The organism is Psychrobacter sp. Cmf 22.2, assembly GCF_001921745.1.
Classification (GTDB): Bacteria; Pseudomonadota; Gammaproteobacteria; order Pseudomonadales; family Moraxellaceae; genus Psychrobacter.
This window is the reverse complement of the sequence record NZ_MRYA01000009.1, coordinates 1-57,671: the sequence shown is the minus strand read 5'-3', so window position 1 is coordinate 57,671 and position 57,671 is coordinate 1. Positions and strand designations below refer to the sequence as shown.

Genomic DNA, 57,671 nt, shown 5'->3' with positions numbered 1-57,671 from the left:
GAGTCGGTAGCACTCGGTAGCTTAGCGCATTTGGTTAATTTCGCTGGTACCGATTCTATGGCTGCTTTGGTTGCTGCCAGTCGTTGGTATCAAATGGGCAATGATATGCCAGCGTTCTCCATTCCTGCTGCTGAACACAGCACCATGACCGCTTGGGGCCGCGATGGAGAGACTGCGGCTTTTGCCAATATGATTGAACAGTTTGGTGGCAAAGATAAATCTTTTTCAGTCGTCTCCGATAGCTATGATTTGTGGAATGCCATTGATAACATCTGGGGCGATGCATTAAAAGACGATGTCAAAAATATGGGTGGCACCTTGGTTATTCGACCAGACAGTGGCGAGCCGGCCAAAGTGGTACGTGAGGCATTGGAGCGTTTGGCAGTAAGATTCGGTACGACCCTTAACAGTAAAGGCTATAAAGTCTTGCCTGATTACGTACGTATTATTCAAGGTGACGGCATTAGCCCGCAAAGCTTAAGTAAGATTATTGACGTCGTGATGAACGCTGGCTTTAGTGCAGAGAATATTACCTTTGGTATGGGAGGTGGTCTTTTGCAACAAGTCAATCGCGATACGATGAACTGGGCGATGAAAGCCAGCGCTATTTGTATCGATGGGGTATGGAAAGACATCTATAAAGATCCAGTGACCAGTCACTCTAAACGCTCTAAAAAAGGCCGCTTAGCGCTGATAAAAGATGATAACGGCCACATAAAAACCATAAAAGCTGATGATTTAAATGTTGGTGCAGATAGCCTGCTACGCGATGTCTATGTCGATGGCAAACTGCTCGTGGAAGACAGTCTCACTAGTATACGGGAGCGTGCAGGATGGTAGCTCCTCTTAAAATATCTGCCATTGCAAAAGATGTATTACTCGCCCCTATTTACTTATATCAAGGTCGTAAAGTCAAACGCGACACCGTGCGCCTTCCTGAACCAGAAGGCGAGAGACAAGGTCATATTCAACTACGCGACTCTGCCGAGATGGCAGCCACTGAGATTACAAAAACATTAAGCCTAATGATCGTTGGTGACTCGGCAGCAGCTGGGGTCGGCAGTCTAACTCAGCAAGAGGCGCTTGCTGGTAAGTTGATCCCTGCTTTGCAGCAAAAATTAGTTACTCATACCCAGTTTGATAGGCTTAGTTGGTCGTTACAGGCGACGACTGGACATACCAGTTTCGATATTTTACGAAGATTGTATATCCTCCCTACTCCTCACCAGCCGGTTGATATCATGGTTTTGAGTGTCGGGGTCAATGACGCCACCTCAAACGTTTCTATCTCAAAGTGGCAACAGCAGATTGAGCAAATCATCGCCATTGCTCAGCGTAAGTTTGACGTACAAACACTTATTTTCTCAAGCCTACCACCGATGGCGCAGATGCCTGCTTTACCGTCACCGCTTAATAACTTTATCGGGGCAAAAGCCACGAAGCTCGACCAAGTACTGCAGAGTATTTGTGCTCAGCATAGTGGCGTGCACCATATGGCAGCAGATTTTGAATTGCTGGCAGAAAAACATACTAATGAGCCTATTAATAGTATAGCCATGTTTGCAAGCGACGGCTTTCATCCCAGTAGCTTAACGTATGGTTATTGGGCACAGCAGCTGGCAGAGCTCATCGCTCAATTGCTCGACTCATCCTTTGATAAGACAGTCATCAAAGATAAGGATGACCATTAAAAGTTTTAATCGATAAAGTACTTTAAAAAAGCCATAAAAAAACCGCTGAATTATCAGCGGTTTTTTATTGCTTGGCAAAATAAATTGACGCAATAAGCGTAAATTATTCAGCAGAGTCAGCGGCTTTTTTACTACGGCCACCAAACGCGCCAAAGCGCTTGTTGAAGCTTGCAACACGGCCTTCAGTAGAAGTTTTACGCTGCTCACCAGTATAGAAAGGGTGCGATGCACTTGAAATATCAAGTGGATAGTATGGGTATTCTTTACCTTCATATTCACGAGTGGCTTTAGTCTTAGCCGTTGAACGCGTCAAAAAGAACACGTCAGCATTAGTGTCATGGAACAAAACTTCTTGGTAATCAGGATGGATATCTTTACGCATAATAAGCTCTCTATGTCCGATGTATGCTCAATATCATCGACCAGCTGTCAGATGATGGCATACGTAACTGAGGCACTAAGGACATGTGCAAATCTGGCAACTGCGTCACTGGCTTATTCCAGCACTCAACACCACATTTCTGCTCTCTTAGCCTTCCCCAGCGGGAAAATTAAACCGCGATTTTAACGGTTTTTGGCATTTGATGCAAGCTGCGTGTAAGCTAAATCATCGGCCTTTAGGTTACTATCAACGCGGATAGAAAAAGCGAAATGAATCTAACTGTTTATAATCTACTTTGACGTCTCACTGTACTTAGCAAGCATGCTATAAAAAAGGCAGCCATGACGATAGCTGCCTTTATATGATCGATATTATGGTTTTATACTTTATTTAGTTGGCACAATATGCCAAACGCCAAGCTTGTTATCACCGTCTTTGTCACCTACTTTGGTATCATTGGCATAAAAATATAATGGCTTACCATTCATTGCCCATTGGTATTTGCCATCCTCGCGTTGAAAAGCAGCAAATTGACCAGAGGCTTTGGCATTACTAGGTGCCATAAATGCAGGCCAAGCTACCAAGCAAGCGCTACCACATTCTGATTTATTCATTGAATCTTTATCAAAAGTATATAAGGTCATATGGTTGGTTGCATCAACTAGCATACCGTTTTTACTAGCCACTGGTGCTGTGTTATTGCTCGTTGCTTGCACATCATGCATACCTGATGTGTCATTGCCAAATACGTTGTTTAACGTAGAACACCCTGTGAGCGTCAAAACACCCGTCAACGCAGATAACATAAGAATGTTTTTCATCATAACTTCCTTGTAATTAAAAGATAGTGTGTGGTTTAGATTTATATGTCTAATTTTACTTGTGGTCTTTTTATCTTAGCGCTTGTTTAGCGATACCTTCAACCAAACAATATACGTCTAAATTTGACTGCAAGCGTTTTAATATAGCATACGCTGTAAACTTGTCGTTTGTATCAGAATATAATTTTACAAAAGCATCTTAAGTTTACAAACTCATTAAACTTCCTCATTTTTTACTGACTTGAGAAATAACGCATACTATTTAATGATAGTTTTATTAACTTCTTAGCTAGCATGCCTTGTCTAAACCAAACCTTCTATCATTATTTGTTGACAAAACTAATGCATCAAATTACGTATTCACCGTCATATTAATTACAGATTTTCGTAAAATAACAGCACAAAATATAAGTATTGCTAAATAATTAAAAACATGACTATCACGGCTCCATATATATGTTGAACTTAGTAGTTGGCATACGCATATCAGTACATACCATACATTCAACAAAATACTGATAACGAAATTTTAACAGATACGCTGAGCACAGCCTCACGATGATGCTATTAAGGATATGACAACGACAATGACTCAAACTTTTATCAAAGATCAATCACAATTAGTCTTACATGATACTTTATCTCAGACAGCAAAGGACAAGACTCCTGCTAAACGTGTCGGTATTTTAGGCGGTGGTACAGCAGGCGCAACAATCGCTATTCGTCTCGCGGCTTTAGGACTTGAAACTTACTTATTTGAAAAGAAAAAATCACTGATTGATGGCCCGCCAATGTGCCATTTGCATGCAGGTGGCAACTTGTACCGCGAAATACCTGATGAAGACTGCGTTGCACTCCTTGAACAATGTATCGATATTTTACGCCTTTATCCTTATACGATTGATGTACGCCCGACTGTATTTGCGGTGCCAACACGCGATGAAGGACTACCTGAGGACTTGCTACCGCGTCTTGATATCTTGACAGATGCCTATCGTGAGCTTATCGCGCAAGATGCTAATAACAAAGTATTGGGCGAGCCTGAAAACTACTACCAACTATATAGTCATGAAAAAATGCTCGAGCTTTCTGAACGAGAACAAGTTGCAGTGCCAGATACCGTTGATGAATGGATGATACCAGTCGCTAAATATTTGGACTTAAATAAAGTCAAGTTTCCGCTGATTGTCGTGCAAGAGTATGGCTGGAACATTTTTCGATTAGCAGCGTCTGCGCAGCTGGCATTAGAAGAATACAATCATGCTCATATCTTTACTGACACGCAAGTTAAGCAAGTGATGCCAGTCGATTGTGAGAATTGTACAAATGCGGATCATCATGTTACCAAATGGCGTATTGATTACCAGCAGGCCAATACATTACAAACGGAGTCTGTTGAAGTCGATTACTTGGTCAATGCTTGTGGCTTTCGTACTGGGGTCATCGACGATATGGTCGGGGTTAAAGTCACGCGTATGGTTGAATTTAAATCCTCGTATATCACACATTGGGATGATGCAGGGGGGCAAATACCAGAGATTATCGTCTATGGTAATCGAGGCACGCCAGAAGGTATGGCACAGCTCACGCCTTACCCAGATGGTTACTTTCAAATTCACGGTATGAGTAAAGCGATTACTTTATTTAATGATGGCTTAGTCGCCTCCGATAAAGGCAGCGCCCAACCTAAGCTGCCGCAGCAATATGTACATTATATCGAAGATGGCTGGGACAAAGCGCCACTACAAGCGCGTAGCCAGCAAGCGATTGAATATGTGGCTGAGTTTGTGCCGACGTTTCATAGTGCACGTACCGTAGGTAATGCGTTATATGGAGGGCAGCAAATTCCAGGTAAAGATGACACGTTACGTGTCGCTGATGTAAGCTTGTATTCTAATATACGCTACGCGCGAGCAGAAAACGTTAAAGCCTCATCAACCTTGATTGCCGCTGATCAGATTGTTCATGAATTAACACAGATTGGCTTAGTTGCAAACGACACAGCTGAGAACCGCAGTCGTTATGCACACGAATGGACTTATCTTGTGCATAACGACAGTACGGCTGTTGATAATATGGCACGAGTATTGGCTGAAGAACGCGGATTTCCTCAGGCTATGGCTGGTGTCAATCGCAGTATTCGCGAAGCAACTTTGGCAAATTTGACAGCCAATAAAATATAATACGTAACGCTAATTCATATAGGTAAGAAAGTACAAAAAAAAGAGCAGATGACCAAAGACTGGTTGTCTGCTCCTTTTTTGGGCTTACTCTGCAGCTACTAACGATGAATAACGTTAAATGTAGCTATTGGCAACCTTATTTTTTAATTGACTTTATAATACTTGACTCTCATTCCCAGCCATTTTTTCTGTATCAACGGCATCTTCTATCGTTACTAGTGTCTGTAGTAAGTCGATTGCTTCGTTGATAGTGTTGCACACCACCAAACGATCGAGATCTTGCTGCTTCATAAAGCCTTGCTCAGTGGTATATTTTAAATGCTCAATCATACGATCATAAAAGCCATTAATATTGAGAATAATCATCGGTTTCTCGTGCTGATACAGCTGACGCCATGTGGCGATCTCCATTATCTCCTCTAGCGTTCCAAGCCCGCCTGGTAGAGTAATAAAAGCATCCGCGTACTCTGCCATGACCGTTTTACGTGTGTGCATCGTGTCGGTCAGGTGCAGCCGTGTTAGCTGGTCATGGGCAATTTCATGTTTAAGCATAAATGTTGGTATCACACCGACAGCTTGTGCCCCGCCTTTGATAACTTCGTCAGCCACTGAGCCCATAAGACCAATACTGGCACCGCCATACACCAAGCCCATACCATTTTTTGCTAACGCTTGACCCAGCTCACGGGCTGCTTGCTCATAGATATCACTATTACCCAAACGTGAACCACAATAGACTGCGACCAGTGGCATAGCTAACGTCGATTTATCTACCGCCTTTTCGATATGAGCAATATCTTGGCTGGTTAGTACTTCATAAGTGTCATTATTGATTTTCATTTGCATAAAACGCCCCTAATTTTGTATGGATTATTATTTATATGTATGACTACACTAAACTGTTTTAATAATTGTGTGGTTTGAACAAACAGTTTGCATGCAGCTGATACTAAGTGTGTTATTTTTGCCTTATAGATAGCGTGTTGTCAGCGTGGTTTTAATTACGCATAATAAACATAAATTGGTTTTACGTCTATTTTGGATTTTAGAATACATAAGCACTAAAGGATCATATGAGATAAAGATGTCCAAGTAAGTATTTATCTCATCAGCTTTTATCTTAACATAAGCCATGCTAGCGCATAATAACAACCTTTTATCCCTAAGATAATTTATCAATCATTGTTAATGATACGTTTTGTTTACACGTACACTAACCTTTCACGTACACTAACCTTTACGGCGTACCATTCATCGATAATTATTGCTTATTGATAAACATTATGAGGTATGACAATGCATCACAACCAATCACCATTTTCTACAAATCAGCAAGACAACATATATGCCACTCAACTCGATAATGCAACTAATACTCAACTAAATACTGCTATTATGAGTATCGTTACTTATACATTAACCATCATATCTGATCGCAATCGAGCATTAGCAGCGACCGTTTACCGCCCCAAAACTTCTGTAAAAACAGCCGTGATGATCGCGCCAGCGACTGGTATCAAACGCCAGTTTTATCACAAGTTTGCGACTTTTTTAGCAGAGCAAGGCTTTGGGATATTAACCTTTGATAATGAAGGTATTGGTGAGTCGCTGACAACCGATTTGACCAAATGCGATGCCTCCCTTATCAGTTGGGGACGACATGATATGCCAGCCGTCCTTGACGCCTTGCAAGATGAGTTTAACAATGCCACTTATCACGTGATTGGTCATAGCGCAGGCGGTCAGCTAATTGGCCTTATGCCCAACCATACCTCTATCGCCTCAGTTTTTAATGTCGCTTGTTCATCAGGATGCATTAAAAATATGGACATGCCTTATAAGCTCAAGGCAATTGGTTTTATGGATGCCTTTATCCCATTCACTAACCTGACTTTAGGCTACACTCCATCAGACAAAATCGGTATGGGCCAACCACTACCACGCAGTGTGGCTCGTCAATGGCGCGAGTGGTGCAATGGCGCAGGTTATATCAAGACAGCCTTTGGCAAAAGCGTACACACGCATTTCTATGATGAGCTGAGCATGCCAGCATTGTGGCTCGGCTTTAGCGATGATGATATTGCCAATAGCAAAAACATGGACGATATGATTCGCGTATTTACCAAAATGCCAGTAGAAAAACGCGTCCTTGACCCTAAAGACTTTGGCTTAAATAGCATTGGACACATGCGCTATTTTAGTAGTAAAACTAATGCTAAAGCTCCTGAGTTGTGGCAAATGGCAGTTGATTGGTTAAACGAGCGATCACAATAAATATAATGCATCTTATATTCAAACCGCTCATTCATTAACACTATTAGCCTCTTCTGTCTTGAGCCGCTTAGTCAAAGCAGAATGTAATGAAGGTGTCATGTTATGAATATTAACCAGCATCCACTTAACATAGCCAATGGGTACTTCTTTGATAAGCCGACCTTTATACTTACCAAATGGCATCTTCGCGACTGGATTGGCGGTGTTTGAAATCTTATGTGCCGCTTCAAAATCTGTGGGCTTGATTTGTAGGCGTTCGCAGCAAGCTTGGTAGAGTAAATAACACATGCGTGCATCACCTAGTGCATCATGCGCTGCAATAGTCATTTTGCTGGCTTCCTCTTGTCCTAATAACTGCTCAATACATTTGGACTGCCCATAATAGCGCCATTCTGGAAAAGCGACGCGCGCCAGTCGCACGGTACAAATTAGCTTAGCAGACGGCCTACCGATCACTCGCCAATCAAAACGTACATTATGGCCAATCAGATACTGCGGCAAGTCAAATTCATCCAATTCAAAACGCTTAAGTCCAGCGACATCATCATCGGTAATGCCATGAACTTTGATCACAATTGGTGATATAGGACGGCCACTGTTAAAGTATTTCATCCACTCAAACCCACTGGCCACATTAATAGTCGCAACTTGGATAGGTCGTGGATCTCGACCTTGGTCGGTTTCAGTATCAATAATAAGCGCAGTATCAGTCATAAAGAGCCAGTCATCAGTGTCAATCACGAAAATCACAAAAGAAACAGTCAAAAATATAGTCGATTTACTCTAACATCTATACCCCTAGCACATGGCTATCAAGGTAACGACTTTATTCTATACTGACTATAGTATTGTATGTGCAGCCTTTATATTTATGGGGATAAAAACGTCATATAACAATGCTATACAGAGGGGCGTGAACAAGTCTCTTATAATGGTAGTGTGAACAACAAAACAAATATAAGAGATGAGGATGCCAGTAAATCAAAAAAACCAGCAACCAAAGCCTACACTTTTGCATCGTGTGCTAAGTGTATTGATCAAAGCTGCTGTGCTATTGGCCCTATTATTTATATTTGACAAACTCCTTCCAAGCATCAGCCAACAAACACAGTCGTTTGTCGTCGCAAAATGGCAACAGTTGAGTCTGCTACAGCAGGAGTTGCCCACAGAAGATAGCCTACCGAGTCCGCTACCAGAGCAGCGCCTGACCGATACTTGGGGCGCTGCTCGTAGCCAAGGGCGCACACATGAAGGCATCGATATATTTGCACCGCGCGGCACACCAGTACAGTCAACGACGCAAGGCATTGTCAGTAAGGTTGGAGAGAATACGTTGGGCGGACGTGTGGTGGTGGTCGTAGGTCCCGGCGGCGCAGGACACTACTATGCGCACCTAGAAGACTATGCTGATATATCTCCCAACGACTGGGTAGGTGCTGGTGATATCATTGGCTATGTCGGTGATAGTGGTAATGCTAAAGGTACACCGCCGCACGTACATTATGGTATTTATATCAGCGGCAGTGCTGTCAATCCTTACCCACTTTTACAAAAAGACTAAAGCGTAGGCTCAGATCGCACATGGTTGGCGGGGAACAACGCACTAAACGTCGACCCTACGCCCTCTGTTGACTCAATTTGTAAGTTTACATCGTATTGATACAAGACGTGTTTGACAATTGCGAGACCTAACCCAGTACCGCCTGTGGCACGGCTACGACCACTATCGATACGATAAAAACGCTCAGTCAACCGCGTGATATGCTGGGGAGCAATACCGATACCATCATCCTCAACAGCAAAACGGCAGCCTTCAGAGGTCTTGGCCCAGCTGATTGTGATATTACCGCCTTTGGGTGTGTATTTGATGGCATTGATGACCAAGTTAGACAAGGCACTATTTAAATACATCTCTGACCCGTATAAGCCATCATAGGTATCTATTTGCAAATGTATGCTATGCCCATATTCACTATTGTAAGCTTGGGCATCATCGTAGATATGGGTTAGCAGTTTGGTCATATTAATATAATGAAACTCATGCGTCTCTTCGATCTCAATGCGAGACAACAGTAATAAATCATTGACGATTCTATTCATACGCGCTGTCTGCTGGGTCATCAGCTCAAACCCACGCTGCCAATGCGGCGGCATGTCTGGCTGATCTGAAAAGTTTTCGAGATAACCCATTAACACCGTCAATGGTGTTCTAAGCTCATGTGAGACATTTGCCACAAAGTCGCGGCGCATTTGTTCCAAATGATGCAGACGAGTCACATCATAGATGATTAATAGTTTTTCGTCCCCAAAAGGGGTGAGCTCACATTTCAAATAACGCTTAGGGTCTCGCCAAGATGCCATATGCACACCATCGTTAGGTGTCGTCATGGCTTGATAGTACTGGCGAAACTCAGGCACATTGATAAAATCAAAAATACTCCTACCTTTATCCGCGGCTTGTAGCAATAGCAAATCCTCAGCAGCTTGATTCCACCACTCTAGACTATCATCATCATTGAGCAGTATTACAGCGTCTTGTAGAGCGCGTAATGAGCTTCTGATTTTTTTAAGCTGACCCATCACTTCTTGCTGAGTTGCTTGATCTTGCGGGTGCTGTTCTGGCTCGTTTTGTTGCTCGTTTTCTATAGGCGTTATCATATCTTTCATACCCTTACGACTATCTACTGCGTTACTTTGTCATTCACATGTCGTTCTGTTTAAACTGGCTCATACTGGCTCAATGAGACTCGAAAACCGATAGCCAGTACCACGCACTGTTTGAATCAACGTATCGCAGTCGTGGGGCTTTAATAATTTACGTAAACGCCTGATATGCACATCAATTGTCCGATCTTCGATATAGACATTGCCGCCCCATACCTGATCGAGCAGTTGTGCGCGCGTATAGGCACGCTCCGGATGACTCATAAAAAACGCCAATAGCCTATATTCTGTCGGTCCGATATCCACAACCTTATCATTGGCCGTGACGCGTTGGCCTTTGGGATCTAGGCTCAGCTTACCTATCTCAATGGGCTTATCAGCACTCAGCGCACTACTACGACGCAGTACTGCTTTAATCCTTGAGATTAGCTCTCGTGTCGAAAAAGGCTTGGTCATATAGTCATCAGCACCCGCATCAAGCCCATGAACTTTACTGTCCTCTTCACTTTTGGCCGTCAGCATAATGACTGGTATCTCAGCAAGCAGCTTATCGCTTTTGAGCATACGACAAAAATCAATACCGCTTTTATCTCCAGGTAACATCCAATCTAACAAGATAAGTGCAGGACGATGATCAACCACTTGTTGATGCGCCTCTGACACATCAGCCGCTTGCAAGCTGTCAAATCCAGCCATCTCCAACGTCATCACCACCATTTCACGAATGGCAGGCTCATCTTCGACAATCAAAATTTGCTCATTATGCATAGGACAACCTTATTATTAAGCGCTGAATAATTATATAAGAGGGAAATTTAAGCTAAAAAAGGCGGTAAACACTCATTAATAACCATCTATTAAACGCGTTAATTATGACAGTTTGATGACATTGATCATCAAAACCTTTTTTGACTTTTACACGACTTCTAACAAAAAGTTTAGTGGCCCATCATTGACGCTGTCGATTTGCATATTAGCTCCGAACTGTCCCGTTGCAACGTTGGGATGCTGAGTCTTTGCATAAGCGACTAATTGTTCGAACAATACTTTTGCAGTCTCAGGCGGCATCGCACCACCAAAATCAGGGCGTCGTCCTTTGTCTGTTTTGGCCATCAAGGTAAATTGTGATACTAGTAATATTCCGCCACCTATCTGTTGTACATTTTTGTCCAGTTTGCCAAGCTTGGCTGGATCATCTGTATTTTCAAAAATGCGATAAGTGATAATTTTATCGATCATTCGTTTTGCATGTTGTAAGTTATCATCGGGTCCTAAACCAATATATGCCAAGAGCCCTTGTTCAATTGAGCCTATACAACATTCATCGACTATAACACTAGCACGATTTACCCGCTGGATTAGAGCTTTCATAAACTGCATCCTTAAACAATTATGGTCATACGATTAAGTGCTGACCATGATAAAATATAAATATTTATTATTTCCAACTTTTATTTTCTTATTTTAACCACTACTTTGGTAACCCTTTATGACCTTATTTACTACCATTCAGCAGTTTGTACCGCAGCAAAAACTTAGTAAAGTTGCTGGACGTTTGGCGGCCAGTCGCCACCCTATGGTTAAACGTGCTTTTATTCGCAGCTTTGCAAAAGCGTATGACGTAAAGTTAGATGAATACGAACGTCAAAGCTTAAATGCTTACGAGAGCTTTAACGACTTTTTTACCCGTGAGCTCAAAGGTGATGCGCGTGCTATCGATACCACCGTCCATGGCATTGTAAGCCCTGCTGACGGCATTGTCTCGCAGCTTGGTCAAATTAACGATCATAAGCTACTTCAGGCTAAAGGGCGCTACTACGACATCGGACAGCTACTTGCTGATAGTGACGATGGTAGCTACTTCGCTGATGGTAGTTTTGCTACTGTTTATTTAGCGCCTAGCAACTACCACCGTGTGCATATGTCTTTTACAGGTACCTTGACTAAAACTCGCTATGTGCCAGGTACGTTATTTTCAGTCAATAATATCACTGCTGCCAACGTGCCTGACTTATTTGCTCGCAATGAGCGTTTGGTTTGTATGTTTGACACTGAATATGGCAAAGCAGCAGTCGTCATGGTGGGAGCGATGATTGTCGCTGGTATCGAGACGGTAGCGACGGGGAAGATTACCCGTACCGACGATATTCAAGAAGCTGAGCATAGTATGGTGTTGGCTCAAGGTGATGAGCTTGGGCGCTTTTATTTAGGGTCAACCGCCATTGTCATATTGCCTAAAGCTGCAAAAGCTGACTGGCAAGAAAATATAACGGCGAACAGCGTGGTACAAATGGGTCAACTACTAGGGGCTGCTCATACGGGAAAATAAATAAAACCCCACTAAAAGACCCATTCAATAACATGGCATCATTGACTGGGTCTTGCTTTGCGTTACATTATACATCCTTTACACTATGAACAGCCTTATATCATCTGTACCAAATGTTTTAGTAACGAAAATGTTTGGCAATAGGATAAGTGAAAAGGATATTCTCTTCTTGCGTACCATCTCCAATATTGTGAATAATAAGCGGCGTTCCATCGGCAGCCTTTTTGTTTGAGACGATACCGATATGTGGCACTTTGTCTTTTGGCAGTCGCCACGTCACAATATCTCCTGTCTGAAAACTATCTTTGTCAGTGACAGATAGGGTTTTTCCATGGCGCTCAAAAAACACCTCAAGATTGGCCACTCGGCGATGGTCGATATTGTTATCCGGTGACTTTAATCCCCAATTTTTTGGATATTGTGACCAATTTGACTTCATATCGTGATTGACCAGCTGCTGTAAATCTATATTTTGCAAACGATAAGCACGTACGATGACATCGGTACTTCTCCCCGTTTTTATCGGTACATCACCACGTGGAAAGTCCATTTTTTGATAAGTGGCGTCATAATTGACTGTCACGCCAATTTGTTTTTTGGCATCTGCTGCCAACTTGTTACCACTGCTGATAGGACTGGCAGCCATCACTGGTTGTATCATCATTATTGAAAATACAACTGCTAAGAGCGGTTTAAAACCGTACTGCTTTACCCTATTCATCGTTTATGCCTTATATTGTCTATTTTTAATAAAACCTGACTAGGCAACTCGTTATCTAGATCGCTTAATAACTACCTTTTATAATAGTCATTTTTAATGATAACTGACTACTTAATCAGATTACTAATGGTCTTAAATGCAGGGTCGCGACTCGTGCGACATAGCTCAAACAAGATAGTTTCAACCGTAGTAATCACCCCACCTGCGCGGCGAATACGCCGTATGGCTTGTTTTTTATCGTATGGAAAGCGTGATCCTACTGCATCGCCAACAATGACTGGTTGCATACCATTATCCAGTAAATCTAGCGCCGTTTGCATGACACACACATGCGTCTCAACACCGAATAATAAAACGATGCTACGGTTTTGCTGTGCCAAATAATGCCACGAATCATCGTTGTCACAGGCGCTAAATGTGACCTTCTCAAAACTTTTGGCATTATCACCTTCTAAGAGCTCAAAAACTTCAGGTAACGTATCACCGAGACCTTTTTTATATTGCTCATTAAGCATGATAGGGACACCAAGCGCTTGTAGACCCTTTATTAACGTTGTTATTTTTTTGACGATATTTTCGTGATCATAAATATGCGGCGTTAAGCGTTCCTGTACATCGATAAGCATTGCTTGCGTATTTTCGCGAGCGATGCGATAAGTACGATCAGTAATCATAGTGGTCATAGTAGGTACACTCCTTGTACGTATGCAGCAAGTCGCTGCAGACTAAATGATTGGTTTATAGTTATTAGATATATGCTTATTTAGTCATATTTCGTCCAGTGCGTCAATGAACATCCTCTTTATTAACAACTTACGAACGTTATGTCATAGATGATTCTTGAATGTTTACAAACAAAAAAGCCTCCAGTTATTTAACTGAAGGCTTGTGTTAGCACGTTTATATTTTGCAAAACTCCTGCAAGTCTAAACGGTTAGACACGTTCGATAATAGTAGAAATACCTTGACCAAGACCGATACACATGGTTGATAGACCGATCTCAGTGTCGTTTTGCTCCATTGCATTTAAGAGAGCGACTGTGATACGTGAACCTGAACAACCTAACGGATGTCCAAGCGCAATGGCACCGCCGTTGACATTAACGATGTCTTGCTTATCAAGCAAATCTAAGTTTTTGAGTACTGACAAACTTTGAGCAGCAAAGGCTTCATTAAGCTCAATAGTCTGCATGTCCTCAATACTCATACCAGCACGTTTTAACGCTTTTTTGGTGGCTGGTACTGGGCCATAACCCATGATAGCGGCATCGCAACCTGCAATTGCCATGCTACGGATACGTGCACGAGGCTTGAGGCCCAGCTCTTTGGCTTTTTGTGCGCTCATCATTAACATTGCCGACGCACCATCTGACAAGGCTGATGAGGTCGCAGCCGTTACCGTACCACCTTTTGGATCAAAAGCTGGACGTAGCTTTTGCATTTGCTCCATGGTTGCATCTGGACGAATCACTTCATCAACAGTACATAACTGCAGACGTCCATCTGCATCATGGCCTTCGATACCGATGATTTCATTGTCAAAGCGGCCCTCAGTAGTCGCAGCCCACGCGCGGCGATGTGACTCAAGACCAAAAGCGTCTTGCTCTTCGCGGGTGATGTTGTTCATACGACCAAGCATCTCAGCCGTCAGACCCATCATATAGGAAGCTTTGGCATAGTGTTTTGAGGCGGCTGGGTTGATATCCAAACCATGCATCATACCGACATGACCCATGTGCTCAACACCGCCCACGATAAATATATCGCCTTGATTGGTCATGATTTGTGCTGCTGCTGTATGAATCGCTTGCATGGATGAACCGCACAGACGGTTGACCGTCTGCCCACCGACTGTGGTCGGAATACCGGCCAACAGAGCAGCATTACGACCGATATTGTAAGCTTGCTCTAAGGTTTGCTGAACACAGCCCCAAATGACGTCTTCTACCTCTTTTGGATCAAAATCATTGCGTTCAACCAACGCTCGCATCAAGTCTGCTGATATATCATCAGCACGTACATGACGGAACATACCGTTTTTAGATTTTCCCATCGCTGAGCGTACACCGTCTACGATAACCACATCTTTTGGACTTAAAGTTGTCATACTATTTTCCTTTTCAATTTTTATTGTCAGTGTTATCAGCCCGCTTTGATACTAGACATGATATATACATGTATACCTAATTTTTTAGGGCTAGAATAAAATTGAACCGACTAAAACGGTGCGCTTGCTGTCTACTTTATCGTCGATAGCGATGCCTGCAAACGCACCCCACTTATCCTAATACGGTATGCTCGTTACGCTGTGGCGTAAAAAGTCTCGCCTGCTGCTGCCATGTCGCGAATTTTTTGCGGGGCTTCATAGGCTTTGCCAAGATGTGCATACTTTTCACACAGTGCCAAGTAGTTATCTAGACCCATTTGGTCAATATAACGGCAAGGTCCACCGCGGAATGGCGGGAAACCAACGCCCATAATCATCGCCATATCAGCCTCACTTGGTGTGCTGACAATATTGTCTTCTAAGCAACGTACGGTCTCATTACAGAAAGCCAGCATGGTACGGTCAATAATGGTTTGATCATCAAACGCTTGCGTGTCGCTGTCTGTGGTGGTTTTTAACAGCTCGTAAGTAGCGTCGTCAGCGACTTTCTTCGGCTTACCGCGCTTATCTGTTTCGTACTTATAAAACCCAACGCCGTTCTTTTGACCTAGACGCTCGTTTTCATATAAATGCTGAATTGCGCCTTTATAATCAGGTTTCATGCGGTCAGGGAAACCTTCTGCCATGACTTCTGCACCATGTACACCTGTATCTAAACCGACGACGTCGATTAGGTAGGCAGGACCCATTGGCCAGCCAAATTTCTCCATGACTTTATCAACATGGACAAAATCAGCGCCTTGTTTGAGTAGTAAATCAAACGCACCAAAGTATGGGAACAATACGCGGTTCACTAAGAAACCTGGGCAATCATTGACCACAACCGGTACTTTACCCATTTTGGAGGCCAACGCAACGGTGGTTGCAATCGCTTCTTCAGAGGATTTTTCACCGCGGATAACTTCAACGAGTGGCATGCGATGTACTGGATTAAAGAAATGCATACCGACGAAATTTTCTGGACGCTCCAGCACTTCTGCTAAATGCGTGATAGAGATAGTTGAAGTATTAGAAGCAAGAATACAGTCGTCTTTTACCAAACCTTCGACTTCTTTTAGTACGGCATGTTTAACTTTAGGATTTTCTACTACCGCTTCGATGACAATATCAGTCTCAGCGAAGTCACCATAGTTAAGCGTTGGACGGATACGGCTCAAAGTTTCACCCATTTTGGCTGGGGTCATCTTCTCGCGATCGACCATTTTACTTAATATTTTACTGGCCTCTTTCATACCCAAATCTAATTGCTCAGACTTGATGTCTTTCATGATAATTGGCAAGCCTTTGCTGGCTGCCTGATAAGCGATACCGCCGCCCATGATACCAGCGCCTAGTACAGCCGCTTCATTGATATCATGTGCTTGTTTGCTGTGCTTTTTGGCTAACTTTTTGACGAGTTGGTCGTTTAAAAACAGACCAACCAAACTTTCTGCTTGTGGCGTTTTGGCAACTTTGGCAAAACCGGCAGCTTCAACTTCAATCGCTTTATCACGTGGCAAATTGACATGCTTTTCAATCGCTTCAATCGCGATGGCTGGTGCTGGGTACTGCTTGGGATTGGCTTTAGAGAAGATCATGCCTTTGGCACTGTTAAACGCCATCGCTTGCTCAAGCTGGTTTAGCTTGACAGGGTTTAGTTTCTCTTCACGTTTCGCTTGCCAATCAAGCTCACCTGAGATGCATTTTTTGACCAGATCAATGGCAGCAGCTTGTAAGTCATCAGCAGGAACGGTTGCATCAACCAAACCTAGCTTGAGAGCCTCTAGTGGTTTTTTTGGCTTACCAGTGGCGATCAATTCAAGCGCGTTATCGATACCGATGACGCGAGTACTACGAACCGTACCGCCAAAACCTGGGAAAATGCCTAGCTGAGTTTCTGGTAGTCCGATAATCGCTTTGTCACTCATGACACGATACTCACACACCAAGGTCATCTCACAACCACCGCCTAGTGCTGCACCATTGATAGCGGCTACTTTTGGGAACGGTAAGTCTTCAAAACGATTAAAAGTATCGTTAATGCCGACAACCCAATCTTTAATCTCACTCTCTGGCTTCTTAAATGAGCCGACAAATTCAGTGATATCAGCACCAGCGATAAATACGCCTTTGCTTGAAGTAACGATAAGGCCTTTAACGTCTTCAGACTTCTCAAGCGCACTTACCGCTTCATCAAATTGCTTATTGGTTTCGGCATCGAACTTGTTTACGCTCTCATTTTCGGCGTTGTATTGCATGTTGGCGATGCCATCCTCTAGCATTGTCACCGTGATGCGATTTCCTTGGTATACCATTTGAAACTCCTTGCTATGTAATAAAAGCTATGTAATAAAGATCAAATTATAAAAGCTACGTTTTAGAATTAAGATAACTAGCTAATGATTGTAAATAAAACGAATAAAATTACTGCCAATTTATCAGTCTATAACCCAACGACTTATAAAAGACAGTGATAATGTGTTTATTATTCTGCGCTCATCAATATGGCGACTGGTTGTACTGTTTTAACGTCATTTAGTGTAGGGGATTATGCCCCCAACTGTCACAAGCTAATACCAGACTCACAAGTCACTATTAACATTAATTGATAAAATCCAAACTCGTCAATCAATCACTGACATCTACCTTGTACCTTATACTTTTTTACCAGTTTTTTTATATGCGTATTAGCTTGTGAAGCTTAAATACAATCTATTGGATTGGGTAACAGTACCAAGACGTGTGATTACTTCATCAAAACACATTCAACCTATAAGTTAAATCACCAATACGTAACCAAAATAAAACAGCGCTTAGCATATACGTATAAGCCATATCAGCTATCATGCTACACTAGCTTGTTATCTGTTTTTATTCACGTATTCTCTATTTTTATTTTATGGTGGTTGGTTGAGTTATGTCTGTTTCTACTGCGCCTCGTTTTGTTCCTTTTACCAATTTTGAGCAGTTTTATAGCACATTGCGCGCACAGTTAGCGCAAGATATCGACGTATTATTTGCTTATGCAAACTTACCAAGTCCGCTTGATGACGCATGTCGCTACGTAATCACAGGACAAGGCAAATTGGTACGACCCTTATTAGTGGCCAGTAGTTTTGTCAGTATTGATGCCAGTATAAGTATAGATGGTGAAGTAGGTATGGAGACAGATGATTCATCTGACATCTCAAATTTAACAGATCATGCCAAAATCGCTGACTTGCAATCATTGCTAGAAAACGACTCCGATTATGACATGTGTCGCCGCGCTACATTGGCAGTAGAGCTATTACATACCTACTCGCTGGTCCATGATGACTTACCATGTATGGATGACGATGAGCTGCGTCGTGGCCAGCCAACTTGCCACATTGTGTTTGACGAAGCGACGGCGCTGCTGGCGGGTGATGTATTGCAAACTTTGGCCTTTGAGGTTTTAACCGCAGAGCTGCCTACCTTCGCGCCTTTTGATTCAGACATCGCAAGCCAGCTATTAGCCGTGTTTGCACCGCGCGCTCGCCGCATGGTCTCAGGTCAAATGCTGGATCTGAATGCTGAAGCGCGTACTAATATTTCTCAAGAAGAACTAGAGGCCATTCATCGCGATAAAACTGGCGCGTTGATTGAAGCGGCTATGCTGATGGGCGGTATCTGTGCTGGGGCAACAGCGCTACAGCGTATAGCATTGCAGGACTGTGCGCAGCATATTGGACTGGCCTTTCAAGTTCAAGATGATATCTTAGACGTCACCACCTCTACTGACGCCTTAGGTAAACCCGCTGGTAGTGATGAAAAATTAGACAAATCTACCTATGTAAAATTGATGGGTGTGAGCGCTGCCAAAGACTACGCCCAATCATTGTTTAATAACGGACAAGCCGCTATCATTCGCGAGCTTGGTGGTAATGCAGATGATAATGCATTATTAGCATTGATAGAATGGCTATGGTCGCGTAAAAAATAATACTGACAACTCAATGTAGAAACGATATAGCGTGGCTAACATGGACAGTAAACCTACTATTTATCTTGGCACTGGCGGTTATAGCGATACTGACTTATTAGGTACGCTGTATCCAACTGGTACTAAAAAGGCGGACTTCTTACGTGAGTATGCCAAGCAATATGGCGCGGTCGAGATTAATAGCACTTTCTACGCGCCCATCGGCCAAAAAGCCTTTGCTGGTATGGTCAATAAAGCCTATGTGCAAGCAGACAGTGAGTTAAAATTTGCCGTCAAGCTACACAAAGACTTTACTCATGCGCGCAAAGGCACAAGCGATCACGCACAAGCTTTTCTTAATGCCTTAACACCGCTTATCGAAGCCAACGCTTTGGCACCTTTACTACTGCAATTCCCGCATGGATTTGATCGCACTCGTGAGCATCGGCTTTATCTAGCAAACCTCGTTAGTTGGTTTAAGGATTATCCGCTGGCAGTCGAGTTTCGTCACAACGGCTGGCACACCCCGCAAGTGGTCGATAGCTTTAAAGAACAAGGCTTGATTTGGTGTAGCGTCGATTATCCCAAGGTCAGCGGACTGCCGTCATCACGGCTGATATTTACCGAGCGCACAGGCTATCTGCGTATGCATGGCAATAATACGGGCTGGTGGGATGCGATGAGTGCCGCTGACCGTCATGATTATCGCTACTCTGAGGCTGAAATGAATGATTGGGCGCAAGCGATTGCCAATCAGCGTCAGCATTTTGATACGCTGTATATCTTCTTTCAAAACACCGTTAATGCGCATGCGTATTATAATATTGCGATGCTTAGAGAGGCCTTGGGTAAATTTGGGTTTGCGGTTTTGTAGGTCTAAACCATATACATTAGAGGAAAACTATATGAGCCCAGATGTATTTATTGACGATTTTAAGCTAACCGAAACTACTGAAGAGTTACACGCTATTTTAGGGCGTTGTATTATTATAGCGACAAGATTTGATAACCTGTGTGACCATGGTTCAAAGTTTATAAAAATAAGAAAAGCTCGTGAAAAATTATCTGATGATGAATTTGCAGCATTAACTACCTCTCTATTTGATAAGTACCCAAATTTAAATAACAATATTAATTTTTTACCAGTTGGACAAACTGCTCAAGATGCACTTCATGCAGCACGTGAAGCCCGGAATGAAGTCGCCCATAGTCTTTCAATTGGTATGATTGGTTGCTTAGACATAAGAATAGACGAAAGTGCTTTCAAGCAACAAGTTCCTTCATTAATCACACGAATTGCCACTGGAGACTATTTAATCTCAACTATAATTTCTCTCTTGAATAAAGAAGCTGTACCTAATTACACAGAAAATGATTATAAACGTAAGATTACTGAAGAATAATTAATAAAAAAGGACGCTTCTCAGCGTCCTCTTTTTATTTACTAGTCAAGTCTAAAGAGGCTTACTTACCTTCAACACCCGCATCTTGACCTTTATATTTAGCGTTTGCGTAGTCCCAGTTCACTAGCTTGTCTAGGAACGTATCGACATAGTCAGGACGACGGTTGCGATAATCGATGTAGTAAGCGTGCTCCCATACGTCACAAGTCAATACCGCTACTTTGTCATGCGCAAGTGGGTTATCAGCATCACTGGTTTTCATGATAGACAATTTGCCGCCAACTTTGTCAGCGACTAGCCATGCCCAACCTGAACCAAACTGTGACGTTGCTGCGTTTTTGAACTCTTCACGGAACTTATCATAGCTACCGAAATCTTCTTCGATTTTACCTTTTAGATCACCAGTAGGTTCGCCGCCACCATTGTCTGGCGTCATGCAGTTCCAGTAGAACGTATGGTTCCAAACTTGCGCTGCTTGGTTAAACATAGTCTGCTTGCTGTCGTCTTTCGCAGTCGCTTCAATGATCTCTGGCAGCGTTTTGTCTTCTAAACCAGAACCTGGTAGCAAGTCTTTTAATTTATTCACATAAGCTGCGTGATGCTTATCATGATGATACTCTAGTGTTTCGGCACTGATATGGGGCTCAAGTGCGTCCTTGGCATAAGGAAGATCTGGTAGTTTAATATTTGACATAGTTATTTTATCCTTGCTTATTTGGCCACTCATATTTTGTGTATATCAAACAAGACACCACAAAATACCGAGCTAAATTGGCTGAGTTTATTGTTAATGAATGAACGTTATTGCTTGATGCGCTAGTGCCCATCAGGATGAATCTAAAGGCTAATTTAAGAAAATTAGCGTAAACATTGTTATTCACTTAAAAGCCAAGTAATTGACTTAAAAGCTATTATCAACTTTAAATTCACAAGCTATAAGCTATAATTCACTGTAGCTTGCCAGCTATTATAGCAAAGCATTTGCACAATATCAGTTACTGAATGTTATAAGCTTTATTGATAGTATCTTGTTTCGTGCACATTTTATTAAACTATAGAGTCGGCATACAACAGAACTATTAGATTATGACGCAGGACTGATGTTGTTTTTTACCTTTATAACTATTAATCATATATGACTATCAATGACGGATGTACTTTATGAGTCCAGCTTTACCATTATCCAAAACTACTCAAAACCAGTGGGTGCTTGCCAGTAATAACCAAGGCAAACTTGCAGAATTTAAAAGACTCTTCACTGAAGCCAACTTAGACATTACTATCGTACCGCAAGGACAATTAGAGATTGAGGACGCTGTCGAGGATGGTTTAAGCTTCGTTGAAAACGCCATCATTAAAGCGCGTCATGCCAGCCGAATCAGCGGACTGCCAGCTATTGCTGATGACTCAGGCTTATGTGTGCCAGTTTTAGGAAATGCACCAGGCATCTACTCAGCGCGCTACGCAGACGAACATGGCAACGATACCAAGAACAACGCCAAGCTCATCGCTGACTTGCGCCCTATCCGTGATGAGCAGCTGGATACCCCCATCGATGGTATGTTCGTCTGCGTACTAGCAATGGTACGTCATGCTGATGATCCGCTGCCGATTATCGCCCAAGGTCTATGGCATGGGGAAATTTTGGAGACGCCGCATGGTGACGGCGGCTTTGGTTATGATCCGCTGTTTTGGTTACCTAATCTGCAAGCAACTGCCGCAAGCTTAAGTGCTGCTGTCAAAAATAGTATCAGCCACCGCGGGCAAGCTATCCAGCAACTATTAGAGCAGTTATAGCTATTTATATAATGGCTACTGACATAAATAGTGTTCGTTTTTTATATGATAATAAGTTTTTAGTCTTAACTTTCTATACTTGTTTATTAAAGCATCTTTATTAGTGCTTTCGTTTACTAGTACTTTTGCTTACCGTCCATCCTGACAGATAGCTTTTACTTTAATTAACAGATAGATTATACTGTTCTACTTTTAAAATTTTATTGCAAGTTTCTGGTCGACTGTACCATTTACAAAAGCACAATGTTTATAAATGCACAACGTATGACAGTGCAACAGTCATTGCAACGCTTTTGGTAGAGAAGATTGGTTTTGAATTATCAGTATTGGATATTAGATGGTGTTATTTGCACTATCTGATGACCAACCTATCAGTATCGAAACATAAGTACTTTAGTGCCCCTATTCATTCCAATGGCAATCGGCATAACCCTTGTATATTTAGAGGGGCGATTGCCTGTTATTTTAATCATAAAGGTGTAATTAACATGGCTACAGATTTACAAGTCACAACCAACAAGCTGTCGGAAAAAGAAACCCAGCTGACGGTGAAAGTTCCTGTTGAAAAAATTCAAAATAAAGTTGAAGGCCGTATTCGTCAAGTGGCGAAGACTGCCAAGATTGACGGTTTCCGTAAAGGTAACGTTCCAATGTCTCATATCCGTTCACAGTATGGTGCTGGTATTCAGCAAGAAGTGATCAATGATGTGATTCGCGATACCGTGTTTGAAGCAATCAAGTCTGAAGACATCCGCGCCGTTGGCATGCCAAACATCGACGATGTTAAATTAGAAGACGACTTCTTAGTTTATCAAGCGACTGTCGAAATCTTCCCAGAAGTTGACGTTCAGGGTATCAATGAGATCGAAGTTGAGCGTCATACCGCGACTGTTAAAGATGAAGACGTCGATACTATGATCGAAAACTTGCAAAAGCAGCGTCAAGAGTTTGTCGAGAAAAAAGGCATGGCAGCCAAAGATAACCAAGTGACTTTTGACTTTGAAGGTTCAATTGATGGTGAGAAGTTCGAAGGTGGCTCAGCTGAAGACTTTAAATTGATTATCGGTAGCAACCAGATGATCCCAGGTTTTGAAGCGGGCATCAAAGGCATGAAAGCTGGCGAAGAAAAAGTCATCGATGTGACCTTCCCAGAAGATTACCAAGCAGAAAACCTAGCGGGTAAAGAAGCACAGTTCAAAATCAACGTAAAACTGGTCGAAAAATCAAAACTACCTGAAATCGACGACGAGTTCCTAGAGTTATTCGGCGTGACCGAAGGCGGCGTTGATAAGCTAAAAGAAGACGTACGTAAAAACATGGAGCGCGAAATCAAAAACGCGGCTCGTAGCCAAGTCAAGCAAGCGACTTTTGATGCCTTGCTAGAAAAGAACGAGTTTGACGTACCAAACGCCATGCTAGAGCAAGAAATCGAGCGTCAACGCAACATGATGATGCAGCGTTTTTCTCAGCAGTTTGGCGCTAGTGCTGATAGCTTTGATAAAGACATGCTGCCAAATGAACTATTTGAAGAGCAAGCACTACGTGCAGCCCGTCTTGGTATCATCGTTGCCCGTGTTATCGACACACAAAACCTTAAAGTAGATCAAGAGCGTGTTGAGAACTTCATTAAAGAAGCTGCAGAAAACTATGAAGACCCAAGCGAAGTCATCGAGTACTACACCAATGACAAGCAGCAACGCGCCAACATCGAGTCTGTTGTATTAGAAGACCAAGTGGTTGATTATCTCATTGATCAAGGTAACGTAACTGACAAAGAAGTTAGCTACCAAGACTTACTGGCCGCTCAGCAACAACAGCAACAAGCTATGTAAATTAGCGTTTTTGCGCTATTGAATTAGAGTGTAACAAGAATGCCCTAACGATTTGTTGGGGCATTTTTATTCGTGGTTTATGAGGCTACCCCTTGATAATTGAGCACAAACACCCTATCAATAGGAAACCATTCTTTGTACAGCCATTTAAATTGTTATTGTGAGTCACGCTGTCCGTTTAATCGCTACTTTTTAGGGTTTGTATAAACGCAAACGTAGAAGTCCGATTATTTTAGGTGCCAAGTCATTGAGTATTACTATTGATTGTTGAAGTTAACTGAAAATTAATACAGCCTCATAATTAAACCAGTTATCATAGCGTCAGTTGTTGTTATTAATTACTATGGTTGTTGATTACGAAGTGTTTATATTAAATAAGGCTTAATACTTAATAACGCTTATATATTATTGTCTGATACACTATTTTGCATACCATTATTAGACTGTAGCATGACAAACCCTTAGCTCATTTTGAACTCTATTTTATACACTTGTTTATAGGACATTTTATGACAGATTATGATCGCATCACCGCCAACCCTCATTTTGATATGCTAATGAGTGCGCACAACGATGTGCAAAGCATGCAAAATGCACCTCAAGCTGCATTGGTGCCTATGGTTGTCGAACAGTCGTCACGCGGTGAACGCTCTTTTGATATCTTCTCGCGCTTGCTGCGTGAGCGTGTGATATTTTTGACAGGTCAAGTCGAAGACCACATGGCCAATCTAATCGTCGCACAGCTGCTATTTTTAGAAGCTGAAAACCCTGATAAAGATATCCATTTATATATCAATTCACCAGGTGGTTCAGTCAGTGCAGGTTTGGCTATTTTTGATACTATGAATTTTATCAAACCTGAAGTATCGACTATCTGTATGGGCGGTGCTTACAGCATGGGCTCTTTCCTATTGGCCGCTGGTCAAAAAGGCAAACGTTATGCACTAGCCAATTCTCGTGTCATGATTCATCAGCCTTCAGGTGGTGCTCAAGGTCAGGCAACAGATATCGAAATTAACGCTCGTGAAATTCTAAAAACACGCGCGCGCTTAAATGAGATTTTGGCTGAGCGTACTGGTCAACCAGTAGAGAAGATCGAAAAAGACGTTGAGCGTGACTTTTGGTTAGATGCCCGTGAGGCCAAAGAGTATGGTCTGGTTGATGAAGTGTTAGAGCGCCGCCCGGATTCTTTGTAGTATTGACTGATACTTCCCTTCGGCCTGAACTCTTGGCGTTTGGGCTGTAATGGACACACGCCAAATATTTATAAGCTTTAAATTTTAGGAGTGCCTTATATGGCAGAAGATAACAACCCGCATTGCTCGTTTTGTGGCAAAGCCAAAAGCGAAGTTAAGCAGCTTATTGCCGCTGACGATGCCAATATCTGTAACGAATGTATTGAACTATGTACAGATCTAATCGCTGATAGCGCAACTGATAATGACTCTGATGGCGAAATTGATACCTCATGGGTCAATAAAAAACTGCCAACTCCTAAAGAGTTGCGTGCCAAGCTTGATGAGTACGTCATCGGTCAAGACGCTGCCAAAAAAGCACTGTCTGTTGCTGTTTACAACCATTATAAGCGTCTAAAAGTTAGCCAAACCTTAGCTAATGATAGTAAAAAAGCTAAAATCGGTGCTGATGATGCAATGGTTGAGCTAGCTAAAAGTAATATCTTGCTGATTGGGCCGACTGGTTCTGGTAAGACTTTACTTGCGCAGACCTTAGCACGTCTACTAGATGTACCTTTTGCGATGGCGGACGCCACTACTTTAACCGAAGCTGGTTATGTCGGTGAAGACGTAGAAAACATTGTACAAAAGCTATTACAAGCCTCTGACTATGATGTGAGCAAAGCTGAGCAAGGTATCATTTATATTGATGAGATTGATAAAATCAGTAAAAAAGGCGATAACCCGTCTATCACGCGCGATGTGTCAGGCGAAGGTGTGCAACAAGCCTTGCTCAAGCTTATCGAAGGTACAGTCGCTGCTATCCCGCCACACGGTGGACGTAAGCACCCGCAGCAAGAGCTAATTCAAGTGGATACCAGTAATATCCTCATCATCGTTGGTGGGGCATTTGCAGGTCTTGATCAGGTGATTCAGCAGCGTACTGAAAAAGGCGGCATTGGCTTTAACGCTGATGTCAGCTCAAAAGATGACAGTCGCCGCAGCTCAGATTTGCTCCAACAAGTCGAGCCAGAAGATTTGATTAAGTTTGGTCTTATTCCTGAGCTAATCGGTCGTTTGCCAGTGTTGGCAGCACTTGAGGAGCTTGACGAAGAAGCACTGGTACAGATCCTAACTGAACCTAAAAACGCACTGGTAAAACAGTATAAGTACTTGTTCGATATGGAAGGTGCTGACATTAGCTTTACTCAAGAAGCGCTTGATGCAATTGCCAAAAAAGCAATGGAGCGTAAGACGGGCGCCCGTGGTCTGCGCTCTATCGTTGAAAACGCTCTACTTGAGACTATGTATGAGCTACCATCAATGAAGAACGCCAAAACAGTAATGGTTGATGAGCAGGTTATCAACGAAGGTAAAACACCTAAGATTGCTTAATTTATTGTTTAGTTAAGACAGTTAATCACAAGTAATTGGCTATTATTGTAGAGAAAGCGTCTAGCATTTCATGCTAAGACGCTTTTTTTATGTCTGTTTATTTGTTTTCACCAAATCCTCAAAATGTCCGTTACACCAAAAATGACAGCAGCGTCTATTAATGAGAAGTAGATAAAATTAAAATCATGCTAATGTAGTTATTCCATTTTCATCATTATATTTAATTGCTACCGTTTAACTTAATCTTGAGTTTAGATACTGACCGTTAATGACTATAGTCGTTACTAAATAAAATGGCTACGTTATTTAATAACGCGAAACTGGTATAAATTTTTCTGGCTTGCTGTGCCTACGCAGACAGGGGCTGCAAAAAATTCATCCCAGTCCCGCTGTATCTTTTTCATATTGGACTGACCATTAATAACTGTGACAAAGGACTGTTTACCATGCTGAATAACGTTACTACTATGGCAAGCTCATTACGCCAACACCTGCCCTTTTCATCTAATCAAGACCATGACATCACCCCTTATTACCGAGATCATGTTGCCGCTATTACTGGTGCAGGTTCTGGCATGGGACGTGAGCTTGCCATTCATTTAGCGCAAATGGGCTGTCATGTTGCGCTATCCGATATCAACGCTGAGCAATTGGCCCAAACCAAGGATTTGCTGGTTGGTTACGATATTAAGGCGACTACAACAATACTTGATGTCTCAGACAATAAAGCGGTTGAAGCTTGGGCCGTTGATGTCATGAGCGATCATAGCAAAGTGAATTTTATCTTTAACAATGCAGGCGTGGCGCTATATTCTACCGTAGAGGGCAGTAGCATCAGCGAGCTTGAATGGGTGATGGATATTAATTTTTGGGGTGTGGTTTACGGCACCAAGGCGTTTCTGCCTTTGATTAAAAATAGTGTCAAAGCCACTGAAACGGACAATAGCAATCACACAGACAAAAACGCCCGCCAGTTTTCTGAGCATGGTCATATCGTCAATATCTCCAGTCTCTTTGGACTGACCGCCCAGCCCTCACAATCCGCCTATAACGCTAGCAAGTTTGCAGTGCGCGGCTTTACCGAGAGCCTGCGTCAAGAGTTAGATATTCAGCGCTGCGGCGTGTCAGCGACCTGTATCCATCCAGGAGGTATTAAAACCAATATCGCCAACAGTGCGCGTGGTAATGACAGCATAAACGATATTGGCATGCGTACTGGCCCAAAAGCCATCAGAAGTTTTAATAAGTTTTTGAAGTTCGATGCCAGTGATGCCGCTTGGATCATTTTGCAGGCGGCCGCGACCAACCAGCGCCGCTGCCTGATTGGCAACGATGCCAAAATGATCGATGCCGTACAGCGCATCTTTCCAGCGCGATATAGTCAAGTGTTAAACGACGTCAATAAGTTATCTCGCAAGCTAAAACCGCGACGTGCCAAAAAACCCAATCATGGCAGATGATTTTTTCTTGTTCTATCTGGAGTTACCTCCCTATAAAACAGACACAGTACGACTGGGAGCAGTTTGGCAGCGCCTCTATCGGCGTAGGCGCAGCAAGAAAAATTGACACTCCTCACACATGGTACAGTTACCTACTGATTTTACTTAGAATTGTCAAAAAAAGGCGCTTAACCCATGTGTGGTTAAGCGCCTTTTTTCGGTTTGTCGCTATCTATAGCATTGCGTTTATGATTGACGATTCTGACCTTATTAGCGGGTAAGCGCTTGCGCATAAACTGTGACACTTTACGTATTTATATACTTTAACACGTTATATTTGCTACAATTATGTTTCTAGCAACTTACTGCTTATTATCTATTTATATTGTTATTTACCGGCTAAATATCCGGCTTGCTTTTTTATTGATACAGCACTTACTCCAGACCTAGATTAGGCACAGTTCTATCAGCATGACGGTTAAATTACCATATAAATATATATTCAGATATTATCTTTTATAATAAGGATATTCCAGTGAAAACATTTCTAGCAATACCGTCGCCTTTTTTGTTGGCGACTATCGTGGCTGTCGGTGCCACTGGCATCACGGCCTGTAGCGACTCAGAGACCAAGGCGGTGGACCGTGTCGAAGAAGCAGAAGCCCTCGCCCGCGTCAAATCGCTTGAAGCACGCGCCGCTGAGATTAAAAACGACATGGCCGCAAACCCCGGTGCCAAACTAAACATCAGCATGCCAGATGAGTCGACCATCCCTGATAATGAATATGGCGCCGCTGTCCGCCGAGGGTTGGAGCTTGCCAATCATACGTACCGAGAGCTGCCAAATAACGTCGGCAACAAGCTCAATTGTACCAGCTGTCACTTAGCCAATGGCTCAGAAGCCTATGCCGCACCGTGGAATGGCCTACCGGGTATCTTTCCGATTTACCGCTCGCGTGATGCTCGCGTCAACTCGTTACAAGAACGGGTCAATGGCTGCTTACAGCGTTCGATGAACGGCACGCCACTGGATCTAGATTCAGAGGAGATGAATGCCTTTATCTCTTATATGACATGGCTATCACAAGATATGCCTATTAAGGTATCGCCAGAAGGCCGTGGGTTTGTCAAGATTGACAACACACTGACCCCAGACCCCGTCAAAGGCAAGGAGATATTTGCCAATACCTGTAGCACCTGTCATGGTGAAAATGGTGAAGGTCAATACAATGACGACGGCACCTACGTATATCCTGCCGTCGCTGGTGAAAACTCATTCAACGACGGCGCAGGTATGGCACGTACCTATAAGGCAGCAGCCTTTGTGAAAGGTAAAATGCCGTTTGGTCAAGGCAATACCCTAACCGATCAAGAAGCCATCGATGTGGCCAGCTACTTTACCCACTTGCCGCGCCCTGTCAAAGCCAACAAAGACAAAGATTGGCCAAAAGGCGGCGCGCCTGTTGATGTACGCCGTTAATAAAGGTCAGTGGTTTAGACAATAAAAGGACTCAGATAAAAAGCCCAGCTATAAATAACTGGGCTTTTTTGCGGTATGCATAACCATCATAGTAATATTTAAGGTAGCTTCATATCACCTTCTACCAGCCAGCCCATACGCCGCATCACATAAGCGACGATACCGGCAATCACGGCTGGCAGCACAAACATCAATAACACAATCGCCGTCCATAGCTGTGCGGTGCTCATCAGTCCTTGCGAGGCCTCGATGACGCCAAACACCCCGACCAACCCCGCCGTACCCATGCCAGCGCCAGTTGCGGTACATGCCAGCCCAAAGCCGACTGTCGCAATAGGACCGACGATAGCGCTAGCGACAACGGCTGGCAATAAAATTAATGGCTTTTTAAGTACATTAGGTATTTGTAGCATACTGGTGCCAAGCCCCTGAGAGACCACCCCGCTGACACCGTTGTCCTTAAAGCTCGCCACGGCAAAGCCGATCATGTGCGCCGCGCAGCCCACCACCGCCGCCCCGCCTGCCAGCCCGCCAAGCCCGATAGCGATACAGATAGCTGCGCTTGAGGTTGGTAGCGTCAGTAAAATGCCAACCACAACTGCTATCACGATTCCCATTAATAACGGTTGTAGCTCAGTGGCGGCTTGGATACCTTGTCCAATAGCATCAACAGCAGCGACGATAGGTGGATTGAGTAGCGCACAGACCAATAGCGCGATACCACACACCACAAGTGGTACTAATAGAATGTCAAGCTTAGTCTTGCCAGCGACCCATGTACCAGCGCGATAAGCAAATACCGATGCCAAATATGCCCCTATCGGGTTGCCAGGTAAAGCGACAAAAGTTGCCGGACCGCTCACTTGCGGTGTAAAGAGCGTCCCCGCCATTAATGCTTCAGAATGGGCGCCGAGCATACCTGCCACCAAGCAACTTAGCATAACCAATGTTGGTGCTTTGAGGTAATAGGCAATACCCACTCCGATACCAGCGCCCATCAAAATAGAAGCCAGTTTACCGACAGCGATAAGGGCTGGTAAGTCTAACCAGCCACCAATTTGCGAGATGATAAGGCCAGCGATTAAGGTGACAAATAGCCCTAGAGCCATACCAGTAAAAGCATCGATAAAATACTTTTGAAAAAATGCTTTAAACATATTGACAGATGGGGCGGAGTTAGATGCAGTCATAGCCATACTCTTTGTGGATTTTTCGATTATCAAAATATAATAAAGCAACCAAGTAAAGTTTTACTAAACACGAGAGATAAAAAAAGCGCCATTGCGACGCTTTTTAATCATTAACAAACTATAGGAAACTTATAAGCAGTCCAAACTAACGACGCTGCTCAACGATAATAGAATCGATACCATTATTCTGTAAGCGCTGCTGTGCCGTCGTCACTGCTTGACGAGTGTTCATCGGCCGCGAAATAACTTGATAGATGGGCAAGCCGTTACCAGTAGTATTTTTTACCACTCTAGCGTCAACGCCAGCCATCAATACTTGAGCGCGTCGGCGATCAGCTTCATCAGCATCACCGAAGCTATTGATTTGCAAAATGTAAGTGGTTGCAGGTTTAGCTGGTTGTATACTGGCAGTGCCTGTACCTGTGTTATTGGCACGGTTAGCAGAGTTACTGTTGCCGTTGTTACTAGCAGGCGTTGACCCATCATAGGTCGCATTTTCTTCAACAATAACAATATCATTGTCACTATCACTATTTGCTGCATTGTTGCCGCGACTGGGCTCAATGGTGGTGTTTTCAGAGATACCAAAGTTACCCAGGTCATCATTACTGCTACCAGAGCTATCTTCAGGTTGAGTGACCACGACATCAGGTTCAAAAGCTCCTGAATCCCCTAGTTGACCTGTCTCATTAAGGTCTTCATCAGGGATAGTAGCCATTTCTTGATTTGGCAAGATATCATAGAATTCATAATCGCTATTATCGGTGTCAGTATCAACACGCGGCTGCACTTGCCGATCAGTATCTGTACCAGCAGTGTTATCAGCAGGACTGAAATCAAATAATGGTGACAGGTATAAAAACACCCCTATCATAAGCGTTAATATGGCCCCGACTAACATCCATAATAAGCCTGATACGCTACTCGATTTGCGCTTTTCTGTCGCACCTTTAGGTTTTTTGGCTAGCATGGATCTTTATCTCCCTACTGAATCTAACGTAATCAAATTATTGCGCTTTGACGTCTATGCTTATATTACATACTAGACGGTGCAGACAATCCTAATAAACTAAGCCCATTGGCCAATACTTGACGCACCGCTTTAGATAAGCGCAAACGTGCTTGCATCATATCAATCTCGCTTTGGCTTGGTGTTTCACCTGACGTTAAGCTCACAGGCAAGATACGATTGCTGTCGTACCAGCCATGAAACAGCGCTGCCAACTCTTTTAGATAATTGGTTAACACATGAGGCTCGTAACCCGTTGCAGATCTCAACAATGTCGCAGGATATCCTGCCAGCAATTTAATAAGCTCATCTTCGCTGGGAGCCGTGAGCAGGTTTTGATTTTCCAAACCAATTGTATCGTTTACCGCCAAGCCGTTGGTTTGTAGCTTCTCCAATACTCGGCAAACACGCGCATGTGCATACTGGATATAATAAACTTGATTGTCCTTGCTTTGTGATTTGGCAAGCTCCAAATCAAAATCAACGTGTACTTCAGGCTTACGAGCTACGTAATAAAAACGCGCCGCATCATTACCTACTTCATGACGTAGCTCACGTAAGGTGACAAACTTACCAGAGCGTGACGACATTTGCACTTTTTCACTACCACGCCATAAGGCCACAAACTGTACCAATACAACATCAAGACGTTCAGCATCGATACCAAGCGCCAATAATGCTGCTTTTACTCGCGGTACATATCCATGGTGATCTGCGCCCCAAACATTGATAACCTTATCAAAACCACGATCAAATTTATTCTTATGATAAGCAATGTCAGAGGCGAAATAAGTCGTCTGACCATTGGCACGGCGTACCACACGGTCTTTTTCATCGCCAAAGTCCGTCGATTTAAACCAAATATTACCGTCTTTTTCGTACAAATAACCTTTTTCATCCAATACTTGCAGGGCAGGCTCAATCTCGCTATCAATCGCTCTTTCGCTAAACCAGCACTCGTAGCGTACGCCAAAGTCGTTTAAATCATCTTTGATATCAGCCAAAATGCTGCTAAGCGCTGCATTTAAAAACAGCTCATAGCTATCGCCAAGCAAGGTTTTGCTATTATGAATCAAGCCATCAATATGCGCTTCTTTGTCACCGGATAACAGTGTCTTTTCGCCATCAGCGTTTACCTCAAACTGCGCATCTTCTGCGACTTCTTTAGCGACTTGGGCAAAGCTATGTACGTAACTATCACCATGTTGTGTCTTTAGTGTTTGGGCAATGTCACGGACATACTCACCCTGATAGCCGTTAACTGGGAACGTGACTTGCTCGCCATTGGCTTCTAAATAACGCAAGTAAGTACTGGTCGCCAAAATGTCCATTTGTCGACCGGCATCATTGACATAATACTCACGCGTGACGTCATAACCAACTGCTTCGAGCAAGTTTGCAACACTCATACCAAATGCTGCACCGCGCCCATGACCGACATGCAGACTTGACGTCGGGTTGGCCGATACAAACTCAACTTGTACTTTTTGTCCTTCAAACTGATCGCTTAAACCAAAGCGCTCTTGTTGTTTAAAAATATCGTCTAACACGGCAAACTTAGCTTCTGCGTTTAAGAAAACATTAATAAACCCTGGGCCTGCGATTTCTATTTGGCGAATATTTTGATTGTCAGGTAGTGCGTTGACGATCTTTTCGGCCAATTGACGTGGATTGGCTTTAGCAGCTTTGGCAGCTGTAAGCGCGATGTTACTAGCAAAATCACCATGACTAAGGTCTTTGGTACGAGTAATTTGACTGTTATTTTGCCAGTCATTTGGCAGCGTGCCATCTGCTTGTAGGGTGTGAATCGCATCATTAAATAGCGATGTTAGCGTATCAATTTGGGCTTGTGACATAAGGATGTGAACTCAGTTAAATAAACAACAAAAAACAGTAAGAAATGAGTGGATGCGCGCAGTGGATAACTGCTTATTATAATAGCGCCCGACATTTGAAGAAATAGAATAATATAAAAAGACAAATAACCTATAAATATAACAATCTTTACAGGTTATTGCACCATTTGCGCCGAAATTAGCGCCAAAATCTTATCACTAAAACAGCGAGTATCTACAAAAGACCAATTTGCCTTTTTCGCTCAGTCTAATGTCATCCAAGTGCAATGTTTTGAGTGACGTTGGTCATTCGTATTGACGGAGCAGTCATGTTAATTGTAGCGTTCCTGTTGCCTCGCCAGCAGCAGCAGTTTATACCCGTCTATTTCCGCGTTATAATAACTGTTTGTATTGTACCCTTCTATTTATGTGTCGTTCATTATATTTATTACCGCTCATATCATGAGCAGTAGTAAGCTTTTATTAGGGCGACTATCATAAAAAAAGCTATAAAATAACAGATATAAATAGAGGGCACGTTACCACTTTATAGGACTATGCCATGTTTGCTATTGCCGCTAGTACCGTCACCAGTTGGGGACTGTACGTACTATTACCTATATTTATTGCCTTCTTATTCTTTATTGTTTGGGACATCACCAAAAAGTCCGAAGCGGGCCGTGCGGGTACTTTTTGGATATTTTTAGCACTAGGAGCTGGCTTTATGGGCTTTGTGCTTAAAATATTATTAGAAGTTGCCTTTGATAAATGGCTACTCTAACCTTTGATTATTGATAAGTGTAAAAAACAACTTAATAGTTAGTGGGCAGTCATACCGATAAGCATACTTTAAAACACTGAACTAAGTCTCAAAAGCGATGTGCTAAAAGCAACACCATTTATCACGCTATTTCTTGGCAATGATAGTCGCGCGCATCGGTGCAGGATAACCTTCAACGGTCTTTGTAGGATCATTGGGGTCTAAAAAGTCGGCTAACGAATGATAAGTCATCCATTCGGTTTTACGCTGCTCCTCAGTTGAAGTTACTGCTACATCAACGCAGCGCACGTCCGTAAACCCTGCCTTTTCTAGCCAGCCGATTAATGCCGCTACCGACGGTAAAAAATACACGTTGTTCATCTGCGCATAACGGTCATGCGGCACTAGTACAGTATTGGCATCGCCTTCGATTACCAACGTCTCAAGCACCAGCTCGCCGCCTTTGACCAGCTGCCCCTTTAGCTGTTGCAAATGCTCAAAGGGTGACTGACGATGATAGAGCACCCCCATACTAAACACCGTATCAAACAGCTGACTGTGCTCAGGTAAGGCTTCGAGTGGGACGGGGATATAATGCGTTTTATAACTATCAGCCGCGCCGACAAAATGCCGAATCGCCATAAACTGATGGTAAAACAAACAAGACGGATCAATAATAATCACCGTCTCCGCGCCAGCCCCTGCCATACGCCAACCGTGATAGCCTGAGCCACCGCCGACATCGAGCACGCGCCGTCCTTTTAAGGTGCCCAAATGCGGTGCGACTCGCTGCCATTTCCAATCACTGTGCCACTCGGTATCGATCTTGATACCTGACGCATCATCGCCGATTTGACCACCGATCTGAAAAGGCCCTTTACGCCACGGCATCAGCTGCTTGAGCAATGCCGTTGTTTGTTTGCGCTGAGACTCACTAAGATTCGCTTCAATCGTCAGCACGTCGCTGTCCAAAGCGACATTATTGACGGTCAGTTCTGGCAAACGCGCCACCGACGCTTGGTAAGCAGGCGCATGCGCGTAGTTGGCTTTGTCTTTTATATCACCCAGCCAGGTTGGTAATTGGGTTAGCCATTCATAAGCGTTCGGCTGCTGCTGAGCGAGTGTTAGCAAGGTTAAATACAGTTCACGTTCGGCATGAAGGATAGTATCGTTAAGCATAAAAGACCATGTTTGATAAGGATAAAAAGATAAGTCGATAAGTTAAACAGCTACTTAAACGCTACGATAGAGACAAAGTTTAAAAACTGAAACCACGTTAGATGCCGCGCAAAACCAACTGCGCTTAAACGCTGATGATGCTCATCCAAAGTATCGGTAATAAGGACATTTTCTAGTGCATTGCGCTTACCGCTAATTTCCATTTCGGTATAACCGTTGGCGCGTTTAAAGTCATAATAACGCTCAACCAACCACGCATCGTACTGCTCATCAAGTGCATGGGTCTTTTCGGTCAGCACCAGGATGCCGCCTTCCTCTAGCGCCGCATAAACCTTGTCCAAAACCGCAACTCTATCTGCAACCGGCAAAAACTGTAAGGTTAAGTTTAAGATTACCATGTCACATGGCTCAAGGTTGATATCGCGAATATCAGCGGTGATGACTTCGATGTCATGTTCAGGATAATTATCCTTGAGTAAAGTAGTCGCTTCAGTCGTCATCGCAGGCGAGATATCAATGGCTTTAATCTGTAAATCTTGCGGCTCAAACTCACCTGCCAGCGTCATACTGGCCGCGCCAAGTGAGCAGCCCAAATCATAAATTCGACTGACACGCTGACCATTATCGTTTTGCTGACGATACTTACAATGACGACGGGCGAATATCGGGAGCATCGCCAGCACTTGACCATAACCTGGCACACTGCGGCGAATCATATCAGGGAAACAAGCCACCACTTGCTCATCAAAAGAAAAGCGCGCCGCTTTATCAAGTGGCGTGGTAAAGGGTTTATCAAATAAAGTGTCATGCTTGATAGCAGGCTTAGATTGGCTCATGGTGTGACTCGTTTGTTGATAATAGAACTTATGTTGAAAGGCTTTTAGCGGTGCTTGTTTGCTTATTGTGATTATTACTGATTTCTAGTTTTGAACGAATTATCGTAGCAAAAGCCCATTATAACATTACTGTTTGTTACTTATTACGTTAGGCTTGCTTGCTAAGCTGTTTAAGTAATGCTAAGGATAATAAGTTATCGAAAGTAACAAGTTATTAAAAGTAATCTGTCATTGAAAAATGCAAGCATTATAACCAAATACAGACCTTAGCTCATCTTTATAACAACAGGTATAATAATAGGAAAAACTATGCAAACCATTATCTTAGGCGGTGGCTGCTTTTGGTGCACCGAATCCGTATTTTTGTCAGTAAAAGGCGTGCAATCTGTTGTATCAGGTTATATGGGTGGCGACGCTGTTTCTGCTAACTATGAAGATGTGTGTAGCGGCACCACGGGACACGTCGAAGTTATCAAGGTTGAGTTTGATGAGAGTGTCGTACCGTTGGAAGTAGTACTTGATGTCTTCTTTGCCACCCATGATCCCACTACGATGGATCGTCAAGGCAACGATGTCGGTAGCCAGTATCGTAGCGTGGTGTTCTACACTGACGAAGAGCAAAAACCAACCGTCGATCGTACCATCAATAAGCTACGTGATATGGGCGTCAATGTCGTCACAGAAGTACATCCTGCTATGGAGTTCTATAGGGCAGAAGAGTCTCATCAAGACTTCTTTAATAGAAATCCAGGGCAAGCCTATTGCAACTTTGCGATACCACCAAAGCTTGCCAAATTACGCAAAGAATTTAGTAAATATATGGTGAGCTAAACACTGGATTGAATAAAAAATTATTCATTCGTAAGAGATTTCTAGCGAAGTATTTAATTAAGGCCAAATGCTTATCATATAAGTGTTTGGCTTTTTACTATCTCTAGCATTATCACTCAAATACTGTCACTCAATTGTCGCTTATGTGATTGTAAAAATAATTGATAGTATCAACCTAAACGTAAAAAGGCGAATGTATGACCCCTGAATTTTGGCAAACGCGCTGGCAAGAGAAGCGTATTGGTTTTAATCAATCTGAGGTTAATCCATTATTAATAAAGTACTTTCATCATTTAGACTTGCCTGTTGGTAGCCGAATCTTTGTGCCTTTATGTGGTAAGTCAATTGATATGGTTTGGCTAGCAGCACAAGGCCATGAGGTGGTTGGCGTTGAATTGGTAGAGACCGCCGTCCAAGAATTTTTTGCTGAGCAAAAAACCTCCCCTACTGTCCATCAGCATACGGATAATCCAGCGATCAAATATTACCAAGGTCAGCTTGCAGAACAAACCATCACGCTATGGGTTGCTGATATTTTTGCGCTGACAGCTGCAGATATCGGTGACGTTGATGCCGTGTATGACAAAGCGGCATTGATTGCTCTGCCGTCCGATATGCGTCCGCAATATAGTAAGCAAATACGAGAGCTAAGTAGTAATACTGCTCAGATTTTGCTAACGTTGAATTATGACCAAAGTAAAAAGGATGGACCACCATTTTCAATTAGTAACGCACATTTACAGCAGTATTATGCTAATTATTATCAAATTACTGAGCTTGAGAGCATCATTACAAGTATACATTCAGCGCCGGAGTTGGCAGTGACAGAGCATATTTGGCTATTGAACAATAAGTAAGATTCGTTAGTGTTATGACTAAGCAATAATCAAATAATGGTTAAGCAGTGATTCATTTATAACGGAGAAGTCTAATGAAAATTCTAGTCAGTCTCGTAAGCTTAATCGCCTTTTTGCTGGTCGCATTACCAGGTCCGCTTTATAAATTTGGTATTCTCGACTTAGGTACTGCCTTTGCAGGGTTCAAATTTGGCATGTTCGCTGGTATCGCTGCTCTTATCCTGTTAGGTATACAAGTATTCTTCAAACGTGACACGGTCAGACTTAGTAGTGCCCTCACAGCAGTCGTACTTGCTGCGGTTGCTATTATTACTCCGCTTAGCATGATGAATACTGCTAAAAGCGTACCGCCTATCCATGATATTTCAACCGATTTGATCAACCCACCTGAGTTTGTAGCTATTGCCCCACTACGCGCTGATGCACCAAACCCAGTCGAATACGCTGGCGAAGAAACCGCAGAGCAACAACGCAAAGCCTATCCTGAACTACAAACCTTAACTTATACTCAATCAAAGTCTGAACTAATAAAAGCTACCGAACAAGCCGCTGATAATCTGGGTTGGGAGCTTATAAGTACTGATACAAGCGCAGGTATCGTTGAAGCGACGGATACTACGATGTGGTTTGGCTTTAAAGACGATGTTGTCATACGCGTGACTGACGAAGGTAGCGAACGTCTGGTCGATATTCGTAGTAAATCACGGGTTGGTGGTAGCGATTTGGGCACAAATGCTGAGCGTATTCGCAGCTTTATTGAAGAGTTGGATGATGTTTTGAGTGATTGATTTTGGCTATAGTTAGAATATTATTGACCTTAAAATATATAGCGTTTGTCATTCCTATTCAAACGTGACTCCTAACTTCACACCTACATCATTTTATAGCAACCAAGCATTTCGATACCTTTAAAACCTTTTCTTTATCTTTAATATTGGTTACTCTAAAACATTACTAACATATTGAACTCTTGATTGTTTTGTCCATCCGGTCATTCTTACCATTTATAGGATATTTTCATGCGCATGACTCCCTTATCTACGCTCTCTTTATTAACGGCTGCCATCGGCTTTAGTCTTGCCAGCACCGCGCAAGCCGCTCGTCCGCCCGCGCCTGACTTATCCAATAGCGAGTTTCAACAGTGCTTGGACAGACTAAAAAACTCCAGCAAGTTTCGCGGTGTCGACAGCTATACCTTTAACAATTATCGTCCTACTCAGCCTGACCCTAGCGTCATTCAATCGCTTAACTATCAGCCAGAGTTTCAAAAAGACGTCTGGGACTATTTGTCAGCGTTAGTGGACAAAGAGCGCGTCGAAGATGGTATTCGTGCCAAGCGTCAATGGAGCGATACGCTCCGTCAAATCGAATCGCGTTATGGCGTAAAAGCCGAGCATGTACTCGGCGTCTGGGGCGTAGAATCCAACTTTGGACAAACTTTAGGCAAAAAGCCGTTATTTGAATCGCTTGCGACGCTATCTTGTTTTGATCGTCGCCAAAGCTACTTTCAAGGTGAGTTTGCCAATGCGCTCAAAATCGTACAAAACGGTGACATTGCACCAAGTGATATGACTGGCTCGTGGGCCGGTGCTTTTGGTCAGACACAGTTTATGCCGAGTACTTTTTTAGAATTGGCCGTCGATTTTGATGGCGATGGTCGCCGCGACTTGGTCAATAACGTACCCGATGCGCTGGCCTCTACTGCCAACTTCTTGGACAATCGCGGCTACCGTACTGGTGAGCCTTGGGGTTATGAAGTCAAACTTCCCGATGGCTATTGGGCAGCATCCAACCGTAAAGATAAAAAATCGATGAGCCACTGGCGTAATCAAGGCTTAACTTTAGCTAATGGCAGTCCACTGCCTTATGACTTAAGTAGCGTAGGCTTGCTATTACCTGCGGGTGTTGAAGGCCCTGCATTTTTAGTCGGTAAAAACTTCGATACTTTTTACTCATACAATGCTTCAGAAAACTACGCGCTTGCGATTGCACATTTATCTGATTTAATCACTCGCGAGGACAGTAGCAAAACTGACTTTATCACCGCTTGGCCGACTGATGATCCAGGTATTAGCCGTCAGCAAGCCAAAGACATCCAGCAAGCGCTTTTAGATGCAGGTTATGATATTGGCGGCGTCGATGGCATCATCGGTGATAACACGCGTACCGCAATTCAGCAGTATCAATCTAGCCGTGGTATTTTTCCAGCTGATGGACGTGCGGGACAAAAGTTTCACCGTTTGATTATGGGCAACTCTGCTTCTAGTAACGCTCAAGGCAGCAACCAGTATGGTCAGCCAGCAAATAGTAAGCCACTAACACCAGCGCCTGCTGATCGTATGGGCCAATTGATTCAACAGCAGACAACGACTACTCCAAGCACACCTTCATATGCATCACCAAACCAGCCTACAAGCAACATTCGTTATCGCCGCGTAGTTGGTAGTGATGGCGTAACGCGCTTAATCAGAGTTGATGAAGGGTCATAGTTGTAAGTATTAATATATTAAACTAAAAAAAGCCACGCTACTCATAGCGTGGCTTTTTCATCTTTCGATTCATCAAAAGGCTTGTATTAAGGCTTTCGTGAATAGTATCAATAACTAGAAGGACTTAAACGATAGGAGGCGGATTTGGCTTACCGTTGTCACCACCCCATTCTTCACGAGCTTTCTCGTCCAAATCAGCTGGTGTCTTGGGTTCCCACTTACCGTTTTCTTTCCAAGTTGCATCACCCCAATCAGCATCTTCTTCTTTTCTATCCAAGTCTTTGTAGACTTTTGTAGGATCAATGCCGCGGCGCTTCATGTCTGCCACTTGCTCTTCTAGTGTACGAAATTGATCGGCATCATGCATTGCTTTTTCTAAGCCATCAAGTTCATGGTTTAGCTCGTCATGCTTAGAGTTAGTCATTATACTCTCCTTTAATAGTTCAACATAGCTGGTCTAGTATTCAAAAGTTTTGCAAAATCGCTTTTTATAAGTTTTTATATTTATAAATATTATCTGCAGCGTGCTATTTGATAGAATATACTTTATCTATTAACTTATTATCGCTAGTCTGTAATAGATTAACAACTACTGCCTCGTATGCTTTGTATTACAAAACGTAGCCTGTCATCATCTACAATCATCAACTGTGATGCTTGCTACTTTTGTCTACTTATTCTAAAAGATAAGTTTTAACGATGAGATGATTAGAGTGATTCAAACTATAAGCTTTGATGTGATTATTGTGCACTGCTGTCTTTAAATATTTTCTTGGCATAAAAAGTCAGTTTCCATAACTCTTGTGATGTCCTTGCACCTGAAGCTGTTAATTGAATCCAGTTAGCAGCCACTAATAGGCTTTGTAGTTTAATTAAATCATTTTGGGCAATTTGGCAGCGTGAAACTGCATGGACATTCGGCATCATTTTTTTGATATCTTTATCTGCCTTAATAGTAATTAGACGATTTAAGCAGCCTTGCAAGCCGTGATTTGAAAAAGCCCCAGGCATACGTGCCAGCGCATGTAATATTTGCTCCCAAGTCAGGCTCGTGGACATTGTGATATCGGTTAAGTTACCACCTTCATAAGCTTGAGCGCTGTACTCCATATCGAATTTTTCTGACAAATCAATAGATTGCGTGATGTTATCCGTTGCATCAATAATCTCGACTGGTGGGCTAATGAGTTTATCATCCTCATCAGACTTGCGACTTGCATTAGTAAAAGTGCTCGACTTCGACGCAGAATTACGCTGCGTTACCTGAATTTGAGTTATAGCGTCTTTAACACTACGATCTTTTTTTGTCCAACTTGCTATCACATTTAATTTGGCAACGGCATTGTCATAAGCGATCTTCAAAAGCTCATCAATATTGGTATTGTCATCATAATAATAGATGTCTTCTACCTGTTGCTCCACTAAGCGGGTGAAGTCGTGTAGTTGACGACCTATATCGGCAGTGCGGTTTTGAGATCTCACTAACACAAACATAGGTTTAAGCTTGGCTCTTGCACTTAAATAGCTCAAATGCATTTGGCTAACACCTAGATTCTGTGTCGTGCCATAGCTGTCACCGATGACGACGATTGCGTAATCGCACGCATCAATAGATTGTCGCCCATATAAAGAAGCTTGTGGCAATCTAGGTGAAACATCATAAGTTAAGAATGCACGAGATTGAAAAAACACTGCCAAACCGTCTAATACCAACGGCTGCTCATGAGCTACGCATATTATATGAACGTGATAGCGACGATTTTGCAATATAACCTCTACAACGACAGTGACAATAATGACATAAAAAAACGCCCAAACAGTTAGGCTTTATAAATATAAACTTAGCACAATCTTAGCAAAATATGGACGATTTGTGATTGCTTAGTGACAATTATTCTAGTAACGATAGCATATCAGGCTACTAAATATCGCGAACCGCTATAAAAGAATATATAAACTATTGATCTAACAGCTAAAACATATATTCTATTTTTACCTGTTCTCCCAACAGTCGCGTTACCAGTTTATCTAACCGCTCATCATGCTTGGACGCATAAAAAATCAGCGGCGGCTTATCATGACAAGTCACTAACGAAGCCTTTTGAGCCAATAGTTTTTTTTCGGCAAGCAAAGACTGTACACGCGTGGCAATTGCTTGTCCCGAGTCTACTACTTGTATGGCAAATTGTTTCGATTTAATCTCATTAATCAAAAACTCTTTAAAAAAGGGATAATGAGTACACCCTAATACCAAGTAGTCTACCTTAGCATGGGCAAAGTGTTGTAATTGTTGGCGCAAACGCTGTGCGACCTCAGACGTCTCTGGCATACCAGACTCTACCCATGGCACCAATTGCGGATCGAAATATTTGGTTACCTGAGTCCCGCTAGGTAACGCAACATCACTAATGACTTGATTGAGTAATGTACCGTCCAGCGTTGCTTTGGTAGCCAGTACGGCCACATGACCACTGTCGCTGGCTATAACAGCAGGCTTAAGTGCTGGGACCAAACCTACGATAGGAAGGCTTGGGTAATGTTGACGTGCAGCCTCTAACCCATGTGCAGAAGCGCTATTACAAGCGATAACGACAAGCTTACAGCCTCTTTGGTACAGCCATTCTACTGCTGTCAATGTCAATTCTTTAATATCTTGACTCTCACGATTGCCGTAAGGTACATGCAGCGTATCGGCATAATAGATATAGCGTTCAGACGGTAGTTGCTGCGCTAAATGCAGATAAACTGAAAGTCCGCCCACGCCAGAATCAAAGAGACCAATTGGCGCCAAGTCATTTTTATGATTAATATCGTTTTTGCAGTCGACTAAATCGACTGTTATATCGCTAGGGTTGGTAAAGAGTCTATCCGGTATTGAAGATAAAACAGGAGCAGCAGTACTCATAGCTCAGTACTGCTATTGTGATGTATGTTATTGGTTAGAGCTAGCCTAGCAAAATTAATATGTTGGTTCACAATGTATTGCCGTATTATTTGATAAGATAACTTATTTTAAAGCATGTCAACGTTTGACGCACTCGCCCTCAATCGATATATTCATTCTTATAATAAGTGAAAATCAATCAGCAGGCATAAATAACTGATAAGACTGTCCCCCACTCTCTAAAGTCAGTATTATTTCATCGTTTTGCTCTTTTAACTGACCGATCTCAGTTAAGTGGTAAAATGTATTACGGCCAATCAACGCAGTCAACCCATTACGAACAAGCATATAAGGCCGCACTTGCTCCTCTGCTACGCTATCTTTAGTTGTAGGCTTATAAGAGCGCAGCTCAATTGGATGCTCGTTATCCAAACGTACTACATCACCTGTCATCGTTGTAAACTCTAACCAGCTTACGCCCTCTTCTGTTACGATGCCTACATCATTAATCAATAATGGTACATCTTCAACTTGGATACGTAGCTTCTGTACTGGTGTCTTTAAAAAATACTCAGTAGCACCATTGTTTTCTTCCTTCCATAAAATAGTGGCAAACAAACTGACCAATGACTGCCGAGTCACTACCCCTCCTTCATGCCACCATTCTCCATTTGCTTTGATGACCAGATCCATATCTATCGTTTGCTCTGGTTGCCACTTTTCAAGTGGCGGTATAGATCGTCCCTGACGAGTACTAGCGGATGACTTCAAATACTGGCTTAAGGAATCTAAATTGTTTAGGATTGGAGTGCGCTTGCCACTGTCCTCAGCATCGTTGTTCGCTGTCATGGTCGAATCGCTAGTATCATTAATTATATTGCTACTCATAGCATGGTTTCCTAATATTCATCAAAGTTTGATAACGACAGCACTACTATTAATTATAGTTTCGGGTATGATAAAACGATTAGACTTTACATACTCATCGTATTAGTCTTACCTTAACACCGATATCTATAAATGCGTATCGTGTTTATAGGACTTTTCTTTTATAATGAGTAACGAATTTTATTAAGATGACGATAAGTATGTCGTTTTGATTGTCCTTTATTATGTTGTTCATTAATATGATCTCAATGAAGATATTGTCGATTAATGCCGCAAAGACAGTTTTTATCGGGCAGCCATATGTCTGAGAGGTACTTGTGTCGCAAGCCATATTATTTAAGTGCGATTGTACCCATAGATAAGCCACTATAGAGTTTAGGAGTAGGTATGCAAGAGCAAGATAAACAAACGCCAGTCGTTGATGCTGATATCGTCAATACTGACGCACCAAGCACTGTAGATACACCCCACACAGAGTCGCCAGCGCCGACCGACGTCAATGTAGAAGAAAACTCTGCTGAAAAAGAGACAACTGAAGCTGCTGTCACTGAAGAAGTTATTGAAGAAGAAGCTACCGAAGACAACCTTGTTGACAAAGCACCTGCTGAAACAGCACCTGAACCTGAGCCAGTAGAGCCTGAAATCGAGCGCGAATCGATGGAGTTCGACGTTATTATCGTCGGTGGTGGCCCTTCAGGTCTGTCTGCTGCTATTCGCTTACGACAGCTGGCCATTGAAGCAGGCAACGACGAATTTATGGTATGTGTCGTTGAAAAAGGCTCTGAGTTTGGCGCACACATATTATCAGGTGCGGTGATTGAGCCTCGTGCTTTGGACGAATTAATACCTGACTGGAAAGCTAAAGGTGCGCCTTTAAACGTGCCTGCTATCGAAGATCGCGTTTATATGCTCGGCTCTGAGACCAAAAGCACGAAGCTGATGGATTCGATCGTACCAGCCAGCATGCATAATGAAGGCAATTATATTGTCTCGCTAGGCAATGTCGTGCGCTGGCTTGCTGAGCAGGCAGAAGAGCTAGAAGTCATGATGTTCCCAGGCTTCCCTGCTTCTGATATTTTATACAACGATGACGGTTCAGTAAAAGGTATCTTGACAGGAGATATGGGCGTAGCTGCTGATGGTGAAGCCAAAGCCAGTTTTGAGCCAGGTTATGAGCTTTTGGCCAAATATACTATCTTTGCTGAAGGTTGCCGTGGTCACCTTGGCAAACGCCTAATCAGCCGTTTTAGCCTAGATAAAGACTCTGATCCGCAGCATTATGGTATTGGTCTAAAAGAGCTATGGGAAGTTTCACCTGACAAACACGAGCAAGGTGTGGTCATGCACGGTTCAGGTTGGCCTTTGACTGATACTGGGTCGACTGGCGGCTGGTGGTTATACTTTGACGAAAACAACCAAGTCAGCTTCGGTATGGTCATCGATTTATCGTATTCTAACCCATACATGTCACCATTTGATGAGTTGCAGCGCCTAAAGCTACATCCGCTTATTCGCAATATCTTAGAAGGTGGTAAACGCATCTCTTATGGTGCGCGAGCTTTAACCAAAGGCGGTCTCAACTCTTTACCGAAATTCACTTTCCCAGGCGGCGTACTCGTGGGTGATGATGCAGGGTTTTTGAATGCCGCAAAAATCAAAGGCACTCACACTTCAATGAAATCAGGTATGCTAGCAGCTGAAGCTATCTTTGAAGCACTACAGGCTGAGCGTCAGCATGATGATGTGGTTGCATACAGCACGATGTATAAAGAGTCGTGGCTCTATCAAGATAATTATGAGGCACGTAACTTTGCGCCTGCAATGCACCGTATGGGCCAATGGATGGGCGGTGCGTTTAACTTCATCGACCAAAATATTCTACGTGGCAAAATGCCATTGACTATTCATGATAATTTAAAAGACTACGATCAGCTAGAGCGTGCAGCTCATGCATATCAGCCCGTATATCCTAAGCCTGATGGTAAACTGGTATTTGATAAATTGTCTTCAGTATTTATCTCTAACACCAATCATGCAGAGAATCAGCCCACACATTTAAAGCTGACAGATCCGACAGTACCTGTATCTATTAACCTGCCATTGTATGCTGAGCCTGCACGTCTATACTGCCCAGCTGGTGTTTATGAAGTGACAAAAGACGCTGAAGGTGCAAAGTTTGTCATCAACGCCCAAAACTGCGTACACTGTAAAACTTGTGATATCAAAGACCCTTCACAGAACATCACATGGGTAACGCCAGAAGGTGGCGGTGGTCCTAACTATCCAAACATGTAAACTATGCTTGAATAAATGATGCTTGAGATAATTTTCGTCACAAACCATTAATCGCTTTTTAATAAAAACCGCCCTTAATAATAAGGGCGGTTTTTTGTGTTTAACTATTCAACAACTCAGTTGAATGACTACATAGTAAAGCCTAATCGGTCCAAGCATCGCGATTTGCTTCATCTTTTAACTTAACAAAGTCATCAGGGTCAAATTTGATTTGATCCCCAGTTTTGCCTTCTTTGACTTGACGCTCATAGTCACGCAATATTCTAAGTGCCACAGGTGACAAGATTAAGATAGCTACTAAGTTGGTTAAAGCCATAAGCCCCATAGACAAATCAGCAAAGTTCCATATCGCAGGTAGGCTGGCAATAGCACCGACGAACACCATTCCTAATACCATAAAGCGGAAGATCATAATCATGACCTTGGCATTTTTGGCACCAGAGATAAACTCAAGATTAGACTCGCCATAACTATAATTGGCAATAATAGAGGTAAATGAGAAAAAGAAAATAGCAATGGCAACGAAGACCACACCCAGATCACCAACATACTGTGATAAAGCCAACTGCGTCAGCTGAATACCTTCTTGTTCAACGTTTGGATCAACCACACCTGATAGAATAATGATGGACGCTGTTGCAGTACAAATAATTAACGTATCCATAAAGACACCCAGCATTTGCATAAAGCCTTGTACCGCTGGATGATCTGGATGGCTTTTAGCAGTTGCAGCAGCATTAGGCGCTGAACCCATACCTGCTTCGTTGGAGAAAAGGCCACGCTTAATACCGTTAATCATTGCCTGAGCAATACCATAACCAATGACACCGCCTGCTGCTTGCTCAAAACCAAATGCAGACTTGACTATAAATGCGATAGCGGCTGGGAATTGACTAAAGTTAGTGACGATAATAAATAGCGCTAGTAATATGTATAAGATGGCCATTACTGGGACGATTTTACCAGCGATACGTGCAACCGAACGTAAGCCACCGAACACCACTGGTGCAACCAGTAAGACCAACACAACGCCTGTCATCCACGTAGGGATACCAAATGCTTCATTGGTCGCCTGTGCGATGGTATTTGATTGCACACCATTAAAAGCCAAACCGAACGCAACGAGCAAACATATTGAGAAAAATATCGCAAGCCAGCGTTTACCTAGGCCTTTTTCAATATAGTAAGCAGGTCCACCGCGGTATACATTATCGTTGTGCGGTACTTTATATGCTTGTGCTAAGGTCGACTCGATGAAGCTGGTTGACATACCAACAATTGCAGTCATCCACATCCAAAACACAGCCCCAGGCCCGCCAAGATAAATAGCAATCGCCACCCCTGCCAGATTACCCGTACCGACCCGCGCGGCAAGAGAGGTCATCAAAGCTTCAAACGAGCTGATTCCTCCATCTTTACGGCCTTGATTGGACACACGTAACAATTTCCACATATGTCCAAAATGACGAAACTGAATAAAGCGTGTAACCACTGTAAAATAAAGACCAGCACCAATTAGTACAAACATTAATAGCCCATACCAAGGGTTATTAACAATTAACCACTCATTGTTACCCCAAATGATACTAACACCATAATTTACGATGTTATTGAACCAACCTACTATCCCTTCACCCATACTTTCACCTTCATTTTATATATTAGTGATGCTGTCACTTGCATCATAAGCTTATATTTTGCCCGATGGTCTCATAGTTGACGCTATCTTAAAATCTATAGCGGGACACTATTAGTAACCGTTACTACGAAGGTTATCTTCGATCATTCTTCAAAACGCTTTTATTCGTTACCTAAACTGTAACTGAACCCAGCTCTTCTGTATCTACATTTTAACTTACTATAAGCATTTTGGCTCTTTTACGCTGATGAGTTAGGAGACAATAAGCTTAAATGGTAAATACATCTCTTAGCTATACAACGGGTTTGATTAAATTATCACTATTTGGATGCCTACTATCAACCTGCATTACTACTCAAGGTAATTTATTTCTAAAATAAATGGCGTAAAGCGAATATAAATATTAAGATGTCAATGAAATTTGTCCTTTTTTGGCATATAACGATAGGTAAACAATCATTTTCACGCTAATAAGCACAGGGAGTTATGTTAGGTTTCTGTTAAATAAACATTTAGTTACAATAAGTAATTTACATTTATTTATTGTTAATTGGATAAATATTGTATATATTCCTAATAAGTTTATGACTAACCAGTTTAATAATAGTAAGACAATTATTTGACTTTTATAGCAGATGTACTGTTTTCATTGTTTTGTACAATTCATATATACATTTTTCTTATGACAACAAATATAAAACGCATATGTATAAATAACAGTAATTAAGAGGTTAAGCTTCATAATTATAATAATATTGCCTAATTAACCATAGACTTATTTAAAACTTAAATTGTACTGTTAACTTTATATATTCTAGACTCAAGTTAAAAGACGTCAGATACATAAAACTTTAAAAAGGTTAGATAAAAACGACGGAGCGTTATTTTATATAAACCTCCCTTAAATTTATAAGTTACGTTGTATTATCAGCAGTATTACACAGGTTGTTATGTCTTTTATAAGATTTTAATGTTATGAAAAGCTGTTTCGAACGTGTTCATGTTGTTGGTAGTTTTTGATTGGTTATATTGATTGGTCATTCTGTTTTAGTCCCTTGTATTGTATAGATCTATGCTTACGTTATAAACGCTATAGATTTGGACAATATACGCTAAACCACAATGACTTGTTAAAAATCAATCATTAATCTTGTATTTATGTCAGGCAAAAGGAGTTGTCCTATGGAAAACCACAACGACCCATCCGGTTATTGGCGTGCCAATGTCCGTCTTATTTTAGGTAGTCTAGTCGTCTGGGCCCTATGTTCCTATGGTTTTGCAATCTTATTGCGTCCATTATTAGTAGGTATCAAAATTGGCGGTACTGATTTAGGTTTTTGGTTCGCTCAACAAGGATCTATTGCAATATTTATCATTTTAATTTTCTTTTACGCATGGCGTATGAATAAATTAGATAAACAATATGGCGTAGACGAGGAATAGAGCATGAGTCAATTTACTATCAATATTATTTTTGTAGGCCTATCTTTTGCTCTATACTTTGGTATTGCAATTTGGGCACGTGCTGGAACCACCAGTGAGTTCTATGTTGCAGGTGGCGGTGTCCATCCTGTTGTAAACGGTATGGCTACAGCAGCTGACTGGATGAGTGCTGCTTCTTTTATTTCAATGGCAGGTTTGATTGCAGCGGGCGGTTACGGCGCATCAACTTACTTAATGGGCTGGACTGGCGGTTACGTTCTACTTGCCATGCTTTTAGCGCCTTATTTACGTAAGTTTGGTAAGTTTACGGTTCCTGACTTTATTGCCGATCGCTTTTATTCAAAAACTGCTGCTATGATTGCAGTTGTTTGTTTGATCGTCGCCTCAACCACGTATGTTATCGGTCAGATGACTGGTGCTGGTGTTGCCTTCTCACGCTTCTTAGAAGTAGAAAACACAACCGGCCTGCTGATTGCTGCTGTTGTCGTATTCTTCTACGCGGTATTAGGTGGTATGAAAGGTATTACTTACACGCAGGTGGCTCAGTACGTCGTTCTGATGATTGCTTATACCATTCCAGCAGTCTTTATCTCACTTGAGCTAACAGGTAATCCAATTCCAGGTCTGGGTCTGTTCTCAACTCATGCAGAGTCAGGTATTCCTATCTTAACGAAGCTTGATCAGGTCGTTACTGATCTTGGTTTTACTGCTTATACTGCCGATGTGCCTAATAAGCTTAATATGGTCTTATTTACCCTATCACTTATGATTGGTACAGCAGGCCTACCACACGTTATTATTCGTTTCTTCACAGTTCCTAAAGTAGCTGATGCACGTTGGACTGCTGGTTGGACTTTGGTATTTATCTCTTTGCTATATTTCACTGCCCCTGCGGTAGGTGCAATGGCACGTTTAAACTTAATCGATACTGTTTATCCACAAGGTGTCGATCAGCCTGCCCTTACCTATGAGCAGCGTCCTGATTGGATGAGAACATGGGAAGATACAGGTCTTATTAAGTACAATGATTTAAACAACGATGGTCGTATTCAATTATATAACGACAGTGGTTTGGGAGCAGCCCAGTTAGCACTTAACACAGCTGAAGCTGAAGGTGGTGATGTTGCCGCAGCGACAGCAGCTGTTGATGCCGCTCGTACTGCACATGATGCAGAAGTTGATGGTCGCTTCGCCGATGCTGGTTGGTCAGGTAATGAGCTTGATGTTAATGCTGATATCTTAGTACTTGCTAACCCAGAAATCGCTCAGCTTCCACCATGGGTTATTGGTCTTATTGCAGCAGGTGGTTTGGCAGCAGCCTTGTCAACAGCCGCTGGTCTACTACTTGCAATCTCATCTGCAATCAGCCATGACTTAATCAAACGCAACCTAAATCCAAATATTACTGATAAGGGCGAATTGTTAGCCGCACGTATCTCAATGGCTGTTGCAATCGTTGTTGCTACATGGCTTGGCCTAAATCCACCAGGTTTTGCAGCACAGGTGGTCGCTTTAGCCTTCGGTATCGCTGGTGCTTCGCTATTCCCTGCACTTATGATGGGCATTTTCTCCAAACGTATCAATAATTTAGGTGCAATCTTTGGTATGTTAGCGGGTCTTATCAGTACGCTCGTATATATCTTTGTATTCAAAGGCTGGTTCTTTGTCAGTGGTACTGCTAACTTCCCTGATACCGCCGAATACTGGTTGTTTGGTATTTCGCCGTTATCATTTGGTGCTATTGGTGCCTTAATCAACTTTGCAGTAGCATTCGCAGTATCTTATGCTACTAAAGCACCACCATTACACATTCAAGAATTGGTTGAAAGTGTACGTTCTCCACGTGGTGCAGGTGGTGCAATAGACCACTAAGCTTACGTATGATGGTATATCTTTTATTACTATATATCGCTCACAGGCAGCAGTTGCTTGTGAGTGATTTTTTTATCCTATCGTTATAAAACTCTATGACTATATCTATGTATTAAGGAAATTTTATGCTTTTTGAGTTTATCGCTACCATAGCTGCTGCATTTGGTATGGCTGGGTTGGCACTTATCATAACTCACCTTAGTAAGTTGGCAGGAAAGCGTGCTCCAAAATGGCTCATTCCTTTATTTGCCGCTGTTGGCATATTTGCTTTTCAAATACATCAAGAATATAACTGGTACCATCAGCAAGTCGCTAAGCTTCCTGAAGGTGTCACCGTTGTTAAAACAGCTGAAAGTACAGAATGGTTTCGTCCATGGTCTTATGCTAAACCGCAAATATTACGCTTTATAGCAGCAGATGTTGATAATGCGAGCGTACAGGCGGATAACTCAGACATATATTTGGTCAATTTATATTTGTTTGAAAGACGTAGAAGTGTACAAAAAGTCCCACAAGTTATAGATTGTAATGCTCCTGCACGTGCAGATTATGTACTACCGGAAAAAGGTAGTACGCTTACAATCGATGAGCATGTGAGGCAAACAACTGCATGGCGAGACTTGGCAAAGGATGAGTTACTTTTTACCAGTATATGCTCTGATAAAGCTTAGCCACGAACGGTCATACTTGTATAGTGATGCTTTGAGTTTGCTCCTAGTAGCAAACCTGCACATAAACCGCCAAAGTGCGCTGCGAAAGAGATACCAGACTGTGGCATCAGGCCTTGCTTGATAATGAGCCAATAACCTGTTCCCATGATTATACAAGCCAATAAGTAACCCCAACGCTTGGCAAATAAAGCGCCTCCTATCATAAACCCAAGCATGGCAAAACAAAGGCCTGAGGCGCCGATATGTATGGATAATGGCGAACCAATAACCCATGTGATTAGCCCTGATGCGACAACCAATTTAAGTACTGTACGATAAGCATTGTTTTCAAAAAGCCCAAACAAAAATAAAATCTGCAACAACGTCAACGTATTACCCAATAGATGGGCAAGATTACCATGCATTGTCCATGAAGCAAATATACCGATCATGCTGCCTATGTCTAACGTACGTGGCACGATACCAAAAATATTCCACAGTCCAAATAATGCAAATTCATTTAGAAAAAACATACCCCACATCGGTACAAGTACAAAAGCATATAAGCCAATAACCTGCTTAAGTCGAACCACAACTAACGCTGACACTTGTCGCCCATTCATCTTTAGTCCTTTCATTTAGTTTTAAGTTAATGGTCTGCAGAAGAAATAACAGGCTGCGTAGAGGTAAAGGATAATAGTGGAGTATTTTTAGTGGCAGTTAAATAACTGTTAGCATGTAATAAAGACGTTGAGTGGTAAGGCACCAGTGCAGTAGGCACAAAGCGACGAGCAGCATCAATATGCTGAATTGAATCATCAAAAAAGATATGCGGTGCAAAAGTCTTGAGTACTGCTGTTTTTTCAAGTCCACCTAAGAAAAACGCCATATCAACATCTACGCCCCACTCACGTAGCGTCTTAATAGCGCGTAAGTCAGCGGGTGCATTACGAGCTGTCACTAGTGCAATTTTTATTGGACAATGATTCAGCCGTGCTGGTAAACGTTCTTGTAAGCTTGAAAGCTTAATTAACAGTTCAGCATAAGGGCCTTTTTCAATAGGCAGGTCATGCATCCGAGCTTCACGCTCATGGAATGCCTGTAAACCCTTTTGCTTATATAGCAACTCTCCTGAATCATCAAACAATACGGCGTCACCGTCAAAAGCAATACGCAACTGCTCAGTATCAAGCTCATAAGTATTCACAGGAGTGGCATCAAGTATTGCACAAGCACAGATATTGGCATCTGCAACCTGTTGTGCATCGTTACGATTGGTAGTCAAAAACAGGTCTACTTTGAAATCAGCAATGTAAGGTGCGACCGGACTTCCAGAAATAAAAGCTGAGCGCGATATATTTAGTCCATGAGCGCGTATGGCATTGAGCACTTGAATACCAGTATCAGGACTACTTTTTGAGACAATAACAACTTCTACTAAAGGTGCTTCAACATCTAAATCTGTTGGTGGTTGATTGTAGTTATTTAGATTGAGTAATACCTTAATAAGTGGATAGCCTGCACCAGTATTCAACTCATCATTTTCACGTGCTGCCATGTAATCACGAAACTCTTTGACCGCGCTATTAGGTTGCTGCTGCAATAACTGTAACAAATAATTTTCAGATTCTGATAAATCGAATAATGCGGTTGCAGATATTGCAACTATTAAAGTATTACTAAAATCAACTGCCATAACGGTCTCTACTTAAAATTTTAGCTCTCCAGTTTACTACATCTACTGCATTCTTATAATAGTAAGCACTAATACGACAATATCTTGTACTTAGTAGGTCTAAGATAGTGTATAGCGTAGGAATATTATACTAACATTAATCTTTGAGTCCTTTAAATGACAAGTTGAATACGTAAGCTTATTAAGCTTATATTGTACTCGTAAAAAAGCCATACCGTTATAATAACGATATGGCCAATAAAAACAGCTCTTCTCTAGATTTTGCTACTGAGCTGAACTACTCTCTTAACCAAGCAGCACCAAAGAAACCGCTGGGAACGCAACCAGAATAACCAAGCGAATAACATCAGAGACAATAAACGGTGCCACCCCTCGAAACATATCAGATAGCTTGATATGCGGGGCCATCGCCTTAATTACAAAGATATTCATCCCCATCGGCGGCGTGATAAGACCAAGCTCCACCGTCAACACTGCAATAATCCCAAACCACACCGGATCAAACCCAAGGGCCAAGATAATCGGAAACACCACCGGAATGGTAATCACCAGCATCGCAAGGGCATCCATAAACAGTCCAAGTAAAAAGTACATAAACAAAATACAGATCAAAACAATCATCGGACTGACCGCAAGTCCCCCAATCCACGTCGCTAACGAATAAGACAGGCGAGAGACTGAAACAAAGTAACCGAGTGCCTCTGCCCCAAGTAGCATAAAGAACACCACCGCAGACAGCGCCAAGGTTTCAATCAGTGACTGCTTTAGCCCCTCCATACGCATGCCTTTGACAGCAGCATAGGCCCAAGAGACAAAGGCGCCAACCGCAGCCCCCTCTGTTGGGGTAAACAGACCAAAGAAGATACCAGCGATGATCACAATAAAGATAAAGGTGAACGGTATCAACCCTGTCAGTGAGAGCAGCTTGGCTTTCCATGAGGTTGACTCGCCGCGCCGAGCTAGGTGTGGTTTCCAGCGTACCATGATCATGACAGTGATCGAGTACATAAGCATGCCAAGCATGCCAGGCAAAAAGCCTGCGATAAACATGTCGCCAACGGACTGCTGGGTTAGGATGGCGTACACCAGTAAGGCGATACTGGGCGGTATCATGATGCCAAGCGTACCACCCGCGGCCAAGATGCCACAAGCAAAGCCTGGCTGATAGCCGTATTTCTCCATTTGCGGCAGGGCCACTTTGGTCATGGTGGAAGCGGTGGCTAAGGATGATCCTGAGATGGAGGCAAAGATACCAGAGGAGCCGATACCGGCAATACCAAGACTGCCTCTGACGCCACCAAAGATGGTGCGGGTGGCTTCAAAGAGTTTGCCAGCCATGCCTGAGTGGGTGGCAAAGACGCCCATTAAGATAAAGAGTGGTATGGCGCTAAAGTCATACTTTGCTAAGACGTCGACAGGAATGTCTTTGAGCATCTGTATGGCGCCTCCAGTGGAGGTAACGGCGCCAAAGCCGACCAGACCGACGCCTAGCATGGCAAGGGCGACGGGGACGCGTATGACGACCAGTAGGATCATGACTAGTAGGCCGATGGCCCCAATAATTTCTGGACTCATGCGCCTGTCTCCTCAGCGTCAAAGAATTCGCCTGTTTTAAAGATGTTGATGGATTCGATTAGGGAGCGTATGGCCAGCAATAAGCTTAAGAAAGCGCTGATGGCATAGATGGGCATCATGGAGATACGCAGGTCTTGGGTAACTTTGCCAAATTCGATGGCATCGATAGCGCTTTCATACAACCCCCAGGTGAAGACGAGTCCGATGATAAAAAAGCCTATCATGAATACGCCCATCATATAGCCTTTGACGGCTTGTGACATCTTTTGGGTGAAGACGTCGACGATGATTTGTGAGCGTTCGACAAAGGCGGCAAAGGCAGCGAGCAGCGCAAACAACATGAAGTAGGAGACAATCTCGACGCTGCCTTTGACGGTGAAGCCAAGCTCGCCGCCTGTAAGCTTAAAGATGTAGCGGGCAATGACGTCTAGCATGGTGGTTAAAACGATGATGACCAGGCTGATGCCGCCAATAAATTGGCACAGCCTAGAGATGAGGGTGCTGAGGTTGTTTAAAGATGCCATAAAGGGGCTGCCTCTGATAGGATATACTTTTTAGACTTTGCAGGCGGCGCTGGCGGCTTTGGCTTTTTCATACACAGCATCGGCATCTAAACCTAAAGCGTTAACGTCATTTAGATATTTTTGAGTGCCAGCTTCAAGTGGTCCTTTCCATGCTGGGTCGTTAAGAGGGTCTGGAATTTCAATGATTTCGTCACCTTTATCTTTAGCAGCTTGTATAGCCAATTGATCATGCTTATCGAACACTTCACCAACCTTATTGGCAAGCGCCATCCCTGAGTTATTATCAAGTACTTGCTTTAAATCATCAGGCAAACTTTCATACTTATCTTTGTTCATAGTAACCATAAGGGCCGAACTATAAAAAGGAATATTAGTATGATATTTAGTTATTTCATCAATTTTGAAAGCTGTGACCGCCTCCCATGGGAAACTAAGTCCATCTACGACACCGCGCTGTAGAGAAGTGTACATATCGTTAGCAGGTAAGCCAACAGGTGATGCCCCCGCGCTTTCTATAATATCCCCAGCAACCGCTGAAGGTCTGCGAATGCGCATACCTTTCATATCTTCTGGCGTACGAATCAACTTATCAGTAGTGTGCAAAGAACCTGGTCCAGCACCATACATAAATAATAGATGTGAATCTTCGTATTCACTGGCAAGCGTACCATCGTCATATAGAGTTTGTAGCATACAACCCATCTGAGTGGCTGAGTTAGACAAACCTGGAAGCTCAGTTATTTGAGTTAAAGGAAAGCGTCCATTGGTATAGCCATGTGCTTGTGAACCTATATCGATCGTACCCTTTGCAGCAGACTCATAAGTAACGTCAGCTTTAGCAAGACCAGCGGAAGGATAGAGCTCGACTTTTAAACGTCCATCAGACTCTGTTTCTATCTGTTTGGCCCATGGTTCAAATACTTCTTTACTGATTGAAGAAGTTGCAGGCCAAAAGTGTGAAAAACGTAAAACAGTGGTTTCTTCAGAAGAAACTGATGGAGTATCTGTACTTTCAGATGTTTGATTAGAACAACCGATGATACTCATGGCTGCTAAGGCACCTATTGAAAAAAGAGGAGCTAACTTCATTATCAATTCCTTTTGATAATTGTGAGAAGAGGAAAAATTTAGGACAATAATTATATACAAAACTAAAAATATAATAGTCCTAAAATTCTAGTCTAAATCTATTACATAAACAATACTTTTTATCACAACGTAAAGCAATTGTTATTACTTGTAGATAAAGATTATATTTGAAATTATCAGCTATAATGATATAAGTCAAATCATTTTAGATGAAAATATTAAATAGTTATTATAGTTAGTTACTTGCTACTGCTGTATTAGGGCTAAACTACCGATATTTTTCATGTTTTAATTCATATTGCGTTTCAGCCATACTACTAAATTCTATGCATAAAAAAAGCCCCCAACACTCATGTGTCGGGGGCTTTTTGGAATAGGGAGCTGACGATGACCTACTCTCACATGGCCGGAGCCACACTACCATTGGCGCGACGATGTTTCACTTCTGAGTTCGG

The 57,671-nt window shown here is 42.7% G+C and carries 51 protein-coding genes (1 of these 51 running past the window's edge); 24 read left to right on the top strand and 27 right to left on the bottom strand.

All coding sequences use genetic code 11. From position 1 onward, the window contains the following. Positions 1 to 840 carry the 3' portion of a nicotinate phosphoribosyltransferase gene (locus BTV98_RS12710; protein ID WP_058369924.1) on the top strand. Its footprint begins 558 nt before the window's first position, so only the last 840 of its 1,398 coding nucleotides appear in the window; its start codon lies off the left edge, out of view; its stop codon occupies positions 838 to 840. Next, complete coding sequence (locus BTV98_RS12705; protein ID WP_058369925.1) at positions 834 to 1,691, top strand: SGNH/GDSL hydrolase family protein; 858 nt, start codon at positions 834 to 836, stop codon at positions 1,689 to 1,691. Before BTV98_RS12710 ends, BTV98_RS12705 begins: the two co-directional genes overlap by 7 nt. 103 nt (positions 1,692 to 1,794) lie before the next feature. On the opposite strand, the gene BTV98_RS12700 is transcribed toward BTV98_RS12705, so the two are convergent. Both BTV98_RS12700 and BTV98_RS12695 read right to left on the bottom strand, forming a co-directional pair. Next, positions 1,795 to 2,073 (bottom strand): type B 50S ribosomal protein L31, encoded by a 279-nt coding sequence (locus BTV98_RS12700; RefSeq protein WP_058369928.1) that lies wholly within the window; start codon positions 2,071 to 2,073, stop codon positions 1,795 to 1,797. Between the two features lie 386 nt (positions 2,074 to 2,459). After that, positions 2,460 to 2,894, bottom strand: a complete 435-nt coding sequence (locus BTV98_RS12695) for a hypothetical protein (RefSeq protein ID WP_058369929.1) — start codon at positions 2,892 to 2,894, stop codon at positions 2,460 to 2,462. 587 nt (positions 2,895 to 3,481) lie between these two features. Between BTV98_RS12695 and BTV98_RS12690 the strand changes: the two genes are divergently transcribed. Then, positions 3,482 to 5,077 carry an FAD-dependent oxidoreductase gene (locus tag BTV98_RS12690; protein ID WP_058369930.1) on the top strand — a complete coding sequence of 532 codons (1,596 nt, stop codon included), beginning with the start codon at positions 3,482 to 3,484 and terminating at the stop codon, positions 5,075 to 5,077. 153 nt (positions 5,078 to 5,230) lie between these two features. Here BTV98_RS12690 and BTV98_RS12685 read toward each other — a convergent pair whose 3' ends face one another. Next, positions 5,231 to 5,923, bottom strand: coding sequence for a TIGR00730 family Rossman fold protein (locus BTV98_RS12685; RefSeq protein WP_058369931.1), 693 nt, complete (start codon positions 5,921 to 5,923; stop codon positions 5,231 to 5,233). Positions 5,924 to 6,373: 450 nt separating this feature from the next. Here BTV98_RS12685 and BTV98_RS12680 point away from each other — a divergent pair, with 450 nt between their 5' ends. Continuing rightward, the gene (locus tag BTV98_RS12680) at positions 6,374 to 7,351 is read left to right on the top strand and encodes an alpha/beta fold hydrolase (protein WP_256713914.1); all 978 of its coding nucleotides are present in this window, start codon (positions 6,374 to 6,376) and stop codon (positions 7,349 to 7,351) included. Positions 7,352 to 7,378: 27 nt separating this feature from the next. Here the strand turns inward: BTV98_RS12680 and BTV98_RS12675 are convergent, their stop codons facing one another. Further along, positions 7,379 to 8,065, bottom strand: a complete 687-nt coding sequence (locus BTV98_RS12675; RefSeq protein ID WP_058369951.1) for a DUF3820 family protein — start codon at positions 8,063 to 8,065, stop codon at positions 7,379 to 7,381. A 256-nt stretch (positions 8,066 to 8,321) separates the two neighbouring features. Between BTV98_RS12675 and BTV98_RS12670 the strand changes: the two genes are divergently transcribed. Next, positions 8,322 to 8,912 carry a M23 family metallopeptidase gene (locus tag BTV98_RS12670; protein WP_058369932.1) on the top strand — a complete coding sequence of 197 codons (591 nt, stop codon included), beginning with the start codon at positions 8,322 to 8,324 and terminating at the stop codon, positions 8,910 to 8,912. Here the strand turns inward: BTV98_RS12670 and phoR are convergent. The 3 genes from phoR to dtd form a co-directional block, all read right to left on the bottom strand. Then, positions 8,909 to 10,018 carry a phosphate regulon sensor histidine kinase PhoR gene (phoR, locus tag BTV98_RS12665; RefSeq protein WP_256713912.1) on the bottom strand — a complete coding sequence of 370 codons (1,110 nt, stop codon included), beginning with the start codon at positions 10,016 to 10,018 and terminating at the stop codon, positions 8,909 to 8,911. The genes BTV98_RS12670 and phoR overlap by 4 nt on opposite strands. A gap of 60 nt (positions 10,019 to 10,078) precedes the next feature. Next, positions 10,079 to 10,783 (bottom strand): phosphate regulon transcriptional regulator PhoB, encoded by a 705-nt coding sequence (gene phoB, locus BTV98_RS12660; protein ID WP_075103730.1) that lies wholly within the window; start codon positions 10,781 to 10,783, stop codon positions 10,079 to 10,081. Between the two features lie 147 nt (positions 10,784 to 10,930). Further along, positions 10,931 to 11,386, bottom strand: coding sequence for a D-aminoacyl-tRNA deacylase (gene dtd, locus BTV98_RS12655; protein ID WP_075103729.1), 456 nt, complete (start codon positions 11,384 to 11,386; stop codon positions 10,931 to 10,933). Positions 11,387 to 11,504: 118 nt separating this feature from the next. On the opposite strand from dtd, the gene asd reads away from it, so the two are divergent. Continuing rightward, entirely contained in the window at positions 11,505 to 12,344 is an 840-nt protein-coding gene (gene asd / locus BTV98_RS12650) for an archaetidylserine decarboxylase (RefSeq protein ID WP_075103728.1), read from the top strand. A gap of 118 nt (positions 12,345 to 12,462) precedes the next feature. Here the strand turns inward: asd and BTV98_RS12645 are convergent, their stop codons facing one another. The 4 genes from BTV98_RS12645 to fadB form a co-directional block, all read right to left on the bottom strand. Then, positions 12,463 to 13,065, bottom strand: a complete 603-nt coding sequence (locus tag BTV98_RS12645; RefSeq protein WP_083606211.1) for a DUF1287 domain-containing protein — start codon at positions 13,063 to 13,065, stop codon at positions 12,463 to 12,465. A gap of 107 nt (positions 13,066 to 13,172) precedes the next feature. After that, the gene (locus tag BTV98_RS12640) at positions 13,173 to 13,748 is read right to left on the bottom strand and encodes an isochorismatase family protein (RefSeq protein ID WP_058369937.1); all 576 of its coding nucleotides are present in this window, start codon (positions 13,746 to 13,748) and stop codon (positions 13,173 to 13,175) included. 251 nt (positions 13,749 to 13,999) lie between these two features. Next, the gene (gene fadA, locus BTV98_RS12635) at positions 14,000 to 15,172 is read right to left on the bottom strand and encodes an acetyl-CoA C-acyltransferase FadA (protein WP_058369938.1); all 1,173 of its coding nucleotides are present in this window, start codon (positions 15,170 to 15,172) and stop codon (positions 14,000 to 14,002) included. 194 nt (positions 15,173 to 15,366) lie between these two features. Further along, a complete protein-coding gene (gene fadB, locus BTV98_RS12630) occupies positions 15,367 to 17,526 on the bottom strand; it encodes a fatty acid oxidation complex subunit alpha FadB (RefSeq protein ID WP_058369939.1) in 2,160 nt (719 codons plus the stop codon). A 602-nt stretch (positions 17,527 to 18,128) separates the two neighbouring features. Here fadB and BTV98_RS12625 point away from each other — a divergent pair. Genes BTV98_RS12625 through BTV98_RS12615 form a run of 3 tightly spaced genes read left to right on the top strand, consistent with a single transcriptional unit; the run spans position 18,129 to position 20,557 of the window. Continuing rightward, positions 18,129 to 19,175, top strand: coding sequence for a polyprenyl synthetase family protein (locus BTV98_RS12625; protein WP_058369940.1), 1,047 nt, complete (start codon positions 18,129 to 18,131; stop codon positions 19,173 to 19,175). A 40-nt stretch (positions 19,176 to 19,215) separates the two neighbouring features. Continuing rightward, complete coding sequence (locus BTV98_RS12620) at positions 19,216 to 20,028, top strand: DUF72 domain-containing protein (RefSeq protein ID WP_058369941.1); 813 nt, start codon at positions 19,216 to 19,218, stop codon at positions 20,026 to 20,028. A gap of 31 nt (positions 20,029 to 20,059) precedes the next feature. Beyond that, positions 20,060 to 20,557 carry a hypothetical protein gene (locus BTV98_RS12615; RefSeq protein WP_058369942.1) on the top strand — a complete coding sequence of 166 codons (498 nt, stop codon included), beginning with the start codon at positions 20,060 to 20,062 and terminating at the stop codon, positions 20,555 to 20,557. Positions 20,558 to 20,618: 61 nt separating this feature from the next. On the opposite strand, the gene BTV98_RS12610 is transcribed toward BTV98_RS12615, so the two are convergent. Beyond that, a complete protein-coding gene (locus BTV98_RS12610) occupies positions 20,619 to 21,251 on the bottom strand; it encodes a superoxide dismutase (protein ID WP_058369943.1) in 633 nt (210 codons plus the stop codon). Positions 21,252 to 21,718: 467 nt separating this feature from the next. Here BTV98_RS12610 and rdgB point away from each other — a divergent pair, with 467 nt between their 5' ends. The 6 genes from rdgB to BTV98_RS12580 all read left to right on the top strand — a co-directional run bounded on the left by rdgB (position 21,719) and on the right by BTV98_RS12580 (position 29,675). Beyond that, the gene (gene rdgB / locus BTV98_RS12605; protein ID WP_178379385.1) at positions 21,719 to 22,354 is read left to right on the top strand and encodes an RdgB/HAM1 family non-canonical purine NTP pyrophosphatase; all 636 of its coding nucleotides are present in this window, start codon (positions 21,719 to 21,721) and stop codon (positions 22,352 to 22,354) included. Between the two features lie 488 nt (positions 22,355 to 22,842). Next, a complete protein-coding gene (gene tig / locus BTV98_RS12600) occupies positions 22,843 to 24,186 on the top strand; it encodes a trigger factor (RefSeq protein ID WP_058369945.1) in 1,344 nt (447 codons plus the stop codon). A gap of 557 nt (positions 24,187 to 24,743) precedes the next feature. Beyond that, positions 24,744 to 25,382, top strand: coding sequence for an ATP-dependent Clp endopeptidase proteolytic subunit ClpP (gene clpP, locus BTV98_RS12595; RefSeq protein ID WP_075103735.1), 639 nt, complete (start codon positions 24,744 to 24,746; stop codon positions 25,380 to 25,382). 99 nt (positions 25,383 to 25,481) lie between these two features. Then, positions 25,482 to 26,756, top strand: a complete 1,275-nt coding sequence (gene clpX / locus BTV98_RS12590) for an ATP-dependent protease ATP-binding subunit ClpX (RefSeq protein WP_058369946.1) — start codon at positions 25,482 to 25,484, stop codon at positions 26,754 to 26,756. Between the two features lie 446 nt (positions 26,757 to 27,202). Further along, positions 27,203 to 28,216: an SDR family oxidoreductase gene (locus tag BTV98_RS12585; protein ID WP_075103726.1), complete on the top strand. Its 1,014-nt coding sequence runs from the start codon at positions 27,203 to 27,205 to the stop codon at positions 28,214 to 28,216. Between the two features lie 514 nt (positions 28,217 to 28,730). Beyond that, positions 28,731 to 29,675: a c-type cytochrome gene (locus BTV98_RS12580; protein WP_075103725.1), complete on the top strand. Its 945-nt coding sequence runs from the start codon at positions 28,731 to 28,733 to the stop codon at positions 29,673 to 29,675. Positions 29,676 to 29,773: 98 nt separating this feature from the next. Here the strand turns inward: BTV98_RS12580 and BTV98_RS12575 are convergent, their stop codons facing one another. From BTV98_RS12575 to argS, 3 genes are all read right to left on the bottom strand, one after another. After that, positions 29,774 to 30,865, bottom strand: coding sequence for a PTS transporter subunit IIC (locus tag BTV98_RS12575; RefSeq protein WP_075103724.1), 1,092 nt, complete (start codon positions 30,863 to 30,865; stop codon positions 29,774 to 29,776). Between the two features lie 145 nt (positions 30,866 to 31,010). After that, positions 31,011 to 31,835, bottom strand: a complete 825-nt coding sequence (locus BTV98_RS12570) for an SPOR domain-containing protein (RefSeq protein ID WP_058369542.1) — start codon at positions 31,833 to 31,835, stop codon at positions 31,011 to 31,013. A gap of 65 nt (positions 31,836 to 31,900) precedes the next feature. Then, complete coding sequence (gene argS / locus BTV98_RS12565; RefSeq protein WP_075103723.1) at positions 31,901 to 33,730, bottom strand: arginine--tRNA ligase; 1,830 nt, start codon at positions 33,728 to 33,730, stop codon at positions 31,901 to 31,903. A 541-nt stretch (positions 33,731 to 34,271) separates the two neighbouring features. Between argS and BTV98_RS12560 the strand changes: the two genes are divergently transcribed. Then, on the top strand, positions 34,272 to 34,490 hold the full coding sequence (locus tag BTV98_RS12560) for a DUF2788 domain-containing protein (RefSeq protein WP_058369544.1): 219 nt from the start codon (positions 34,272 to 34,274) through the stop codon (positions 34,488 to 34,490). A gap of 126 nt (positions 34,491 to 34,616) precedes the next feature. On the opposite strand, the gene cmoB is transcribed toward BTV98_RS12560, so the two are convergent. After that, positions 34,617 to 35,648 (bottom strand): tRNA 5-methoxyuridine(34)/uridine 5-oxyacetic acid(34) synthase CmoB, encoded by a 1,032-nt coding sequence (cmoB, locus tag BTV98_RS12555; protein ID WP_075103722.1) that lies wholly within the window; start codon positions 35,646 to 35,648, stop codon positions 34,617 to 34,619. A 50-nt stretch (positions 35,649 to 35,698) separates the two neighbouring features. After that, entirely contained in the window at positions 35,699 to 36,484 is a 786-nt protein-coding gene (gene cmoA, locus BTV98_RS12550; RefSeq protein WP_075103721.1) for a carboxy-S-adenosyl-L-methionine synthase CmoA, read from the bottom strand. Between the two features lie 309 nt (positions 36,485 to 36,793). Between cmoA and msrA the strand changes: the two genes are divergently transcribed. The 4 genes from msrA (at position 36,794) to BTV98_RS12530 (ending at position 40,661) form a co-directional block, all read left to right on the top strand. After that, positions 36,794 to 37,315, top strand: a complete 522-nt coding sequence (gene msrA / locus BTV98_RS12545) for a peptide-methionine (S)-S-oxide reductase MsrA (RefSeq protein WP_075103720.1) — start codon at positions 36,794 to 36,796, stop codon at positions 37,313 to 37,315. A gap of 197 nt (positions 37,316 to 37,512) precedes the next feature. Then, complete coding sequence (gene tmpT / locus BTV98_RS12540; RefSeq protein WP_075103719.1) at positions 37,513 to 38,172, top strand: thiopurine S-methyltransferase; 660 nt, start codon at positions 37,513 to 37,515, stop codon at positions 38,170 to 38,172. Between the two features lie 74 nt (positions 38,173 to 38,246). Next, complete coding sequence (locus BTV98_RS12535; protein WP_075103718.1) at positions 38,247 to 38,960, top strand: DUF1499 domain-containing protein; 714 nt, start codon at positions 38,247 to 38,249, stop codon at positions 38,958 to 38,960. A 231-nt stretch (positions 38,961 to 39,191) separates the two neighbouring features. Continuing rightward, positions 39,192 to 40,661, top strand: a complete 1,470-nt coding sequence (locus BTV98_RS12530) for a lytic murein transglycosylase (RefSeq protein ID WP_075103717.1) — start codon at positions 39,192 to 39,194, stop codon at positions 40,659 to 40,661. 124 nt (positions 40,662 to 40,785) lie between these two features. On the opposite strand, the gene BTV98_RS12525 is transcribed toward BTV98_RS12530, so the two are convergent. From BTV98_RS12525 to BTV98_RS12510, 4 genes are all read right to left on the bottom strand, one after another. Next, entirely contained in the window at positions 40,786 to 41,085 is a 300-nt protein-coding gene (locus tag BTV98_RS12525; protein ID WP_075103716.1) for a hypothetical protein, read from the bottom strand. Positions 41,086 to 41,402: 317 nt separating this feature from the next. Next, on the bottom strand, positions 41,403 to 42,428 hold the full coding sequence (locus BTV98_RS12520; RefSeq protein ID WP_075103715.1) for a DUF4062 domain-containing protein: 1,026 nt from the start codon (positions 42,426 to 42,428) through the stop codon (positions 41,403 to 41,405). Between the two features lie 205 nt (positions 42,429 to 42,633). Further along, on the bottom strand, positions 42,634 to 43,566 hold the full coding sequence (murI, locus tag BTV98_RS12515; RefSeq protein WP_083606209.1) for a glutamate racemase: 933 nt from the start codon (positions 43,564 to 43,566) through the stop codon (positions 42,634 to 42,636). 174 nt (positions 43,567 to 43,740) lie between these two features. After that, positions 43,741 to 44,394, bottom strand: coding sequence for a DUF1285 domain-containing protein (locus tag BTV98_RS12510; RefSeq protein ID WP_058369558.1), 654 nt, complete (start codon positions 44,392 to 44,394; stop codon positions 43,741 to 43,743). Between the two features lie 696 nt (positions 44,395 to 45,090). Here BTV98_RS12510 and BTV98_RS12505 point away from each other — a divergent pair. Next, positions 45,091 to 46,728, top strand: a complete 1,638-nt coding sequence (locus BTV98_RS12505) for an electron transfer flavoprotein-ubiquinone oxidoreductase (protein WP_075103733.1) — start codon at positions 45,091 to 45,093, stop codon at positions 46,726 to 46,728. A gap of 142 nt (positions 46,729 to 46,870) precedes the next feature. Here BTV98_RS12505 and BTV98_RS12500 read toward each other — a convergent pair whose 3' ends face one another. Then, positions 46,871 to 48,367, bottom strand: a complete 1,497-nt coding sequence (locus BTV98_RS12500; RefSeq protein WP_075103713.1) for a sodium:alanine symporter family protein — start codon at positions 48,365 to 48,367, stop codon at positions 46,871 to 46,873. A 1,182-nt stretch (positions 48,368 to 49,549) separates the two neighbouring features. Here BTV98_RS12500 and BTV98_RS12495 point away from each other — a divergent pair. From BTV98_RS12495 to BTV98_RS12485, 3 genes are all read left to right on the top strand, one after another. Beyond that, entirely contained in the window at positions 49,550 to 49,810 is a 261-nt protein-coding gene (locus tag BTV98_RS12495; protein WP_058369560.1) for a DUF4212 domain-containing protein, read from the top strand. Positions 49,811 to 49,813: 3 nt separating this feature from the next. Beyond that, complete coding sequence (locus BTV98_RS12490; RefSeq protein ID WP_075103712.1) at positions 49,814 to 51,682, top strand: sodium:solute symporter family protein; 1,869 nt, start codon at positions 49,814 to 49,816, stop codon at positions 51,680 to 51,682. 125 nt (positions 51,683 to 51,807) lie between these two features. Continuing rightward, positions 51,808 to 52,353 carry a hypothetical protein gene (locus BTV98_RS12485; RefSeq protein ID WP_058369562.1) on the top strand — a complete coding sequence of 182 codons (546 nt, stop codon included), beginning with the start codon at positions 51,808 to 51,810 and terminating at the stop codon, positions 52,351 to 52,353. Here the strand turns inward: BTV98_RS12485 and BTV98_RS12480 are convergent. The 5 genes from BTV98_RS12480 to BTV98_RS12460 all read right to left on the bottom strand — a co-directional run bounded on the left by BTV98_RS12480 (position 52,350) and on the right by BTV98_RS12460 (position 57,216). Continuing rightward, entirely contained in the window at positions 52,350 to 52,955 is a 606-nt protein-coding gene (locus tag BTV98_RS12480) for a rhomboid family intramembrane serine protease (protein WP_058369563.1), read from the bottom strand. The two genes, BTV98_RS12485 and BTV98_RS12480, sit on opposite strands and share 4 nt — an antisense overlap. A 26-nt stretch (positions 52,956 to 52,981) precedes the next feature. Next, the gene (locus tag BTV98_RS12475) at positions 52,982 to 54,028 is read right to left on the bottom strand and encodes a 5'-nucleotidase (protein ID WP_058369564.1); all 1,047 of its coding nucleotides are present in this window, start codon (positions 54,026 to 54,028) and stop codon (positions 52,982 to 52,984) included. Positions 54,029 to 54,313: 285 nt separating this feature from the next. Continuing rightward, positions 54,314 to 55,603: a TRAP transporter large permease gene (locus BTV98_RS12470; protein ID WP_075103711.1), complete on the bottom strand. Its 1,290-nt coding sequence runs from the start codon at positions 55,601 to 55,603 to the stop codon at positions 54,314 to 54,316. Next, positions 55,600 to 56,127 carry a TRAP transporter small permease gene (locus BTV98_RS12465; protein ID WP_075103710.1) on the bottom strand — a complete coding sequence of 176 codons (528 nt, stop codon included), beginning with the start codon at positions 56,125 to 56,127 and terminating at the stop codon, positions 55,600 to 55,602. Before BTV98_RS12465 ends, BTV98_RS12470 begins: the two co-directional genes overlap by 4 nt. 30 nt (positions 56,128 to 56,157) lie before the next feature. Then, positions 56,158 to 57,216 (bottom strand): TRAP transporter substrate-binding protein, encoded by a 1,059-nt coding sequence (locus tag BTV98_RS12460; protein ID WP_058369566.1) that lies wholly within the window; start codon positions 57,214 to 57,216, stop codon positions 56,158 to 56,160. Positions 57,217 to 57,671: the final 455 nt, after the last annotated feature.

Bases quoted from the DNA above. Each gene is read 5' to 3' on its own strand.
- BTV98_RS12705 (WP_058369925.1), top strand. From the start codon at position 834: ATGGTAGCTCCTCTTAAAATATCTGCCATTGCAAAAGATGTATTACTC.
- BTV98_RS12700 (WP_058369928.1), bottom strand. From the start codon at position 2,073: ATGCGTAAAGATATCCATCCTGATTACCAAGAAGTTTTGTTCCATGAC.
- BTV98_RS12695 (WP_058369929.1), bottom strand. From the start codon at position 2,894: ATGAAAAACATTCTTATGTTATCTGCGTTGACGGGTGTTTTGACGCTC.
- BTV98_RS12690 (WP_058369930.1), top strand. From the start codon at position 3,482: ATGACTCAAACTTTTATCAAAGATCAATCACAATTAGTCTTACATGAT.
- BTV98_RS12685 (WP_058369931.1), bottom strand. From the start codon at position 5,923: ATGCAAATGAAAATCAATAATGACACTTATGAAGTACTAACCAGCCAA.
- BTV98_RS12680 (WP_256713914.1), top strand. From the start codon at position 6,374: ATGCATCACAACCAATCACCATTTTCTACAAATCAGCAAGACAACATA.
- BTV98_RS12675 (WP_058369951.1), bottom strand. From the start codon at position 8,065: ATGACTGATACTGCGCTTATTATTGATACTGAAACCGACCAAGGTCGA.
- BTV98_RS12670 (WP_058369932.1), top strand. From the start codon at position 8,322: ATGCCAGTAAATCAAAAAAACCAGCAACCAAAGCCTACACTTTTGCAT.
- phoR (WP_256713912.1), bottom strand. From the start codon at position 10,018: ATGAAAGATATGATAACGCCTATAGAAAACGAGCAACAAAACGAGCCA.
- phoB (WP_075103730.1), bottom strand. From the start codon at position 10,783: ATGCATAATGAGCAAATTTTGATTGTCGAAGATGAGCCTGCCATTCGT.
- dtd (WP_075103729.1), bottom strand. From the start codon at position 11,386: ATGAAAGCTCTAATCCAGCGGGTAAATCGTGCTAGTGTTATAGTCGAT.
- asd (WP_075103728.1), top strand. From the start codon at position 11,505: ATGACCTTATTTACTACCATTCAGCAGTTTGTACCGCAGCAAAAACTT.
- BTV98_RS12645 (WP_083606211.1), bottom strand. From the start codon at position 13,065: ATGAATAGGGTAAAGCAGTACGGTTTTAAACCGCTCTTAGCAGTTGTA.
- BTV98_RS12640 (WP_058369937.1), bottom strand. From the start codon at position 13,748: ATGACCACTATGATTACTGATCGTACTTATCGCATCGCTCGCGAAAAT.
- fadA (WP_058369938.1), bottom strand. From the start codon at position 15,172: ATGACAACTTTAAGTCCAAAAGATGTGGTTATCGTAGACGGTGTACGC.
- fadB (WP_058369939.1), bottom strand. From the start codon at position 17,526: ATGGTATACCAAGGAAATCGCATCACGGTGACAATGCTAGAGGATGGC.
- BTV98_RS12625 (WP_058369940.1), top strand. From the start codon at position 18,129: ATGTCTGTTTCTACTGCGCCTCGTTTTGTTCCTTTTACCAATTTTGAG.
- BTV98_RS12620 (WP_058369941.1), top strand. From the start codon at position 19,216: ATGGACAGTAAACCTACTATTTATCTTGGCACTGGCGGTTATAGCGAT.
- BTV98_RS12615 (WP_058369942.1), top strand. From the start codon at position 20,060: ATGAGCCCAGATGTATTTATTGACGATTTTAAGCTAACCGAAACTACT.
- BTV98_RS12610 (WP_058369943.1), bottom strand. From the start codon at position 21,251: ATGTCAAATATTAAACTACCAGATCTTCCTTATGCCAAGGACGCACTT.
- rdgB (WP_178379385.1), top strand. From the start codon at position 21,719: ATGAGTCCAGCTTTACCATTATCCAAAACTACTCAAAACCAGTGGGTG.
- tig (WP_058369945.1), top strand. From the start codon at position 22,843: ATGGCTACAGATTTACAAGTCACAACCAACAAGCTGTCGGAAAAAGAA.
- clpP (WP_075103735.1), top strand. From the start codon at position 24,744: ATGAGTGCGCACAACGATGTGCAAAGCATGCAAAATGCACCTCAAGCT.
- clpX (WP_058369946.1), top strand. From the start codon at position 25,482: ATGGCAGAAGATAACAACCCGCATTGCTCGTTTTGTGGCAAAGCCAAA.
- BTV98_RS12585 (WP_075103726.1), top strand. From the start codon at position 27,203: ATGCTGAATAACGTTACTACTATGGCAAGCTCATTACGCCAACACCTG.
- BTV98_RS12575 (WP_075103724.1), bottom strand. From the start codon at position 30,865: ATGACTGCATCTAACTCCGCCCCATCTGTCAATATGTTTAAAGCATTT.
- BTV98_RS12570 (WP_058369542.1), bottom strand. From the start codon at position 31,835: ATGCTAGCCAAAAAACCTAAAGGTGCGACAGAAAAGCGCAAATCGAGT.
- argS (WP_075103723.1), bottom strand. From the start codon at position 33,730: ATGTCACAAGCCCAAATTGATACGCTAACATCGCTATTTAATGATGCG.
- BTV98_RS12560 (WP_058369544.1), top strand. From the start codon at position 34,272: ATGTTTGCTATTGCCGCTAGTACCGTCACCAGTTGGGGACTGTACGTA.
- cmoB (WP_075103722.1), bottom strand. From the start codon at position 35,648: ATGCTTAACGATACTATCCTTCATGCCGAACGTGAACTGTATTTAACC.
- cmoA (WP_075103721.1), bottom strand. From the start codon at position 36,484: ATGAGCCAATCTAAGCCTGCTATCAAGCATGACACTTTATTTGATAAA.
- msrA (WP_075103720.1), top strand. From the start codon at position 36,794: ATGCAAACCATTATCTTAGGCGGTGGCTGCTTTTGGTGCACCGAATCC.
- tmpT (WP_075103719.1), top strand. From the start codon at position 37,513: ATGACCCCTGAATTTTGGCAAACGCGCTGGCAAGAGAAGCGTATTGGT.
- BTV98_RS12535 (WP_075103718.1), top strand. From the start codon at position 38,247: ATGAAAATTCTAGTCAGTCTCGTAAGCTTAATCGCCTTTTTGCTGGTC.
- BTV98_RS12530 (WP_075103717.1), top strand. From the start codon at position 39,192: ATGCGCATGACTCCCTTATCTACGCTCTCTTTATTAACGGCTGCCATC.
- BTV98_RS12525 (WP_075103716.1), bottom strand. From the start codon at position 41,085: ATGACTAACTCTAAGCATGACGAGCTAAACCATGAACTTGATGGCTTA.
- murI (WP_083606209.1), bottom strand. From the start codon at position 43,566: ATGAGTACTGCTGCTCCTGTTTTATCTTCAATACCGGATAGACTCTTT.
- BTV98_RS12510 (WP_058369558.1), bottom strand. From the start codon at position 44,394: ATGACAGCGAACAACGATGCTGAGGACAGTGGCAAGCGCACTCCAATC.
- BTV98_RS12505 (WP_075103733.1), top strand. From the start codon at position 45,091: ATGGAGTTCGACGTTATTATCGTCGGTGGTGGCCCTTCAGGTCTGTCT.
- BTV98_RS12500 (WP_075103713.1), bottom strand. From the start codon at position 48,367: ATGGGTGAAGGGATAGTAGGTTGGTTCAATAACATCGTAAATTATGGT.
- BTV98_RS12495 (WP_058369560.1), top strand. From the start codon at position 49,550: ATGGAAAACCACAACGACCCATCCGGTTATTGGCGTGCCAATGTCCGT.
- BTV98_RS12490 (WP_075103712.1), top strand. From the start codon at position 49,814: ATGAGTCAATTTACTATCAATATTATTTTTGTAGGCCTATCTTTTGCT.
- BTV98_RS12485 (WP_058369562.1), top strand. From the start codon at position 51,808: ATGCTTTTTGAGTTTATCGCTACCATAGCTGCTGCATTTGGTATGGCT.
- BTV98_RS12480 (WP_058369563.1), bottom strand. From the start codon at position 52,955: ATGAATGGGCGACAAGTGTCAGCGTTAGTTGTGGTTCGACTTAAGCAG.
- BTV98_RS12475 (WP_058369564.1), bottom strand. From the start codon at position 54,028: ATGGCAGTTGATTTTAGTAATACTTTAATAGTTGCAATATCTGCAACC.
- BTV98_RS12470 (WP_075103711.1), bottom strand. From the start codon at position 55,603: ATGAGTCCAGAAATTATTGGGGCCATCGGCCTACTAGTCATGATCCTA.
- BTV98_RS12465 (WP_075103710.1), bottom strand. From the start codon at position 56,127: ATGGCATCTTTAAACAACCTCAGCACCCTCATCTCTAGGCTGTGCCAA.
- BTV98_RS12460 (WP_058369566.1), bottom strand. From the start codon at position 57,216: ATGAAGTTAGCTCCTCTTTTTTCAATAGGTGCCTTAGCAGCCATGAGT.